Here is a 57,671-nt window from a genome sequence, read left to right as displayed (position 1 = left end):
TACCGAGCGGGATATGCTGCGTGAAAGTGAAGCAGCAAACTTGTTTACCTGGCTGCGTGATGAAGGTTATGAAGTGGCGATTGATGATTTTGGTACCGGCCATAGCGCGCTGATTTATCTTGAACGTTTCACGCTGGATTATTTAAAAATCGATCGTGGTTTTGTTAATGCGATCGGTACCGAAACCGTCACTTCGCCGGTGTTGGATGCCGTTTTAACCCTGGCAAAACGGCTTAACATGGTAACGGTGGCCGAAGGAGTCGAAACGCCCGAACAGGCGCGCTGGCTGCGTGAACATGGTGTGCACTACCTTCAGGGGTATTACTTCAGTCGCCCCATGACCCTGGAACAGTTTGTTGCCTGGAAACCAGCCCCCTTCTCTTCGCAGCTTTAATACCTTTATTATTTCACAACGGACCTGCCCTCCCTTATTATTCAATAAGAAGACGATGTCGCGCCCGGCGCGCAGCTGGTAAAGGAACTCACCCATGACGTTTATGCGCGTTGTTATTTCATTTTTAATGCTCGTCAGTCTGGCCTGTCAGGCGCAATCAATTAAAGAAAGTGGTTCCTTTGCGGTGATTGGCGAACCCAAATACGCCGTTAATTTTACCCATTTCGATTATGTGAATCCTGCCGCACCCAAGGGCGGCCATGTCACCCTCTCCAGCATCGGCACCTTTGATAACTTCAACCGCTTTGCCCTGCGAGGTAACGCTGCCGTCCGTACGGAATCATTGTACGACACGCTTTATACGACCTCGGACGATGAGCCCGGCAGCTATTATCCCCTCATCGCTGAAATGGCGCGGTATGCCGACGATTACTCATGGGTGGAGGTGACACTTAATCCAAAAGCCACCTTCCACGACGGCTCACCGATTCGTGCCAGCGATTACGCCTTCACCTTCCATAAGTTTATGACTGAGGGGGTACCGCAATTTCGCTTGATTTACAAAGGCACAACGGTAAAAGCCATCGCCCCTTTAACCGTGCGTATCGCGTTGGCCGAACCGGGTAAAGAGAACATGTTAAGTCTGCTCTCGTTGCCGGTGATGCCTGAGAAATTCTGGAAAGACCATAAGCTCAGCGATCCGCTCGCTAAGCCGCCATTGGGCAGCGGCCCCTATCGCATCAGCGCCTGGCGCATGGGGCAATATGTCACCTATTCGCGGGTAAAAGATTACTGGGGCGCAGCGCTGCCGGTAAACCGTGGACGCTGGAATTTCGATAGTATTCGTTACGACTATTACCTTGACGATAACGTCGCCTTTGAAGCTTTTAAAGCCGGTGCGTTTGATATGCGCGCCGAAGGCAGCGCCAAGAACTGGGCTACCCGTTATATCGGCAATAACTTTGCCAGCGGCTACATCGTCAAAGATGAGCAAAAAAATACCTCCGCGCAGGACACGCGCTGGCTGGCATTTAATATCCAACGCCCCATGTTCAGCGACAGGCGTGTGCGGGAAGCCGTGTCTCTGGCCTTTGATTTCGAATGGATGAATAAGGCGCTGTTTTATAACGCCTATAGCCGTACCACCAGCTATTTTCAGAATACGGAATATGCCGCCCGCAGCTATCCCGATGCCGCCGAGCTTACGCTGCTCGCCCCTATGAAGGCCGACATCCCTCCTGAAGTCTTCACCTCCGTTTATACCCCTCCCGTGTCGAAAGGGGATGGCTATGACCGCGAGAATCTGCTGAAGGCCAGCGACTTACTCACTGAGGCGGGTTGGGTGATGAAGGGCAAAAAACGCGTTAACGCGCAAACCGGCAAGCCTTTTGTTTTCGAAATGCTGCTGCCTTCAGGCGGTAATAATCAGTGGGTGCTGCCGTTCCAGCATAATCTGGCTCGCCTCGGCATCACGATGGAAATTCGCCAGGTGGATAACTCACAGATTACCAACCGCCTGCGCACCCGCGACTATGACATGATGCCGCGCGTCTGGCGGGCAATGCCATGGCCGAGCTCCGATCTGCAAATTTCGTGGAGCTCGCAGTACATCGACTCTACCTACAACTCACCCGGCGTAAAAAACCCGGTTATCGACAAGCTGATAGCACAAATCATCCAGGCGCAGGGCAACAAAGACCAACTGTTGCCGCTGGGACGCGCGCTGGATCGGGTGCTGACCTGGAACTATTACATGCTGCCGATGTGGTTTATGTCCGCTGACCAGATTGCCTATTGGGATAAATTTTCAATGCCGGGCACACGTCCTGTCTATTCACTCGGGTTTGATAACTGGTGGTATGACGTAAACAAAGCGGCAAAACTGCCCGCCGCCAGACGTTAAGGAGAAGGAATGGGCGCCTATCTGATTCGACGCTTATTACTGATAATCCCCACTTTATGGGCGATTATCACCATTAACTTTTTTATTGTGCAAATTGCCCCCGGCGGTCCGGTTGATCAAGCCATCGCCGCTATTGAATTTGGCAACCAGGCCGGATTACCTGGCGCGACCCTTGAAGGTACCAGCGCCACCCATGCGCGCACGGGTGTCGGCAGCGCGGTGAGTAATGACAGCCACTACCGGGGCGGGCGCGGTCTGGATCCCGAAGTCATTGCAGAAATCACCCAACGCTACGGCTTTGATAAACCTCTTCACGAACGCTACTTTAAGATGCTGTGGGATTATGTCCGCTTTGATTTTGGCGACAGTCTGTTCCGCAGCGCGTCGGTGTTGCAGTTAATCAAAGAAAGCATGCCGGTTTCGATTACCCTGGGATTGTGGGGCACGCTGATTATCTATCTGGTCTCCATCCCCCTCGGTATCCGCAAAGCCGTTTATAACGGCAGTCGGTTTGATATCTGGAGCAGCGCCTTCATTATTATCGGCTATGCTATCCCGGCCTTCCTGTTTGCCATCCTGCTGATCGTTTTCTTTGCCGGTGGCAGCTATTACGACCTCTTCCCACTGCGGGGGCTGGTCTCAGCCAACTTCGATACCCTGCCCTGGTATGGCAAAATCACCGACTACTTGTGGCATATCACCCTGCCCGTGCTGGCGACGGTGATTGGCGGTTTTGCGGCCCTGACTATGTTGACCAAAAACTCGTTTATGGATGAAATCCGCAAGCAGTACGTGGTCACCGCCCGGGCAAAAGGCGTGAGCGAAGGCCAGATCATGCGCAAGCATGTGTTCCGCAATGCCATGCTGCTCGTGATCGCCGGTTTTCCTGCCACCTTCATCAGCATGTTCTTTACCGGTTCGCTGCTGATTGAAGTGATTTTCTCTCTCAATGGCCTCGGGCTGCTGGGCTATGAAGCTACCGTCTCAAGGGATTACCCGGTGATGTTTGGCACGCTCTATATTTTCACCCTGATTGGCCTGCTGCTGAATATTCTCAGTGATATCAGCTATACGCTGGTCGATCCGCGCATCGATTTCGAGGGCCGCTGATGTTTCAACTAAGCTACGTCAATCAGACCCGCTGGGCGCGCTTTCGTCACAATCGCCGTGGCTATTGGTCGCTGTGGATTTTTATGCTGCTGTTCGTGCTTAGCCTGTTTGCTGAGCTTATTGCCAACGACAAACCCTTGCTGGTGCGCTATCAGGGTGACTGGTATCTCCCGGTAATTGCGGACTACAGTGAAAGCGAGTTTGGCGGCCCTTTCGCTACGCCTGCGGATTATCAGGATCCCTGGTTACAGCAGCAGATTAACCAGCATGGCTGGATGATCCAGGCACCAATTCGCTTTGGTGCGCGCAGCATTAATTACGCTACCACCCAGCCCTTCCCTTCTCCCCCGTCGGCGCAAAACTGGCTTGGCACTGATGCCAACGGCGGTGATGTGCTGGCGCGTATTCTCTATGGCACACGCATCTCGCTGCTGTTTGGGTTGATGCTCACCGTTTGCTCCTGCGTTATTGGCGTGCTGGCCGGGGCGATTCAGGGCTATTACGGCGGTAAAATTGACCTCTGGGGCCAACGTTTTATCGAGGTATGGTCCGGGATGCCGACGCTCTTCCTGATCATCCTGCTTTCAAGCGTGGTGCAGCCAGGATTCTGGTGGCTGCTGGCGATTACCGTGCTGTTTGGCTGGATGAGTCTGGTGGGTGTGGTACGCGCCGAATTTCTGCGCACGCGTAACTTTGATTACATCCGCGCGGCGCAGGCGCTGGGGGTCAACGACCGCAGCATCATGCTGCGCCATATGCTGCCTAACGCGATGGTCGCCACCCTGACCTTCCTGCCGTTTATTCTGTGTAGCTCTATTTCAACGCTGACGTCGCTCGATTTCCTCGGTTTTGGCCTGCCGCTGGGTTCACCTTCCCTTGGCGAACTGCTGTTGCAGGGGAAAAATAATCTCCAGGCCCCGTGGCTGGGCATTGCGGCATTTCTGTCGGTGGCAGTGCTGCTGTCGTTGCTGATTTTTATTGGTGAAGCCGTGCGCGACGCCTTTGATCCCAATAAGGCGGTTTGAGATGACAACTCCTCTGTTACGCATTGATTCGCTCTCCATCGCGTTCCGCCAACAAGAGAGCTTACGCAACGTCGTAAGCGACCTCTCCCTTAAGGTCGAGGCCGGTGAAACCCTGGCGCTGGTAGGCGAATCCGGGTCGGGCAAAAGCGTGAGCGCACTGTCGATTCTGCGGCTTCTGCCCTCGCCGCCGGTGGTTTACCCGCAGGGCGACATTTTCTTTCGTGGCGAAAGTCTGCTCCATGCCAGCGAGAAGACATTGCGCCAGGTGCGCGGCAACAAGATTGCGATGATTTTTCAGGAACCGATGGTCTCACTGAACCCGCTGCACAGCGTGGAGAAACAGCTTTACGAAGTGCTCTCCCTGCACCGGGGAATGCGGCGGGAAGCCGCGCGCGCAGAGATCCTTACCTGTCTGGACCGGGTCGGTATTCGCAACGCACGCCAGCGACTCGGCGACTTCCCGCATCAGCTTTCCGGCGGTGAACGTCAGCGCGTGATGATCGCCATGGCCCTGCTGACAAAGCCCGAATTGCTGATTGCCGATGAGCCCACGACAGCGCTGGACGTCACCGTACAGGCGCAGATCCTTGCCCTGCTGCACGAACTACGCCAGGAACTCAATATGGGCTTGCTGTTCATTACCCATAACCTCGGCATCGTCAGAAAACTGGCAGATAACGTTGCGGTGATGCAAAACGGCAAGTGCGTCGAACAGAATCGCACTGATGCCCTTTTTACAGCGCCTGCCCACCCCTATACGCAGCGGCTGATTAATAGCGAACCGGCGGGGGACCCTGTTCCCCTGACGCCGGGCGCTGCCCCTCTGCTCCAGGTAGAAAATCTGGCTGTCCGCTTCCCCATCCGCAAAGGGATTTTAAAGCGTGTTGTCGGTCATAATGAGGTGGTCAAAGCGGTGAGTTTTGCTCTGCGTCCCGGTGAAACACTGGGGCTGGTGGGTGAGTCCGGGTCAGGAAAAAGCACCACCGGGCTGGCACTGCTGCGGTTGATCGCATCTCAGGGGAAAATTCATTTCGACGGGCAGCCTATAGACCGGTGGAATCGCAAGCAGATGCTGCCCGTCCGCCACCGGATTCAGGTGGTGTTTCAGGACCCTAACTCATCGCTAAACCCCCGTCTGAACGTGCAGCAGATCATTGAAGAAGGTCTTCTGGTGCATCAGCCTGAGCTTACGTCAGCCGCACGGGAACAAGAGGTGATCCGGGTGATGGAAGAAGTGGGTCTGGATCCTGAAACACGTCGCCGTTTTCCCGGTGAGTTTTCCGGCGGCCAACGCCAGCGCATTGCGATTGCCCGTGCGCTGATTTTAAAACCTGCGCTCATCATTCTCGATGAGCCGACCTCATCACTCGATCGCACCGTGCAGGCGCAAATTCTGACCCTGCTGAAGGACCTTCAGCAAACGCACCGGCTGGCCTATATCTTCATCAGTCATGACTTGCAGGTCGTGCGGGCGCTATGCCACCAGGTGATTGTGTTAAGACAAGGGGAAGTCGTCGAGCAGGGAGAGTGTCAGCAGGTGTTTAATCACCCACAGCAGGCCTACACGCGCCAGCTGTTGGCACTACGCTGACGCTCAGAAAGGGTTCTGGCCCGTGAAGGGTTCAGCGATGGCCACGCCGAAATTTTTCAGACGGCAGGTGGCCGCCAGCTCATCCTGACAGTTGACGAACAGGCAGGGCTCGCCTTCGCACTCAACGACGGAGCAGTCCACTTCGATATCACTTAACGCCTGGCTAAGTTTATGCATAACCGGCCAGGCTTTATCACCGTCCGGACTCAACAACTTCAGTGCCACAAGGCTGTCTTGCGCATCGTCATGATTTTGCGGAATCGGTTCAACTTTGGCACCTGCAAAACCGTCCAGCCAGCGATAGCTCTGGGGGAGACGGTGGATGATGGAGAGCTGTAATGTATTCACTTTCATTCCCCGGAAGTAAAGTTTACTTCACAAATATTTTACAATCAGATTAACACATTATTGACAAATCGTCTTGTCACTCACATTGAAAAGGTGAAAAGCGTTATGCCATGCGGGTTAGCGGTTCATTTATCAGGGTTTTATGGATGAACCCAAGCCTCTTTTTCGGCTATATGTACCCGTTTATGAGATCTAACTCAACCTTTTTCACTACAATGATGTGACTTTTTACATTATTTGATTTTACATAAAAGAAACAAACATGTCTGAAGGTATGTCTGTCCTGATTGATGTGTATCAAAAAAGGGAGCATTTTTGCTCCCTAAAGTTGATAACTGTGGTGAAAAATCAGACCGTTTTTTTACCGCGGCTGGCGTAGAGGTAAAAGAGGATAGAACTGGTTGCGCAGAACATCATCGACCAGATCATGGGCCAGGCGGAGTTAAAGGTCGACAGCGACAGCAGCGCCCCGACTATCGCGCCAATGCCAAAGCGGAACGTGCCTGCCAGCGAAGATGCCGTCCCGGCCATATGCGGAAACTCATCGAGAATGACCGCCATGGCGTTGGAGGAAACCAGCGAAACGCAGCCAATAAAGGCAGCCACCCCGACCACCAGCGACCAGAAACCGGCACCCAGTAACGCCGTCACCACCATCCAGAGCGCCATCGTAAACTGGATCCACAACCCACCACGGAACATTTTCAGCGCGCCCACGCGACGGACGAAGCGTCCATTGATGATGGTCATCAGGAACAGAAACACAATGTTTAACGCAAAGTAATAGCCAAAATCCTGAGGTGAAACATGGTTCACTTCAATGTAGACAAACGGCCCGGCACTGAGAAATGAGAACATCCCGGCGAAGCTGAAACCACTTGCCAGCATGTAGCTGAGCACGCGTTTATGGCGAAACAGTGAGGCAAAGTTACCCACCGTGGTGCGCAGATGGAAAGGTTGACGGCGCTCAGGCGGCAGGGTTTCACGAATGAAAAAGGCAATCATGGCCGAGGCCAACAGCGCAGCAATCGCCAGTATCCAGAAAATAGCGTGCCAGCTAAACCAAATCATCACCGCCCCGCCCACCATCGGCGCCAGCAAGGGCGCAATGGTGGTCACCAGCATGACGAAGGACATCATGCGGGAAAACTCTTCTCGCGGGTAGAGATCACGCATCAGCGCATTAATCACCACGCTTGCCGCAGCGGCCGAAAGGCCATGGAAAAAGCGTAGAGTAATGAGCTGATCGATGGTTTGCGCCAGCGCGCAGGCTACGGCCGCGGCGGCAAAAATCAATGTGCCGCCAAGAATGACCGGCTTACGGCCAATGCTGTCCGCCATCGGCCCATAAATCAGTTGTCCTAACGCAAAGCCCAGAATATAGGTACTCAGGGTCATTTGCGCACTGCCAGCAGGTACGCCGAACTGCCCGGCAATCACCGGCAGTGCTGGCAGATACATATCAATCGATAACGGCATCAGCATGGCCAACAGGCCAAGGATAAAAACAATACTCAGTGATGAGTGTGGCCTGTTGGTCACGACAAACTCCCGTTTCAGTGCGCCGGTAACCCAACGCTGGCAATCTCTTCTTCCGTCAGTGGGCGGTACTCTCCCTCCGCCATATCGTCATCCAGAGCGATGGCGCCAATGCGCTCACGATGTAGCCCCACCACGTGGTTGCCCACCGCCGCAAACATGCGTTTTACCTGATGGTAACGACCTTCGCTGATGGTCAGCCGCACCTGAGTCGGGGTAATGACCTCCATTTGCGCAGGGCGAGTCAGCTCTTTTTCATTATGTAGTTGTACGCCTTTGGCAAACTGCGCGGCGGTGTCGTCCGAGACCGGCGACTCCAGCTCAACCAGATAGGTCTTTTCACAATGATGGCGCGGAGAGGTGATACGGTGCGACCACTGCCCGTCGTCGGTCATCAGTACCAGACCGGTGGTGTCGATATCCAGACGCCCTGCGGCGTGCAATTTGTGCGCAACGGGCTCATCGAGAAAGTAGAGCACGGTTGGATGATCGGGATCGTCGGTTGAGCAAACATAGCCCTGCGGTTTATTCAGCATGAAATAGCGAGGGCCGGTCTGCTGCGCCAGCGCATTGCCTTCATACTCTACCTCGTGTTCCGGGAGCAGTTTGAACGCAGCATCTCTTACAATTTCGCCGTCTACGGTAATGTGGCTGGCGCGGATTTGACGCCCGGCAATAGCACGGCTTACGCCGAGTTGCTGAGCGATAAACTTATCAAGTCGCATGAAGTTGTTTTGCCTGTATGGTGCTGGAAGCAGGACTTTCGTCCTTAAGAAGACTCAGGTGATTTACGCCTGTCAGTATAGCGGTCATTCTACACCGCTCAAGGGAAAGATTCGTGGCATACTTGTGACATGATGTTGTCACGCCATGAAGAACATGACTTTTACTTTACGTCCCTATCAACGCGAAGCCGTAGACGCCACCCTCGCCCACTTCCGTCACCACGATGAACCGGCAGTGATTGTCCTGCCTACCGGTGCGGGCAAAAGCCTGGTGATTGCCGAGCTGGCAAGAGTCGCGCGCGGGCGTGTGCTGGTGCTCGCGCACGTCAAAGAGCTGGTCGCGCAAAACCACGCGAAATATCTCGCCCTCGGTCTGGAGGCGGATATTTACGCCGCCGGCCTGAAGAGTAAACAGAGTGAAGGGAAAGTGGTGTTCGGCAGCGTGCAGTCGGTCGCCCGTAATCTCGAACATTTCCAGGGGGAGTTTTCCCTGCTGATTGTTGATGAGTGCCACCGCATCAGCGACGATGACGAAAGCCAGTATCAACAAATATTGCAGCACCTGCGTAAAGTGAATCCCCGCGTCCGGCTGCTTGGCCTGACCGCGACGCCTTTTCGCCTGGGTAAAGGATGGATTTATCGCTTTCATTATCACGGCATGGTGCGAGGCGATGAAAAGGCGCTGTTCCGCGACTGCATCTATGAACTGCCGCTACGCTACATGATTAAACATGGCTACCTGACGCCGCCGGAGCGGCTGGATATGCCCGTGGTGCAGTACGATTTCAGCCGCCTGCAGGCGCAGAGCAACGGATTATTCAGCGAGGCTGACCTTAATCGCGAACTGAAAAAACAGCAGCGCGTCACCCCGCACATCATCAGCCAGATAGTGGAATTTGCACAGTCTCGCAAAGGGGTGATGATTTTTGCCTCAACCGTTGAACACGCCCGCGAAATCACCGGGCTGTTACCTGCCGATGAGGCTGCGCTTATCACCGGCGAAACGCCTGGCCCGCAGCGTGACGCGCTGATCGACGCCTTTAAAGCCCAACAGTTTCGCTTTCTGGTCAACGTTTCGGTACTGACCACCGGGTTCGATGCCCCGCATGTCGACCTGATTGCCATTTTGCGTCCGACCGAGTCGGTCAGCTTGTATCAGCAAATCGTCGGTCGCGGCCTGCGTCTGGCGCCGGGAAAAACAGACTGTCTGATTCTGGATTATGCCGGAAATCCGCACGATCTTTACGCACCTGAAGTCGGCTCGCCAAAAGGCATAAGTGATAACGTGCCGGTGCAGGTCTTTTGCCCTGCCTGCGGCTTTGCCAATACCTTCTGGGGTAAACTCACCAGCGACGGCAAGCTGATAGAGCACTTTGGCCGCCGCTGTCAGGGATGGTTTGAAGATGACGAAGGCCTTCGCGAGCAGTGTGATTACCGCTTTCGCTTTAAAAACTGTCCGCAGTGTAATGCAGAAAACGATATTGCCGCCCGCCGTTGTCGCACCTGCGACGCCATTCTGGTCGATCCCGATGACATGCTGAAAGCCGCGCTGAAACTCAAAGATGCGCTGGTGCTGCGCTGTAGCGGAATGGATTTACAGCAGGGGGCGGATGACAAAGGCGAATGGCTGAAAATCACCTATTACGATGAGGACGGGGCCGATGTCAGCGAACGTTACCGTCTGCAAACGCCCACGCAGCGCACCGCTTTCGAACAACTTTTTATGCGCCCCCACGCCCGCACGCCCGGTGTCCCGCTACGCTGGATAACGCCCGCCGATATCATTGCCCAACAGGTACTGCTCCGGCACCCCGATTTTGTGGTCGCACGTAAAAAAGGCCAGTACTGGCAGGTGCGCGAAAAAGTGTTCGATTATGAGGGGCGCTTTCGCCGCGCCAACGAGTTACGCGGTTAACTTACGCCCGTGTGACTTGTCACAGAGGGGGGATGCGGGTATAATCCGCCCGCTTTTGCATCCGCAGAGCAGATAATCTGCCTGTTGCTGGGTCGCCTGCAGCAGGAACTATAGAAGAGAGTTTTCAATGTTTACTATTAACGCAGAAGTACGTAAAGAGCAGGGTAAGGGTGCGAGCCGCCGCCTGCGCGCAGCGAACAAATTCCCGGCTATCGTTTACGGTGGTGAAGAAGCGCCGTTCGCTGTTGAACTGGATCACGACAAAGTATGGAACCAGCAGACTAAAGAAGGTTTCTACACTGAAGTTCTGACCCTGGCCGTTGACGGCAAAGAAGTAAAAGTGAAAGTTCAGGCTGTTCAGCGTCACCCGTTCAAGCCAAAACTGACTCACATCGACTTCGTTCGCGCTTAATCGCCGACATCGTCGAAAAAAAACCCCGCAGTGCGGGGTTTTTTTATGGGCAAATTACTTACCGCTCGTCCTGCGCTGCAGCTGATCGCGAAGGTTTGGCGGCGTGCCTTTAATGGTCAGGGTATCCGTTGCCGGGTCCCAGAAAATACGTTCGCCCAGCAGCATCGCATCGAAGTTAATGGTCAGGCCGCCGCCGCTGCCGGCATATTTGGTTAACTGGCGCAGGGTGCTACGATCCGCCGGGAAACTCTCCTCCAGCTCGTAACCTTTCTCTGCGGTAAAGTCCTGGAAGCTGACTTCACTCACCCCCGCCAACTCTTTTGACAGGGATTCCAGTTCAATCTCTTCGCCCGCCTGCAACTGCTCATTGCAATAGGTGTAGACCTGCTTACGCACTTCCTGGCGTTCAGACTTATCAAGCTGAGCTTCAGCGGTAAAATCGTCCACGGCCTGCAGCAAGCCACGGTTCTGCGCTTTGGCGTTCAGCCCTTCGGTGGCCCCTAAGAAGTCCATGAAGAAATCAGCCACTTTGCGCCCTACCCGCCCTTTCAGGAAGGTCAGGTAACGGGTCGATTCCGGGTTGGTTTCCCACTCCGTTAAATCAATGCGCGCCACGATATCCGCGTGATTAATATCCAGATAGTGCGTCGCGCTGATATCCAGCTGTTCGTTGACGCGCATGCTGCTGAGGTTGTTCAGCACCGATACCAGCAGATACTCCACCGCCAGGTAGCGATAGTGGCAAAACAGCACGATCCCGCCGTCAGCAAACGGATATTTTGCCAGTTCATCACGTAAACGCCCGGTCGCCGCGCGGCTGAAGGCCAGAAAATCGTCTTCACCCTGGCGCTGCTGTCGAAGAGATTGCGCCAATTCGCTCTCTTCATTAAACATGCCATAGGCTTTATTTTTTGCGCTGTAAACCCGATGTAACTCGGCGACCATCTCCTCTACGGGGGCCGTCGGTTCCAGCAAAGAATCCCGCAGCACCAGCTCAAGATTCTGCTCGTCGCGCTTGATAAGCTGATGCAGGGCAATCTGGTTGATGTCCAGACTCATGATAAACTCTCCTTTATGACCGGGCGGTATTCAACCATCACCCAGGCGACTGTGCAACAGCTGATAAAAAAGCAGAAAAAAAGCTCTTGCTACGGTAATATGTTGGACTTTATGAATAAACAGATTTCGATTTATGCCACAAATTTCCCGTTATAGTGATGAACACGTAGAACAACTGCTGAGTGAGTTGGCCAACGTGCTGGAACAACACAAGACGCCAACCGACCTTTCCCTGATGGTACTGGGAAACATGGTGACGAACTTGATTAACACCAGCGTCGCGCCAGCCCAACGCCAGGCTATCGCAAAGTCCTTTGCTCAGGCTCTGCAATCGTCCGTTAACGACGATAAAGCGCACTAAGGTAAACAGCGACATTTATGGTGACACATCGTCAGCCCTACCGTGAAAAAGTCTCCCAGATGGTTAGCTGGGGGCACTGGTTCGCCCTGTTCAATATTTTGTTGTCCATGGTGCTTGGTAGCCGCTATCTGTTTGTCGCCGACTGGCCGACAACTCTCGCCGGACGCGTTTACTCGTACCTGAGCGTTGTCGGGCATTTCAGCTTTTTGGTGTTTGCCACCTACTTGCTGATTTTGTTCCCCCTCACCTTTGTTGTGATTTCCCAGCGTCTGATGCGTGCCCTGTCTGCCATTCTGGCAACCATCGGCATGACGCTTTTACTCATAGACAGTGAAGTCTTTACCCGCTTCCACCTTCATCTCAATCCGATTGTCTGGGAACTGGTGATTAACCCAGACCAGAATGAAATGGCGCGAGACTGGCAACTGATGTTTATCAGCGTGCCGGTTATTCTGCTCATCGAGATGTTGTTTGCCACATGGAGCTGGCAAAAGCTGCGCAGTCTCACCCGCCGTCGCCACTATGCGAAACCGGTGGCCAGCTTCTTCTTTGTGGCGTTTGTCGCCACGCACGTGATGTACATCTGGGCAGACGCCAATTTTTATCGCCCTATCACCATGCAACGTGCCAACCTGCCGCTCTCGTATCCGATGACGGCACGACGTTTTCTTGAGAAACATGGGCTGCTGGATGCGCAGGATTATCAGCGTCGCCTTGTCGAGCAAGGCAACCCGGAGGCCGTTTCAGTCCAGTATCCTTTAAGCGATTTGCGCTATGTGGATATGGGGCCAGGCCAAAACGTTCTGTTGATAACCGTCGATGGTCTCAACTACTCGCGCTATGAAAAACAGATGCCGCAATTAGCCGCTTTCGCAGGGCAGAACGTCAACTTTACGCAGCATATGAGTTCCGGGAATACCGCCGATAACGGCTTCTTTGGTCTGTTCTATGGGATCTCCCCAAGCTATATGGATGGGGTACTCTCAGCCCGGATACCGGCTGCACTGATTACTGCGCTTAACCAGCAAGGCTATCAGCTTGGCTTGTTCTCGTCAGACGGCTTTAGCAGTGCGCTATATCGGCAGGCACTGCTGTCCGATTTCTCTCTGCAGTCCCCGAAAGCCCAGACCGATGCCCAGACGACCGATCAGTGGATAGACTGGCTGGGTCGCTATGCGCAGGATGAAACACGGTGGTTCTCCTGGGTTGCGCTGAACGGTACCGGCTCGCAGGATACGAATCAGCAGAATTTTGCCCGTCGCTACAGCCGCGCGGTGAGCGATGTTGATGCCCAGATTGGTCGCCTGCTCACGACGTTACGCGAATCTGGAAAACTGGATAACACGGTGGTCATCATTACCGCCGGGCATGGTATGCCTGCGGAAAAAGCGAAAAACGATTTTGCCTGGTCCCGTGAAAATCTGCAGGTGCCGTTAGTGATTCACTGGCCGGGTACGCCTGCCCAACGCATCACTAAGCTGACCGATCATAAAGATATCATGACCACGCTGATGCAGCGTCTGCTGCATGTGAGCACGCCAGCCAACGAATATTCGCAGGGGCAGGATCTGTTCAATGCCACGCGTCGGCACAACTGGGTGACGGCGGCCAGCAGCAGTGCCCTGGCCATCACCACGCCGCAGATGACGCTGTTGCTCAACCAGAACGGCAATTACCGTACCTGGAATGTGCAGGGTGAGAAGATTGAAGATCAGAAACCGCAGCTGAGTTTGCTGTTGCAGGTTCTGACCGATGAAAAACGATTTATCGCTAACTGATTGATTAATTATGAATCAGTCAGTCATCTGTGACTTGCAATCAGCGGTGAAAAGGGTAGTATTACCGCCACAGATCGGCACGTAGCGCAGCCTGGTAGCGCACCGTCATGGGGTGTCGGGGGTCGGAGGTTCAAATCCTCTCGTGCCGACCAAAAATCCCTGAAAAAACCAACCTTCGCGGTTGGTTTTTTTATGTCTGCAATTTGCCTGTCTGCCTCTTACCCTCACCCCTTCTCATGATGTTTTCACTAATGTGTGCCAGGCGGCATTCTTTGACAGATAAAATGACCTAAGCTCGTTGGCAATTGGGAGTGGTTCAGCAGACAACCGTTACAGGCGGGGGATTCGATGAAAAATGTCATCATAAGCATGATTGCCAAAATTTCTAAAATGGATGCTGAAGCAAAACAGCTGACGGCACGGGTTGAAGCACAGTCGTTGTTGCTCAGTGCACTGATGCTGACCATCGGGAAAAACGGCGGCGTTCACGAAATTATCGAAAACGTAAAAAAAGCCATTAACACGGCCATTGATACCGCTGACAGCCCGCTAAAATCCGATGCAGAAATGCTGCTTACTGAATTCACTGAACTGCTCTCCGTCACACAATTACTCGACGATGCTGAGACAAAAATCGATTATCAATCCCTGAATGCGTTGCTATCCAACAACGATGGAGATTCCCCTGCTTAAGCCAGGGGACGCAGAGGCGTCTGGCTTCCCGTTAAAACAAAAAACCTGCCGAAGCAGGTTTTAATAGTTACAGCGCGATATCAGACACCGGCTCGTTATCCGCGGGGAGCGGATGCAACGGTTTACGCACCGGCGGTGTCGCATCGGCGATCAGGGATTCGTCGCACTTCAGCCCTAACACACGACTGGTATACTGCGACTCTTCGTTCGCCGCGTCAGTATTGCCATCCAGCTGCACGCCGAGGAAAGGAATGATCCTTTTGAGCGTAGCCTGCCACTCGGGCGAAGCCACCTTTTCCGGGAACACTTTTTCCATCAGCTCCAGCATGATCGGTGCCGCGGTGGAAGCACCCGGCGACGCACCCAACAGAGCGGCGATGGTGCCCTCTTTGTCGCTCACCACCTCAGTACCGAGACGCAGCACACCACGCTGTTTCCCGTTACGTTTGATTATCTGCACACGCTGCCCGGCCTGCCATAAACGCCAGTCTTCCTTCTTAGCAAGCGGATAGTATTCACAGAGCGCATCAAAACGATCGTCATCATTCTGCAGAACCTGACCGACCAGATATTTCACCAGACCGAAGTTGGAGAGCCCGACATTCACCATCGGCAGGAAGTTAGCGCTATTGGTTGAACCCAGTAAATCCCACAACGAGCCATTTTTCAAAAAGCGCGTCGAGAACGTAGCAAAGGGCCCGAACAGCACCACACGCTTGCCGTCGATAATACGCGTATCGATATGTGGCACGGACATCGGGGGAGCACCCACGGAGGCCTGACCATAGACTTTCGCCAGATGGTGATTAACCACATCCGGGTTTTCCGAGACCAGGAACTGACCGCCGACCGGGAAGCCTGCGTAATCCGCCGCTTCAGGAATTCCTGACTCCTGCAGCAGTTTAAGCGCCGCGCCGCCAGCACCGATGAAGATAAACTTCGTCCTCACGACCTGCTCTTCGCCGCGGGTTTTATTGGCGATAGTCACATTCCAGGTGTTGTCGGCATTGCGTTTGATACCACGTACTTCACTGCCCAGTTTTAAAGAGAAGTTCTCTTTTTTCTGCAGAGAGGTGATCAGCTGGCGAGTGATCTCACCAAAATTGACGTCGGTACCGATTTCGGTGCGTGTGGCCGCCACCTTCTGCTGCGGATCGCGTCCGTCCATCACCAGCGGTGCCCACTGCCGGATTTGGTCGTGGTTCTCGGAATAGCGCATCCCGCGGAATAATGAACTCTGCTGCAACGCCTTATAACGTGCGCGCAGGAAGTTTACGTTTTCATCGCCCCATACCAGACTCATGTGCGGCACGGTATTGATGAATGAGCGTGGCTCGCTCAGCACACCGGTTTCTACCTGATGCGCCCAGAACTGACGAGAGATGCGGAACGCTTCGTTAATCTCAATCGCCTTTTTGATACTGATGGAACCATCCTGGTTTTGCGGGGTGTAGTTCAGTTCCATTAACGCAGCGTGCCCCGTACCGGCATTGTTCCAGCCGTTAGAGCTTTCTTCCGCCAGGGCATCCAGCCGCTCGACCATGGTGATTGTCCAGTTGGGCTCCAGTTCCTGGAGGTAGGTCCCCAACGTGGCACTCATGATCCCACCACCGATTAAAAGCACATCTGTTTCCTGCTCTTTCGACGCGTTAGCTTTTGCCGCCGCTGAGACAGCATTAAGCCCGACAGCCATCGAAAACAGCTTGGCAGTCATTCTTTTCATAATGTTAATGCCTTACTTTTAGTGCTGCTTTATTAGCATTTATCGCGGGTAAACTTGTAGCGGATCTAACCTAGCACTTAAAACGGCGTTTTTAAATAATGTTTAAAGATTAAATAGTCATTATATAAATGTTACTAATAAGTTGCTTTTTAGCATTAAAAATAACCATTTTTGCTGGTGTTATGAATGGATTATCAGTACTATTTTGCCCCTCACTAAAACCGAAGCTTCTATATTTTTTGGTTATGCTTTCGGCTCATTTCCTGTCTAAGAAGTTATGTCAGATAAAATTAACGGTTCCTCTCATCGTGTGAGCGAGGTGATACGTTCGCCGCAGCTGTTAACGCGCGAAACGCTGGCGGGCGTCATCACCGCGCTGGCATTAATCCCTGAAGTCATTTCATTCTCGGTGATTGCCGGGGTCGATCCCACGGTCAGCCTGTTGGCATCCGTTGTCCTGTGTATGAGTATGTCTTTACTCGGTGGTCGTCCGGCGATGGTTACTGCCGCCGCCGGTTCTGTTGCGCTGGTTATCGGACCTATGGTTCACCAACATGGCGTGGCCTATATTCTGCCTGCGGTCGTGCTGGCGGGCGTTATCCAGATTATTTTCGGTCTGACCCGGATGGCGCGGCTGATGCGCTTTATCCCGCAGTCGGTGATGACCGGGTTTGTGAATGCGCTGGGGATTCTAATTTTCTTCGCCCAGGTGCCGCACTTCTGGAGTCGCGAACCGCTGATCCTGGGCCTCTTTGTTCTGACGTTACTGATTGTGCTCTGGTGGCCGCGCTGGGTGAAAAGCATTCCCGCCCCCCTGGTGGCGATTGTGGTGCTGACCATGTTTACCGTGTTCAGTGGGCAAATTCTGCCAACCGTGGGGGATGAAGGTCCGATGCAGGGAGGGCTGCCGGGCTTCACCCAGTGGCGGGTACCTTTTAACGCGGAGACGCTGGCGATAATCTGGCCCTGTGCGCTGAGTATCGCGTTTGTCGGTTTGCTTGAATCCCTGCTAACCGCTCGCCTGGTGGACGATATGACTCACACCCCCTCGAATAAAAGCCGCGAAAGTACCGGGCTCGGCATTGCCAACATTCTGGCGGGTTTTTATGGCGGGATCGCCGGTTGTGCGATGATCGGTCAGACCATCGTCAATGTGGAGATGGGGAAAGGCCGTAGCCGCGTGTCAACTCTCGTTGCAGGCCTGGTACTGCTGTTGCTGGTGACCGCTTTAAGCAACGTGATGGCAAAGATCCCGATGGTGGTGCTGGCCGGAATCATGGCCATTGTTGCGGTGAAGACCTTTAGCTGGCACAGCATCCAGCCCGGCACGCTGAAAGAGGCACCGATAGCGGAGACGCTGGTGATGCTCGTCACCGTGGCGGCCACCATCAGCACCAGCAACCTGGCGATCGGCGTGGTTGCTGGTCTGGTGGCCATGGTCATCCTGCCTGCGCGCCTGCATAAAAAGCGTGGCGTTACAGCAGAAAAATCGTCGCCAGCCCAAGAAAAATAAAGAAGCCTCCGGTGTCGGTGATAGCGGTAATCAGTACGCTTGAACCGACCGCCGGATCGCGCCCCAGTCGCACCATGGCCATCGGGATTAACACGCCCATTAGCGCCGCCACCAGCAAATTGAGTACCATTGCCAGGGTCATGACCCCGCCCAATGCCATGTCGTCGTAAAGCAGCCAGGTCACACCGCCCATAATACCGCCCCAGACGAGGCCATTGATCAGCGCCACGCCGGCTTCGCGCAGGATTAAAAAGCGGAAGTTACCCGGCTGGATGGTCTGTAATGCCAGCGCCCGGACGATCATAGTGATGGTCTGGTTACCGGTGTTGCCGCCAATACCGGCCACAATGGGCATCAGCGAAGCCAGCGCAACCAGTTGCGAAATGGTGTGCTCGAAACCATCGATGACGCGTGAGGCAATAAAGGCCGTGCACAGGTTGATGGCCAGCCATGCCCAGCGATTTTTTACCGCGCGGGTTACCGGAGCAAAAACATCCTCTTCACTGCTCAGACCGCCCATGCGGCGCAGATCGTTATCGGTTTCTTCATACACCACGTCAACGATTTCATCGATGGTCAGCCGACCGAGTAACTTCCCGTCCGGCTCGACCACTGCCGCACTGAGTAAGTTGTCGCGTTCAAAGGTGCGGGCCGCATCCTCTGCGTCTTCATGGGGAGAAAACACGACCGGCTCCGCGTTCATCACGTCCTCAACGCGCTTGTCGCCGCCGTTCTGCAGAATCGTTTGCAAGCTTAACTCGCCGACCAGGATCTCGTCGCGCCCGGTCACAAACAGTTTATCGGTGTTCTCTGGCATCTTGCCACGCAGGCGCAAATAGCGCTGGACCGTTTTGAGGGTCACGTCCGGGCGGACGGTAACCACTTCAAACTCCATTATCGCCCCGACGCAATTCTCCTGGTAGCGCATGACCTGATAAACACGGGCGCGCTCTGCGGCGGGTAAGGTGGCGAGCAAACGCCCCGTCAGATTACGTGGCAAATGCTGTACCAGCCAAATCTGTTCATCAATGTCGAGGGTTTCAAGCGCATTCAGCAGCGCTTTGTCGCTCATCTCCTCAACCAGGTCTTCCCAGACGCTGACGGACGCTTCAAGCAGAATTTTGCCGCGTTTCTCATCTTCGACGATACGCCACAGGGCATGACGTTCTTCGACCGGTAACCCTTCCAGCGTATCGGCTAAATCGGGCGGCGGAAGGTGTGAGACCAGCGCCCGCACTTCACTGAGATCGCTGGTGAGCGCATCGGTATCAACCTGTTCCGCCAGGGTCAGTTCGCCAAGCAGCGACGCGGTGAGCGCTTTATGGGTAGTGAGCAGCCAGATCAGGCGCGCACGCTCCTGGTCGCGTAAGCGGGTGCTCTTTTTGGTGATAACAGACATGGTTTCTTCCCTGCAAAGTAATCCGGCAGGTTTAAGCATAGCGGCAGGCCGTGTAAATAAAACTAAACGGGAGGCACGAGTGGGGAAAAAACAGTCAGCGCCCTCCCCTGAGGAGAGCGCTAAGGTTCAGGCCGTACGGGCGACGGCATCGCGGGACGCCAGGGCGCGTTCTTCGCCAGTCAACTCGCTGAGCTGGCCGTTGCGCATCTCCAGCAGGCGATCGGCATGGATAAAGTAGTGGTCATCATGGCTGATAGCAAAAATGGTTTTCCCCATTTCCTGCATCAGCGGCAGCAAGACCTGATAGAACTCGCGGCGGAAATGCGGATCCTGGTCAGCGGCCCACTCATCGAGCAGTAAAATATCGCGCTCTTCCGCCAGTGCCAGCAGCAACGCCACGCGCTTCTTCTGTCCTTTAGAGAGTTTGAGATCGAGGATTTTGCCCTCTTTCAGCTCCAGTTTGTGCGACATCTTCAGCTGTTGCAGCCATTTTTCCACCAGCTGAGGATTGGCCTGTTGGCCTTCTGGCCCCAGCAGTTGATCAAACAGCCAGACGTCGGTAAACACCGCCGAGAAGAGCTTGCGGTAATCCTCTGGTTTTTCCTCGGCTACGGGTTTGCCATCCAGCAGAATTTCACCCGATGCCGGTTGATATAAGCCGGTCAATAGCATGGCGAGCGTAGATTTACCACTGCCGTTGCCGCCTATCAGAAAGACCTGTTCACCCCGTTTCAGGGTCAGATTGATTGGCCCCACCGAGAAGGTGTTGTCCTGGTAGGTAAAGGTTACATCGCGCAGTTCCAGCGTTTCCCAGTTTGGGTACGCTTGTGGGCGCGGGAATTCGGCTTTATAGGGTGCCAGTGAGAACTGCTTGAGTTTGTTAAACGCCACCTGAGCACTTAACAGGGTCGGCAGTGCGCCAACGGCGGAGAGCAGCGGCGTGCGCAGGAACAGGAGCGTCAACGAGTAAGTCGCCGCGACGTTGGTGTCCGCCCAGCCCAGACTGTTTGCCATCCAGAACACCAGGCCAATCGCACCCAGCATCATGATATTCGACCAGTTCACGGCGCTGAGGTGGAAGGTATCGGCACGAATAATATGATGGCGGTATTCGCGCGCGTCCGGCAGATACAGGTTGTTGAAGATGTGCTCGGCACGTTCACGATTGAGGGTCAGCTCTTTGCGCCCTTCCAGCACGGTCTGAAAATCGTTGTAGAGCTTATCTTCGGTCTCACGCAGCGTGGCAATGTGTTTGTAGACGCGGGATACCAGCACGAATCCGCCCCAGATGGTCACCGCCATCCACAGCGCAGTAATCACCAGCATTTTGCCAGACAGCCACGCCAGGTAAGCTGATGAACCTATCGTCAGGATAATGCCCTGCACCAGTTCCGGCAGACGCACAAACGCGATGGTAATATTACGCACATCGCTGGTCAGCCCGGCAAGCAACGTGGCGCTGCCCAGTTTTTCGATGCGCTCAATGGGGGTATCGAGGATGCGCTTGATAAACTCACCGCGCATACGGTAAACAAAGTGATGACCCAGGGCCGTTAAGGCCAACTGCGATCCCAGCGTCACGGCCATCAACAGTAGCAACAGGCCGAGAAACTCTGGCAGCACGGCAAGCGAGATATCGACCGTTTCGATTAAACGCAGATTGATAAAGGCAATAAGCCCGATGCCAAGCGCAGCGCTTATCAGCGTTAACGCGAGAACGGCAATAAACGGCCAGCGATACTGACGCCAGACCAGCAGGAGAAGTTCCATAGCAACAACCTGTCAACATAAACAGCCCGCAGTTTAAACGGCTCGCTGTTTACATCAAGAATAATTCTTATTTTTATTCAATCTTTCTGGCCTGCCGAAAAGTGAGGTTAAAACGGTATTCTCCGGTCGCCGGATGGTCGCCTGCCTTAAGAGGCGCGATGCCGTGATAGAACAGCCGGGACGCCCCGCCCCACACCACCACATCCCCGTGTTCAAGCATCAGGCGCTGTAACGGAGAGCTACGTTTTAGCCCGCCAAACTGAAAAATGGCCGGTAAACCTAAGGAGACAGAGACAATCGGCGCGCGCAAATCCGGTTCGTCTTTGTCCTGATGGAGCGACAGCTTTGCACCGGGCGCATAGCGGTTGATGAGACAGGCATCCGGTTTGAAATCCGCATAATCCGCCGCCACGGCGGCAGCATGGCAAAGCGCGGTAAAGGCATCCGGCATCGCCGGCCACGGATTGCCCGTTTGCGGGTCGATTCCTGAATAGAGATAGCCCCGGGCATCGGTTGTCCACCCCACCTGACCGCAGTTCGTCATGGCGACAGACATGGTGTAGCCTCCCGGCGTGACCATATGGCGTAACGGGGATTGCGCAACCACCTGTGCAATGCCGCTTAGCAGCGCGTCGGCGTTTTTCAGGGCAAAGCGGCGAAGGATCACCGCCCCGGGGGCCAGTGGCTCCTGCCAGGGATCTTCATCGGCAAACAAATCCAGCATTATGTCTCCTTCTCCTCTGTTTCTTGTTGCAACAAGCGGGCCTTACGGGTTGCCCCCCAACGATAACCAGAGAGTCCACCATCGGCCCGGACGACCCGGTGGCAGGGCACCACTATCGCCAGCGTATTTGCCGCACAGGCACGGGCAACTGCACGGATGGCCTTCGGTTTACCGATATTTTTTGCCAGCGTCTGATAGCTGACTCTCTCGCCGGGGGCGAGCGCCCGCAGCGCCTGCCAGACCTGAAGCTGAAAGGCGGTGCCACGCAGGTCCAGCGCCAGGGTAAAAGGAGAATGGGGGTCATCCAGACGCTGTACCACCTCTGCAACATGCGCGGCAAAACGCTGGCTTCCCGGTTCACGTTGCGCATGGGGGAAAATCTGCTGCAACTCGCTGAGCAGATCCGCCTCGTTATCGGCAAGCAAAATGGCGCAAATGCCCCGTTCGCTCTCCGCTACCAGACAGTGTCCCAGCGCGCAGCGGCTAACAGCGTAGTGCACAGCGGTGTTATTACCGCCCCGCCGATACTGGCTGGCCGTCATACCGAGTGCGGCATCGGCCTGACTGTAGTAGCTGCTGTTATCCGGGAATCCCGCCGCCAGAACGGCCTCAGTAATGGTATGGCTCTGCGCTAAGGTACTTTGCAGGCGTCTGGCGCGCCAGGCTTGCTGCCAGTGTTTGGGGGTCATCCCGGTTACGCGCTTGAAAAGGCGATGGAAGTGCCAGGGGCTCATCGCCACGGCGTTTGACAGCACCTCAAGGGTAACGGGCGCGTCCTGCTCCAGCAGGCGACAAGCCATTTCCACTTTCGCCTGACGCTGAAGAAGAGGATCGATTTTATCAGGCTGGCACCGTTTGCAGGGGCGAAACCCGGCGCCGAGTGCGGCGGGCGCATCAGGATAGAATGTGACATTCTCCCGCAGCGCCCGGCGTGAGCGACAGGATGGGCGACAGAAAATGCCGGTCGTGCGTACCGCAAACACAAACCGGCCATCGTACTGGCTGTCACGCGTGCAGACCGCCTGCCAACGCTGGTCATCGGTGAGTAAGGTATCAGACAATAATGCGGCTGTTTTCATTTCAGGCTCCTCGTTCAAGTCTAGCGCTACTGTGCCCGTTCACCTGGACGAAAAAACCCGTAATCTTGCTGTCTAATTTTTCTCGCTCACCAGAAAGGCGGAAAACTGCGGCGACATCCACGTCGTAAAATGGTCGCCTTCACGGCTGATCATATAGACCGCGAGCCCTTCACGCTGCACCACGGCCTGGGCTTTTTCTTTACCGAGCACCATCAGCCCGGTATCCCAGGCATCAGCTTCCAGCGCCGTCGGCGCGATAACGGTTACCGAGACCAGCTTGTGCTCAATGGGCCTGCCCGTCTGCGGGTCGATAACGTGAGAGATGCGTTTGCCATCAAGCTCGTAATAGTTTCGATAGCTGCCCGAGGTGCTGATGCCATGACCGTTGATGTCAACCACCGCCTGCACCGCGTTTTCCCGGTCTGTCGGTTTTTGAATGGCTACGCGCCAGGGAGTGCCCTGCGTATTCATTCCGCGGCTTACCAGCGCACCGCCCACCGAGACCAGATAACGGGAAATCCCCTCACGCTCCATTAAGCGTGCAAGATGATCGGCGGCATAGCCCTCCCCGACCGTTGAGAGATCGACAAACAGATCCGGCAGATCCTTTTGCAGATACTGCTGCTGAGTCTGGTTGATGACCTTGAGATGCTGTAAACCGGTGCGCGATTTTGCTGCTTCGATTTGCGCCTGGGTGGGCGTTTTCACCGGCTGTTTATCGGGACCGAAGCCCCATAAATTAACCAAGGGTCCCACGGTCACGTCCATGGCGCCATTGGTCTTTGCCCCGACGCGCAGCGACATCGTGACGATATCCGCCATCGCTTCGCTGACCGGCCAGGGATTAAGCGTGGTGGCATGGTTAAACTGCATCAGGGCAGAATCCTGTTTCCAGGTCGACAGCTCGCGATCGTCGCCGTCCAGCATTGCCTGAATTTTCCCGTTCAGCACTTTCGCCTGTGCAGGGGGGGTGGCAGGGATGCTGACCCGCCAGAAGGTTCCCATAGTTTTACCTTCCAGCACCGTTTTCTGTTCCACTTTGGATGGGGTGTCATCACACCCGGCCAGGCTTAACAGCCCCAACAGGATGCCCGCCCGCCATAACGTTCTCGCCATATTCTCTCTCCCTGATTGATGGGCGCAAGCGTACACCAAAATGTGCCGCGTGTGAGTGATGCTCAGCCATAAAAAAAGGGAGCCCAAAGGCTCCCCTTGATACGGTCGGTCAGGCTTAGAACTGATAAACCAGGCCCAGGCCAACCACGTCGTCGGTGTTGGTGCCGGTACGACGCGTGAAGGAGTTGTCATCCAGCAGGTTGATTTTGTAATCAACGTAGGTAGACATGTTTTTGTTGAAGTAGTAAGTCGCGCCGACATCAACATATTTCAGCAGGTCCTGGTCGCCGTAGTTACGGGTACCGTTGGTCACGTCTTTACCTTTTGACTGCAGGTAAGCGATGGACGGACGCAGACCAAAGTCGAACTGATACTGAGCAACCACTTCGAAGTTCTGTGCTTTATTAGCAAAGCCGTAGTCGGTGCTACCGTTCTGAGAGTCACCGAAACGGGTTGCATTATAGGTCTGAGAGTACTGCGCTGCCAGATAGAGGTTATTCGCATCATATTTCAGGCCGCCGGTGTAAACGTCTGCACGATCGCCGTCGCCGTATACGCCAGCCGCGTTCTGGTCAGCGGTACGTTTGGAAGAGGACATTGCAGCACCTGCGCTGAAGCCTTCACCCAGATCGTAGGTCAGGGACATGCCGTAACCGTCGCCATTCTGTTTCAGCGTGCTGCGACCCGTATCGTTTTCGCCGCTGGTGCTGCCGTTTTTACCCTGGTATTGCAGAGCAAAGTTCAGGCCGTCAACCAGACCGAAGAAGTCAGTGTTGCGGTAAGTCGCCACGCCATTTGCGCGAGACTGCATGAAGTTATCAGCGCCATAGGTGTCGCCACCGAATTCTGGCAGTACGTCAGTCCATGAGGTCACATCATAGATAACGCCGTAGTTACGACCGTAGTCGAAAGAACCGGCATCAGCGACACGGATACCTGCGAATGCCAGACGAGTCCAGGCCTGATCGCTTGAACCTTCGGTGTCGTTAGCCTGAACGTTGTATTCCCACTGACCGTAGCCAGTGACCTGGTCATTAACCTGGGTTTCACCTTTGAAGCCGAAACGCACGTAAGTCTGATCGCCGTCAGAACCTGCGTCATCAGAGAAATAGTGCAGACCATCTACTTTGCCGTACAAATCTAATTTATTGCCGTTCTTGTTATAAATTTCTGCGGCATTCGCGGTACCTGCTACCAGCAGCGCTGGTACCAGAAGGGACAGTACTTTAACTTTCATGTTATTAACCCTCTGTTATATGCATTATTATCGCCACTGCTTTCCCATCAATTCCTCTGATCGGTCGGCTAATTCATTCTCCTTAAAAATACAGAATAATCCAATAAGAATATGATACGAAAACTTTGAATGTGTTTCATATTTAATAGAGGTGTTTCATTTTGTAAAAACGAGGGAACTTTTTTTGGCACGAATAGCTAAAAAATATAGCACCATTAATCAAAATATTATAAATATTTCCTATAAATCAATTACATAAATGATACATCAACTTTTAGCACTGAATGCAAAACCTGAACTTAAAATCGGCACTAATATAATACCCGCTATCATCATTAACTTTATTTATTACCGTCATTCAATTCTGAATGTCTGTTTACCCCTATTACGACCGAATGCCTGGCATTCGGTTTTTTTTTACCATTTTTTACACAACCCCTTATTCATCCCCAAAATCAACAATTTGTAATGACTATTAATTAATCAATTATTGTGCCAGAATCACTCAGCGAAAGTGTGTATTTAATAATGTCTTGTTAATTAGTGCGATTTACTTCAGCGAAACGGGAAATATCGGCGGCTTTTCGCACATATTGCTCATTTTTTATCGTTCCGCTTTAAAAACAGACTTTTCTTTTCTCTGGCAGGCACTTGCCTCAAAGAGGGTCTGGAAATTCAGTCAGTACCGGATATACTGCCTGCTGTACACTGCTCTGCAACATAACATCTACAAGACTGCCACCACTGCTGGCAGGCGCTTATGGCATGGCAGCAATAATGTCTCAGCGCAGGCGTTGAGTTTCTTCTGCAGTGTTGTCATTACGGGTTTATACACACGAATGAGTCGATCGGACACCATGATCCCTGGCAAGTTTTCCCTGATACCGGGCAATATCACCCGTTTCTTTCTTTTATTGATCGTCGTTCTGTTGGTGACGATGGGTGTAATGGTTCAAAGCGCGGTCAACGCCTGGCTTAAAGACAAGAGCTATCAGGTCGTCGACATTACGCACGCCATGCACAAGCGTATTGATACCTGGCGTTATGCGACCTGGCAAATTTACGACAATATCGCCGCTGCCTCGTCGTCCAGCGCCAGCGAGGGCCTGCAGGAAACACGGCTCAAACAAGATGTCTACTATCTCGAAAAACCGCGCCGCAAAACCGAAGCATTGATCTTCGGCTCCCACGACAGCTCCACGCTGGAGATGACTCAGCGGATTTCATCCTATCTGGATACCCTCTGGGGGGCGGAAACCATTCCGTGGTCGATGTATTATCTTAACGGCCAGGATAACAGCATGATTCTGGTCTCCACGCTGCCGTTGAAAGATCTCTCATCCGGATTTAAAGAGTCTGCCATCGGTGGCATCGTCGATTCGCGCCGTGCCGAGATGCTGCAGCAGGCCAATGCGCTGGATGAACGAGAGAGCTTCTCCACCTTGCGCAACCTTGCCTGGCAAAATGGTCATTACTTTACGCTGCGCACCACCTTCAACCAGCCAGGCCACCTGGCAACCGTAGTGGCCTTCGATCTGCCGATCAATGACCTTATCCCACCGGGCATGGCACTGGACAGTTTCCGTCTGGAAAACGACCCGACGCAAACCAATCTGCGCACCACTGATAAAGAAGGTGCCGACAGCGTTACCATTAACTTCAACAGTTCTAAGATTGAGATAGCCTCGTCGCTGAACACCACTGGATTGCGTCTGGTGTGGCAGGTTCCCTTTGGTACGCTGTTACTTGATACGTTGCAAAACATTCTGCTGCCGCTGATGCTGAATATAGGTCTGCTGGCACTGGCGCTCTTTGGCTTTACCACGTTCCGCCATCAGCCGGGCCGCAGTAGTGACAGTCTCGCGCCTGCCAGCAACAGTAATGAAGTACGGATGATGCGGGCGTTCAATGAAGAGATTGTCTCTCTGCTGCCAATGGGACTGTTGGTGCACGATCAGGAAGCAAACCGTACGGTATTGAGCAATAAAATTGCCGACCATTTACTGCCGCACCTTAATCTGCAAAACATCACCTCCATGGCGGACCAGCATCAGGGCGTGATCCAGGCCACCATTAACAACGAGCTTTATGAGATCCGCCAGTTCCGTAGCCAGGTGGCCTCACGCACGCAAATTTTCATCATTCGCGATCAGGACAGGGAAGTTCTGGTGAACAAGAAGCTGAAACAGGCCCAGCGCTTGTATGAAAAAAATCAGCAGGGTCGTGCCGCTTTCATGCAAAACATTGGTGATGCCCTTAAGCAGCCGGTGAATGCGCTGGTCAGAGAAGCTGTCGCCATTGGCGATAAAGAGGCCAACCAGTTAGCCAACCATGCAGAAGCGATTGCCCGCCTGGTCGATGATATTCAACTGGCTAATATGCTGGAAAACGACAGCTGGAAAGGGCAAGCCACGCAATTCTCCATTCAGGACCTGATTGATGAAGTGGTCCCTCAGGTGCTGCCGGTGATTAAGCGCAAGGGGCTTCAGTTGCTTATCAATAACGCGCTGCCAGCGAATGAAGTCCGCCATGGCGATCGTGACGCCCTGTTGAAGATCCTGATGCTATTGATCCACTACGCGGTAACCACCACGCAAATTGGAAAAATTACCCTCGAAGTCAGCCGGGACGAATCCGCCGACGATCGTCTGACTTTCCGGATTCTGGATACGGGCAACGGTGTGACCAACAGTGAAGTGGATAATCTGCATTTTCCGTTCCTCAATCCTACCCAGGACGATCAGTACGGCAAAGCTAACGCCCTCACCTTCTGGCTCTGCGATCAGCTGGCAAGAAGATTGGGTGGCCATTTAAATATCAAAGCGCGGGAAGAGCTTGGGACGCGTTATTCTCTGCATGTGAAGATGGCGGCCCGCTCGCAGCAGGTGGAAGAGGAAGAAGAGAAATTGCTGGATGATGTGGTCGCGATGATAGACATCACCTCCAGCGAAATTCGCAATATTGTGGTTCGACAGCTCGAAAACTGGGGGGCGACCTGTATCTCCCCGGATGAACGACAATTAAGTCAAGAGTTTGACCTGTTTTTAACAGATAATCCGTCTAATCTTACATCCTCGGGCTTGCTTTTAAGCGATGATGAAGCGGGTCTGCGAAAAATTGGCCCGGGCCAATTGCGCGTCAACTTTAATATGAGCAATGCAATGCAGGAAGCCGTGTTGCAACTCATTGAAGAACAACTGGCACAGGAAGAGGTACTGGAGTCACCGTTGGGGGGCGATGAAAACGCTGAACTCCACGCCAGCGGCTATTATGCGCTGTTTGTTGACACAGTACCGGATGATGTTAAGAGGTTGTATACTGAATCGGCGATTAGCGATTTCGCTGCGCTGGCGCAGACAGCGCACCGCCTAAAAGGGGTGTTTGCCATGCTTAATTTGGTTCCTGGTAAGCAGTTGTGCGAAACGCTGGAGCATTTAATTCGTGAGAAGGATGCTCCAGGCATAGAAAATTACATCAGCGACATTGACGCTTACGTCAAGAGCTTGCTGTAGCAAGGTAGCCTAAATACATGAACAATATGAACGTAATTATTGCCGATGACCATCCGATTGTACTGTTCGGTATTCGTAAATCGCTCGAACAAATCGAATGGGTTAATGTCGTTGGCGAATTTGAAGACTCCACAGCACTCATCAATAATCTGCCAAAACTGGATGCCCACGTTTTAATCTCAGATCTGTCCATGCCGGGCGACAAATACGGTGATGGCATTACGCTGATTAAATACATCAAGCGCCACTTCCCTAACCTGTCGATCATTGTTCTGACAATGAACAACAACCCGGCGATCCTGAGCGCGGTGTTGGATCTGGATATCGAAGGCATTGTCCTGAAACAAGGGGCGCCGACCGATCTGCCTAAAGCGCTGGCTGCGCTGCAGAAAGGCAAAAAATTCACCCCGGAAAGCGTGTCCCGCCTGCTGGAAAAAATCAGCGCCGGTGGCTATGGTGACAAGCGTTTGTCGCCTAAAGAGAGCGAAGTGCTGCGTCTGTTCGCTGAAGGTTTCCTGGTGACCGAAATTGCCAAGAAATTGAACCGCAGTATTAAGACCATCAGTAGCCAGAAGAAATCGGCAATGATGAAACTGGGTGTTGAAAACGACATCGCCCTGTTGAACTATCTCTCTTCCGTCACCCTGACGCAGACTGAGAAAGAGTAATCTCTGACAACCCCGGCTCCCGCCGGGGTTTGTTTTTAACGCCGTCCTTTTCTGACCTGCGCACTGTATTCAGCAAGCGTCACTTTCAGCACATCCAGCGTCACCGGTTTCGACAGACAGCTGTCCATGCCCGACTCCAGGCAGCGTTGCTTCTCTTCTGCCAGCGCATTTGCCGTAACCCCAATGACCGGCAGCGTCAACCCCATTTCACGAATGCGCTGCGTCAGACGGTACCCATCCATATTCGGCATATTGACATCGCTCAGGACGATATCAATCTTGTTCTTGCTCATGACATTCAGGGCATCAACCCCGTCCGCTGCGGTTTTACAGTAATAACCGAGCGATCCCAACTGATCGGCGAGCAGGCGACGGTTGATGGGATGATCGTCAACGACCAGTATCATCAGATCCTCGTTCTGCGCTTCAACGCTTCCCGGCGAGGCCAGCGTATTGCCGGCGTCCTGCACATCGGCTTCGATACGATAAATATGCCCCAGTAGCGCAATCACATCATGAGGCGACGCGACGCTCATCACCCATTCACCAGCCGCACGCTCAACCGGAACACCAATATGGCGGCGACAGAACTGCAGCGCCGCGCGGCCGCTCCACGCTGCCGGCAGGTCATCATCGGTAATGAAGGTATCCTGCGCATCCAGCTCGCGCCCGTCCCAGGGTTTGGCCAGAATGCCATTGTGCGCAAGCAAGGTCTGGAGATAGCTGGAGAGGAAGGCATTTCGCACCGACAGCCAGCAACAGGTGTTCGTCAAGCCGTCCACGTCCAGCGGCAAGGGGGCCACGGCGTTATACAGTGGAATGCGGATAGTGAACTGGCTTCCCATACCCGGTTCCGTATCGACGGAAATATCACCATCCATCATGCTGATGAGTTTTTCACATATCGCCAGCCCCAGCCCGGTGCCCTGGAAGTTACGCTGTACGCCGGTTCCCACCTGGAAGAAGGGATCAAACAGACGGACCACCTCTTTCCCGGGAATCCCCACTCCGGTGTCGCGTACCCGAATGCTGAGGTAATGATCATCGCTGCGTACATGTAAAATAATGCAGCCAATGTCGGTGAATTTAATCGCGTTGCTGAGCAGGTTAGAGATGACCTGTTGCAAACGCATCGGGTCGCCGTTGAGCGTTTCGGGAACATCCGGCTCAATAAAACAGTAGAGACCCAACTGCTTACGCACCACCAGTGGCGCATAGTTTGCCGTGATATGGTTCATCACCTCTCGCGGTGAGAACTCACGCGGCTCGATTTTGAGCTGCTCGGATTCGATCTTCGAGAAATCGAGAATATCGCTGATGATTTTTAGCAGCAGGCTGGACGAGTTATTCATCGCCGTCACCAACCGGTCGACCCCTTGCGGTAAGGTCTTGGTCTGTAACAGATCGAGGTTACCTATGATGCCATACAACGGGGTACGCAGCTCGTGGCTGACGGTCGCGAGGAACATTGATTTTGACTGGCTCGCCTGTTCCGCTGCCTGCGCCATCTCCTGCAAGGACTCTTCCATTTTGACGCGCGCAGACACATCCACCAGCACGCAGATCGCCACGTTCTCATTGCGGTAACGCGAGTGGACAAAGCTTATCTGCAAATTGGTGTTGTTGCTGGTCAGCACATCGACAAAGTTGACCTGTTGACCACAGATAATCTGCGTTAGCCGCTGCCGGTCTTCATGCGTCAGCATGTTGAGGTAGTTATGCGCCAACTCATTACTCAGGATATTGGTCCCGTCCTGAGTGCGTAAAATACAGATCCCCACCGGCGCTGAAGCGACGATTTTACGGTTGAACTGTTCGTGCTCCTCCAGCCGCTGGGCGTCCGTTTCGGCGGGAATAAAGATACGCCGTTCGTACATTCGAGCGAGGGTAAAGAGGGCAATCCCCACCAGAATATTCAGCAGCACCGCATTCAGAATAAGCATCCGGATGCGCTCAAGGACCAGGTCGACCGGTACGGAGTAGACAATGCTCAGTGAAGACGGTGGCAGGGTCTTCTTCAGCACCAGATCGTGGAAGCCGGAGGTGTAGCCAAACCAGGTGCGCGTTTGCATCCAGCGCGGGTCTATCTCAAGACGGTTTTCCGGCCCGGCCAGCGAGATAAGAGGATGACCGTTTTCATCGAGTATCGTCACCCCCATCGGCAGACTACCCGGCGTAAAGAAATTTTCCACCCGGATGGACTGTTCGGTTCCCAGCAGCGCCTGCAGGCGATTTCCCAGGTAAACCGGCGTCAGTGCATAGAAATATCCGACCCCAGGCCTCGCGCCCTGGCTCATCCAGTAGAGGTTATTACCTCGCTCTTCCTGGGGAGCGTTGCGGTATTTCATGATCCGCTCATGCAGGTTTTTCAGGGTGTTATCCCGCTCAACCGGCACGTCGCGCAGGCCAAAATCCGCCACGCAGAGATTTTCATTGCCGATCAGGAAGACGCGGTTGAGATCGTAAGCCGCGGAAAAATTGTCACGCCAGTAACGCATAAACCAGGCCAGTGACTCCAGTGAACCACGCCAGGCTGTGCCCATCCGCGAACAGTCAGAATCGGGAAACAAGGGCTGAAATTCTGGCACGTCATTTCTGGCGTTCAGTCCACGCGTGGCAAGGATACCGTTTTCCGCCGTCAGCCGATTTTCCGCAATATACTTCAGCTCTTTCATCACGTCTGAGGTGCGCTGAATATACCGCTGGGCCTGATCGGCACTGATATTAATTTCCTGACGAATTTCCGCCTCTTTGTCACGCAAAGCCGTAACGATGTAGAACACCGAAAACAGGGCAATCAATAACCAGAGTACCAGCGCCAGCGCGCGAAAAAGGTAACGGGAGACCTTGAGGGTACTGCGAAAAGAGACGAGGTATTTCAACCTGGGGAAGCTCCGCCTGGGGGGATAAATAAATTGAGGTTAAATTAGCGTTAAATCGCCAGTGCCGCAATGGAAAGAGAAAGGGCCGGAGAACCGGCCCTGATAAGTCAGATTATTCGTCGGCGTCGGCATCGTCGGCTTCGTCTGCCGCACTATCGTCAACTTCCGGGGCGATATCTTCATCCCCTTCCGCGACGCTGCCATCAATGGAATCGAGTTCTTCGTCATCCACTGGCTCAGCAACACGCTGCAGGCCCACCACGTTTTCATCTTCCGCAGTACGGATCAGAATCACGCCCTGCGTGTTACGCCCAACCACGCTGATTTCCGACACACGTGTACGCACCAGCGTACCCGCATCGGTGATCATCATGATTTGGTCGGTGTCAGTTACCTGCACCGCGCCCACCACGGAACCGTTACGCTCGGTGACCTTGATAGAGATAACACCCTGAGTACCACGGGATTTAGTCGGGTATTCACCCTCGGCAGTACGTTTACCGTAACCGTTTTGCGTCACGGTCAGGATCGCACCTTCGCCACGAGGAATAATCAGAGAAACGACCTTATCCTCACCCGCCAGTTTGATACCACGCACACCTGTTGCCGTACGACCCATTGCACGCACCGCGTCCTCTTTGAAGCGCACCACTTTACCGGCGGCAGAGAACAGCATGGCTTCGTCCTGACCCGAGGTCAGATCGACGCCAATCAGTTCATCACCTTCATTCAGGTTAACAGCGATGATACCGGCAGAGCGCGGACGACTGAACTCGGTCAGCGCCGTTTTCTTCACGGTACCGCTGGCGGTTGCCATAAACACGCTCACGCCTGCTTCATACTCGCGCACTGGCAGAATGGCGGTAATACGCTCATTGGCTTCCAGCGGCAGCAGGTTAACAATCGGACGACCACGCGCGCCACGGCTGGCTTCCGGCAACTGATAGACCTTCATCCAGTACAGGCGACCACGGCTTGAGAAGCACAGGATGGTGTCATGGGTGTTAGCCACCAGCAGACGATCAATAAAGTCTTCTTCTTTAATACGTGCCGCAGATTTGCCTTTACCGCCACGACGCTGGGCTTCGTAGTCGGTCAACGGCTGATACTTCACGTACCCCTGGTGAGAGAGGGTCACAACAACGTCTTCCTGGTTGATCAGGTCTTCGATGTTGATGTCAGCGCTGTTCGCAGTGATTTCCGTGCGGCGCTCGTCGCCAAACTGATCGCGGACCAGCTCCAGCTCCTCACGAATGACTTCCATCAGACGATCAGCGCTGCCGAGGATATGCAACAGTTCAGCGATCTGCTCCAGCAGCTCTTTGTATTCGTCGAGCAGTTTTTCATGCTCAAGGCCGGTCAGTTTCTGCAAGCGCAAATCCAGGATCGCCTGGGCCTGCTGCTCGGTCAGGTAGTACTGACCGTCGCGTACGCCAAATTCTGGCTCCAGCCACTCCGGACGCGCCGCATCGTCGCCTGCACGTTCCAGCATGGCTGACACATTACCCAGATCCCATGCACGCGCTACCAGGCCTGCTTTCGCTTCAGCCGGGGTCGGCGCGCGGCGGATCAGTTCAATGATCGGATCAATGTTTGCCAGGGCTACGGCCAGGGCTTCAAGGATGTGTGCACGGTCACGCGCTTTGCGCAGTTCGAAAATGGTACGGCGGGTCACCACTTCACGGCGGTGGCGCACAAAGGCAGAAAGAATATCTTTCAGGTTCATGATTTTCGGCTGACCATGGTGCAATGCCACCATGTTAATACCGAAAGAAACCTGCAGTTGCGTCTGCGAATAGAGGTTGTTCAGAACCACTTCACCGACCGCATCACGTTTGATTTCAATGACCACGCGCATACCGTCTTTATCAGACTCGTCACGCAGTGCACTAATACCTTCAACGCGTTTGTCTTTCACCAGCTCGGCAATTTTCTCAATCAGGCGCGCTTTGTTCACCTGATACGGGAGTTCATGCACAATGATGGTTTCGCGGCCGGTTTTCGCGTCCGCTTCAACTTCTGCGCGCGCACGAATGTAAATCTTGCCACGACCGGTGCGGTAGGCTTCTTCAATGCCGCGACGACCATTAATGATCGCCGCCGTCGGGAAGTCCGGCCCCGGGATGTGTTCCATCAGCCCTTCAACGCTGATGTTTTCATCGTCAATGTAGGCCAGGCAACCGTTGATCACTTCCGTCAGGTTATGCGGAGGAATATTAGTTGCCATACCTACGGCAATACCTGACGAGCCGTTCACCAGCAGGTTTGGTACCTTGGTCGGCATAACATCAGGGATTTTTTCCGTGCCATCGTAGTTATCAACGAAGTCGACGGTCTCTTTTTCCAGATCGGCCATCAGCTCGTGCGCGATTTTCGACATACGGATTTCCGTATAACGCATCGCTGCGGCGGAGTCGCCGTCTACCGAGCCAAAGTTACCCTGACCATCAACCAGCATGTAACGTAATGAGAATGGCTGCGCCATACGGACGATGGTGTCATAAACGGCGGTATCACCATGAGGGTGGTATTTACCGATGACGTCACCCACGACACGGGCAGATTTTTTGTAGGCTTTGTTCCAGTCATTGCCCAATACGTTCATGGCGTAAAGTACGCGACGGTGAACCGGTTTTAAGCCATCGCGGACGTCTGGTAACGCACGGCCAACAATGACCGACATCGCATAATCCAGATAGGAGCTTTTAAGCTCTTCCTCGATGTTAACCGGTGTAATTTCTCTCGCAAGGTCGCTCATCTAACCGCTATCCCTCTACTGTATCCCGGATTCAAAGGTCGCAAATTATAACACAACCGTAATGAATCAGGTAAATGGAAAGACCCCGCACAACGCTTTATTCACGCCTGCGGACTGTTATACTCATTCGTCTTGAATAAAAAGGAGTCATTGCGCCCATGAATGCCGAAAAAACATCGGTTGCTCAAAACGTTGACCACGCCGAAATTGCCAAGTTTGAAGCCGTGGCATCACGTTGGTGGGATCTGGAAGGTGAATTTAAGCCCCTGCATCGCATAAACCCGCTGCGCCTTGGCTATATCGCCGAGCGTGCCGGCGGCTTATTCGGTAAAACCGTATTAGATGTGGGCTGCGGCGGCGGGATTCTGGCAGAAAGCATGGCCCGCGAAGGCGCAACCGTCACCGGTCTCGATATGGGCTTTGAGCCTTTACAGGTGGCTCGTTTACACGCGCTTGAGTCCGGCATTGCTGTCGATTATGTCCAGGAAACGGTCGAAGACCATGCGGCACAAAATCCGCAACGTTACGATGTGGTCACCTGTATGGAGATGCTGGAGCATGTCCCCGACCCACAGTCGGTGGTACGTGCCTGCGCGAAGCTGGTCAAACCCGGCGGCCACGTTTTCTTCTCCACCATTAACCGTAACGGCAAAGCCTGGCTTATGGCCGTGGTTGGCGCAGAATATGTGCTGAAGATGGTGCCTAAGGGCACCCATGATGTGAAAAAGTTCATTAAGCCTGCTGAACTCTTAGGCTGGACCGCTGAGGCCACGTTGCAGGAACGCCATATGACGGGGCTGCATTACAACCCGCTGTTGAACAGTTTTAAACTGGCACCGGGTGTGGATGTTAATTATATGTTGCATACAACGGCAAAAAACGTCTGACGTTATTCATTATTCTTATAGAGATTGCGCGACCACGGTTGCGCAATCTCCCCTTCCCGATGAAGAAATCAGCGTTTGATCAAAATTTCATTTTTTTTTATCGAATATTGACATCCTCGCCAGGCCTTATGATACGAGGACTTAGGGTTTATTACCCTTCTGCAACCTGAATTTAACGTCAAAATCAACTCTTGTACTCAAAAGAATCCTTACTAGAATACTCACCATATAGCGTTTCTCTTATCTAAAACCCCCTATATATAGTATTTATCCACAGAGTTAGTCACAAGGCTGAACTGTGGATAAATGGGGGATATTTCTCTTCACGGACAGGTAAATTTCACATGAATCAGAGTCTACTGGTGACAAAGCGCGATGGCGCCACTGAACGCATCAATCTCGACAAAATTCATCGGGTGCTGGATTGGGCGGCAGAGGGACTGACCAACGTGTCTATCTCCCAGGTGGAATTGCGTTCCCACATCCAGTTTTACGACGGTATCAAGACCTCTGATATCCATGAGACCATTATTAAAGCCGCTGCGGACCTCATTTCTCGTGACGCGCCGGATTACCAGTATCTCGCCGCCCGTCTGGCCATTTTCCACCTGCGTAAAAAAGCGTACGGTCAGTTTGAACCGCCTGCGCTCTATGATCACGTCGTCAAAATGGTTGAGCTGGGCAAATACGACACGCATCTGCTGGAAGACTACACGGAAGAAGAGTTCAAGCAGATGGACGGGTTTATCGACCACTGGCGTGACATGAACTTCTCCTACGCGGCGGTCAAACAGCTCGAAGGTAAGTATCTGGTCCAGAACCGTGTGACCGGTGAAATCTATGAAAGCGCGCAGTTCCTGTACATGCTGGTCGCCGCCTGCTTGTTCTCCGGCTATCCGCGCGAGACCCGCCTGGACTACGTTAAGCGCTTTTACGATGCGGTCTCCCTGTTCAAAATCTCACTGCCGACGCCCATCATGTCCGGTGTGCGTACCCCGACCCGTCAGTTCAGCTCCTGCGTTCTGATCGAGTGCGGCGACAGCCTGGATTCGATTAACGCCACCTCCAGCGCCATTGTGAAATATGTCTCCCAGCGTGCAGGCATCGGCATCAACGCCGGTCGCATTCGCGCACTGGGCAGCCCGATCCGCGGCGGTGAAGCGTTCCATACCGGTTGTATTCCGTTCTACAAACACTTCCAGACCGCAGTGAAGTCCTGCTCGCAGGGCGGAGTACGCGGCGGTGCCGCCACCCTCTTCTACCCGATGTGGCATCTGGAAGTAGAAAGCCTGCTGGTACTGAAAAACAACCGTGGCGTTGAAGGCAACCGCGTTCGTCACATGGACTACGGCGTACAGATCAACAAACTGATGTACACCCGTCTGCTCAAAGGCGAAGAGATCACCCTGTTCAGCCCATCTGACGTACCGGGCCTGTACGATGCGTTCTTCGCCGATCAGGATGAATTCGAACGTCTGTACACCCAATATGAAAAAGACGACAGCATCCGTAAGCAGCGTGTTAAAGCTGTGGAACTGTTCTCTCTGATGATGCAAGAGCGTGCGTCTACCGGCCGCATCTACATTCAGAACGTCGACCATTGCAACACCCACAGCCCGTTCGATCCGGTGGTTGCGCCGGTGCGTCAGTCTAACCTGTGTCTGGAAATCGCTCTGCCGACCAAACCGCTGAACGACGTGAACGATGAAAACGGTGAAATCGCACTGTGCACCCTCTCAGCATTTAACCTGGGTGCCATTTCAAACCTCAATGAGCTGGAAGATCTGGCCGTGCTGGCGGTGCGTGCACTGGATGCCCTGTTGGATTATCAGGATTACCCGATCCTGGCTGCCAAACGCGGTGCAATGGGTCGTCGTACTCTGGGTATTGGTGTTATCAACTACGCCTACTGGCTGGCGAAGAACGGCAAGCGTTACTCCGATGGCAGCGCCAACAACCTGACTCACCAGACCTTTGAAGCCATTCAGTATTACCTGCTGAAAGCCTCTAACGAACTGGCGAAAGAGCAAGGTGCCTGCCCGTGGTTCAATGAAACCACTTACGCGAAAGGCATTCTGCCGATCGACACCTATAAGAAAGACCTGGATGCGATCACCAGCGAGCCGCTGCACTATGACTGGGAAGCACTGCGTGAATCCGTGAAAACGCACGGTCTGCGCAACTCAACCCTCTCTGCCCTGATGCCGTCCGAGACCTCTTCGCAGATCTCCAACGCCACCAACGGCATTGAGCCGCCGCGCGGTCATGTCAGCATCAAAGCGTCAAAAGACGGCATCCTGCGTCAGGTTGTGCCGGACTATGAGCTGCTGAAAAACAACTATGAGCTGCTGTGGGAAATGCCAAACAACGATGGCTACCTGCAACTGGTTGGCATCATGCAGAAATTTATCGATCAGTCGATCTCTGCCAACACCAACTACGATCCGACACGCTTCCCGTCCGGAAAAGTGCCGATGCAGCAGTTGCTTAAAGACTTGCTCACCGCCTACAAATTCGGCGTGAAAACTCTGTACTATCAGAACACCCGTGACGGTGCTGAAGATGCGCAGGACGATCTGGCTCCGTCGATTCAGGATGATGGCTGCGAAAGCGGCGCATGTAAGATTTGATGAACGATGCCGGGTGGCGCTACGCTTACCCGGCCAACGATTGCACGGCTTGTAGGCCGGATAAGGTGCTTGCACCGTCATCCGGCGCTCATCCCACAAAGGACTCACACCGAATGGCCTATACCACTTTTTCACAGACGAAAAATAACCAGCTGCTGGAACCGATGTTCTTCGGTCAGCCGGTGAACGTGGCGCGCTACGATCAGCAAAAATATGACATCTTCGAAAAGCTGATCGAAAAGCAACTCTCCTTTTTCTGGCGTCCGGAAGAAGTGGATGTTTCCCGCGACCGCATCGATTATCAGGCTCTGCCGGATCACGAAAAACATATTTTCATCAGTAACCTGAAATATCAGACGCTGCTGGACTCCATTCAGGGGCGTAGCCCGAACGTGGCGCTGCTGCCGCTGATCTCAATTCCTGAGCTGGAAACCTGGGTTGAAACCTGGGCGTTTTCCGAGACGATCCATTCCCGCTCTTATACGCACATCATCCGTAACATCGTTAACGATCCCTCTCTTGTGTTTGACGACATCGTCACCAACGAGCAGATTCAGAAACGTGCGGAAGGGATTGCTCACTACTATGACGCCCTGATCGAGATGACCAGCTACTGGCATCTGCTGGGTGAAGGCACCCACACCGTTAATGGCAAAACCGTCACCGTTAGCCTGCGAGCATTGAAAAAGCAGCTTTATCTGTGCCTGATGAGCGTCAACGCGCTGGAAGCGATCCGTTTTTACGTCAGCTTTGCCTGCTCCTTTGCCTTCGCCGAACGCGAACTGATGGAAGGCAATGCCAAAATCATCCGTTTGATTGCACGTGATGAAGCCCTGCATCTGACCGGCACGCAGCATATGCTCAATCTGCTGCGTTCTGGCGTCGATGACCCGGAGATGGCGGAAATTGCCGAAGAGTGCAAACAAGAGTGCTATGACCTGTTTGTGCTGGCAGCCGTTCAGGAGAAAGAGTGGGCTGAGTACCTGTTCCGCGACGGCTCCATGATCGGTCTGAATAAAGACATCCTGTGGCAGTATATTGAGTACATCACCAATATCCGCATGCAGGCAGTCGGCCTGGATCTGCCGTTCCAGACCCGCTCTAACCCGATTCCGTGGATCAACACCTGGCTGGTGTCTGACAACGTGCAGGTTGCCCCACAGGAAGTGGAAGTGAGCTCCTATCTGGTCGGTCAGATCGACTCTGAAGTCGACACTGACGACCTGAGCAACTTCCAGCTCTGATGACACGCGTAACCTTGCGTCTGACTGGCACGCAGTTGATGTGCCAGGAAGAGCACCCTTCTCTGCTGGTGGCACTCGAATCGCATCGGGTAACGGTGGAGTATCAATGTCGGGAAGGCTACTGTGGCTCCTGCCGCTGCCGACTGGTCTCAGGCCAGGTTGACTGGCTGACCGAGCCGCTGGCATTTATCCAGCCCGATGAGATTTTGCCCTGTTGTTGCAGGGCAAAAGGGGATATTGAGATTGAAATGTAAAAAGGGCCTTACGGCCCTTTTTTATTGCTTTACTGACGCTTCGCCGCGATCTCGGCATGATGTTTACGTTCGCCGATCATCACCACAATCAGCAGTAACACCGCCAGAATGCTGCCGCCGATCATCACCATAAAGCCGCCATCCCAGCCGAAGAAATCAACGGTATACCCGACAATCGCACTGGCGGCCACTGACCCGCCAAGGTACCCAAACAGACCGGTAAAGCCCGCAGCGGTGCCGGCGGCTTTTTTCGGTGCCAGTTCAAGGGCGTGCAGGCCAATCAACATTACCGGACCGTAAATCAGGAAGCCGATAACGATCATACAGGCCATATCGACGCCAGGATTACCAGCCGGATTAAGCCAGTAGACAATGGTGGCGATGGTCACCAGCGTCATAAAGAAGACCCCGGTTGCCCCACGGTTGCCACGGAAGACTTTGTCCGACATCCAGCCGCAGATTAAGGTCCCAGGGATCCCGGCATATTCATACAGGAAATAGGCCCATGAAGACTTATCCAGCGCGAAATGTTTCACCTCTTTCAGGTAGGTCGGTGACCAGTCCAGAATGCCGTAACGCAGTAAGTAAACGAACACGTTAGCGATAGCGATATACCACAGCAGACGGTTCGGGAAGACGTACTGCATGAAGATTTGCTTCGCCGTCAGCTCCTCTTCAGCCTTCTCGCTGTAATCATCCGGATAGTCGTTCTTATACTCTTCAATCGGCGGCAAGCCGCAGGATTGCGGCGTGTCGCGCATCATAGCGAAGGCAAAGAGCGCCACGATAATGGCGCCGAACGCTGGCATATAGAGCGCCGCCCGCCAGTCGTTAAACCAGGCCATGCCGAGCAGGAACAGCAGCGGTGGAATCCCGCCCCCCACGTTATGCGCGCAGTTCCAGACTGAGACGATGCCGCCACGCTCCTTCTGCGACCACCAGTGCACCATGGTGCGCCCGCATGGCGGCCACCCCATCCCCTGGAACCAGCCGCACAGGAACAGCAGGACGAACATCACTGCAATGCTGGAGGTCGCCCAGGGCACAAAGCCCATAAACAGCATGACTGCCGCAGCGAGGATCAAGCCGGCCGGGAGAAACACGCGCGGATTCGAACGATCCGACACCGAGCCCATGATGAATTTCGAAAATCCATAGGCAATAGAAATGCCGGACAGCGCAAAACCTAAATCGCCGCGCGAGAACCCCTGCTCCACCAGATAGGGCATCGCCAGGGCAAAGTTCTTGCGCACCAGATAGTAAGCGGCATAGCCGAAGAAAATGCCCAGAAAAATCTGCCAGCGCAGACGGCGGTAAAGGGGATCGACCTGGTCGGATGGAACGCGCGCCCGATGGGGTTCCGGTCTAAAAATACTCAGCATCTAAGCCTCCGTGGCGTATGTTTTTCATGATTTATGGCTGCTATGAGTGAAAACGAAACTACAGTGTGTTTCTCTGGCCGCAATATTAAGGAAAGTCTAATAAGAAAAAACCAACTGTCGCATTTTATGTTACAGAATTATGACAAAGCTCCAGTTTCACGCATCAAACACCCTTCCCGCTTTCGTTTTTTGTTCGAATATGCGCGATATCAAACAAACCACAGTGACAGTGTGGCTAAATAATAAAAATAATTTCGCTATGGAAGGACATGACGATGAGCAATGCGACTGACTTCGATGTCATCATTATTGGCGGGGGAGCAACCGGGGCAGGGATTGCGCGCGACTGCTCACTAAGGGGGCTGCGGGTTGCGCTGGTCGAACGGCATGATATCGCCACTGGCGCGACGGGCCGCAATCACGGGCTACTGCACAGTGGCGCACGCTACGCGGTGACCGATAATGAATCAGCGCGGGAATGCATCGCCGAAAACCAGATCCTCAAGCGTATCGCCCGTCACTGTATTGAGCCGACCGGCGGGCTGTTCATTACTCTGCCGGAGGACGATCTGGCCTGGCAGCAACACTTTATTGCTGCCTGCCAGAAAGCGGGCATCTCTGCGCAGGCGATGACACCTGAAGAAGCGCTACGCATTGAGCCAACCGTAAACCCGGCGCTCATCGGCGCGGTACGCGTTCCAGACGGCACCGTCGACCCCTTTCGCCTGACCGCCAGTAATATGCTTGATGCGCGCGAACACGGTGCAGTGATATTAACCGGGCATGCCGTATGTGGCCTGATTCGCCAGGGCGACCGGGTGAGCGGTGTGCAGTTGCTTCACCCCCAGTCGCGGGAAAAATATGCATTACATGCCCCCGTGGTGGTGAACGCCGCCGGCATTTGGGGGCAACATATCGCGGAATACGCCGATCTCCGCATTCGCATGTTCCCGGCGAAAGGCGCACTGCTCATTCTCGATCATCGTATCAATCAGCAGGTGATTAACCGCTGCCGTAAGCCTGCCGATGCCGACATCCTGGTGCCTGGCGACACCATTTCTCTGATTGGCACCACCTCTACCCACATTGATTACAACGACATTGATAACACGCGTGTCACCCCCGAGGAGGTCGAGATTCTCCTTCGTGAAGGGGAAAAACTGGCCCCGCGTATGGCGCAAACGCGCGTGCTGCGCGCCTATGCGGGTGTGCGTCCATTGGTCGCCAGTGACGATGATCCGACCGGGCGTAACGTCAGCCGCGGCATTGTCCTGCTCGACCATGCAGAACGAGACGGTATGGAGGGGTTCATTACCATCACCGGCGGCAAACTGATGACCTACCGCCTGATGGCAGAGTGGGCAACCGACGCAGTGTGTCGCAAGCTGAACCACAGCGCGTCCTGCACCACCGCCACTACGCCCCTGCCGGGCTCTCAGCAGCCGACGGAGCAGACGCTGCAAAAAATCATCTCCCTGCCCGTGCCGCTGCGCGGTTCGGCCGTTTATCGTCACGGGGATCGTACCCCGGACTGGCTGGGAAGCCATCGCCACAACCGCAGTCTGGTCTGCGAGTGTGAAGCGGTAACCGCTGGCGAGGTTCAGTATGCAGTGGAAAATCTCAACGTGAATTCGCTGCTGGATTTACGCCGGCGCACACGCGTGGGGATGGGGACCTGTCAGGGGGAATTATGCGCCTGCCGCGCGGCGGGGTTACTTGCCAGCCTGCGAGTGACCACCGAAGCCCAGTCCATCGATCAGCTTTCAGCCTTTCTCAATGAACGCTGGAAAGGGATAAAACCCGTCGCCTGGGGCGATGCGCTGCGCGAAAGCGAATTCACCCGCTGGGTCTACCAGGGGCTGTGCGGGCTGGAAAAGGAGTCTGAGCATGAACTTTGATACGGTCATTATTGGTGGCGGCCTGGCTGGATTACTCTGCGGTATTCGTTTACAGGAACAGGGTCAGCGCTGCGCGATTGTCAGCCGTGGGCAGAGCGCGCTCAGTTTTTCTTCCGGCTCACTCGACCTGCTCTCGCATCTGCCAAACGGCGAGCCAGTGAACAGTCTGGACACCGGCATTGCTGCGCTACAAGCGATGCAAAGCCCGCATCCGTATGCCCTGCTCGGCGTCGAACGCGTCCGTCACTACGCTCTGCTGGTACAGAACCTGCTGGCAGAGTGCGGCTTTGCCGCGCAAGGCCATGTGGACACACCGCATCAGCGCGTGACGCCGTTAGGCACTTTTCGTCAGGCGTGGCTTAGCCCAACCGAGGTTCCACATAAACCCGATGCCAGCAAAACGATTGGCATTGTGGGTATTAGCGGTTTTCTCGACTTCCAGCCAGCGCTGGCGGCGGCATCACTGAGAAAGCGTGGCGTGAATGTCAGTGCTGAAGAGATTGAGCTGCCCGTTCTCGACGCCTTGCGCGACAACCCGAGTGAATTCCGGGCGGTAAACATCGCCCGGGTGCTGGACAAACCGGAAAACTTTTCTGCACTCTATCGCGCACTTTTGCCATTAAGTCGCCGCTACGACATCCTTTATTTTCCTGCCTGTTTTGGTCTGGTAAACAGTGAAGTTTTTGCGCAACTCAATCAGCAACTCTCCTGCCCCCTTTTCCTCCTGCCGACGCTGCCCCCTTCGGTACCCGGCACGCGCATGCAGACCCTTTTGCAACAGCGCTTTGTACGTCTCGGTGGGACCTGGATGCCCGGAGACGAAGTCGTGAATGCCGATATTGCAGGGGGGCGAGTCACCCACGTCTGGACACGCAAGCACGAAGACATTCCGTTAACGCCGAAACATGTCGTGCTTGCCAGCGGCAGTTTCTTCAGCAATGGGCTGATAGCCGAACGCACCGGCGTACGCGAAGCCGTTTTTGGCCTTGATGTATTGCAGAGCGAAGGGCGCGAACACTGGTATCGGGACGATGTATTCGCTGCACAACCCTGGCAGCAATTTGGCGTGATAACCGATCGCCAGTTCCGTGCGCAACGTGGCGGCGTGCCTATCGAGAATCTCTATGTCATCGGTTCCGTTTTAGGGGGCTTTGATGCCGTGGCGCAAGGGTGCGGTGGCGGCGTATGCGCCACGACGGCGCTGTTTGCTGCCGATCGGATTGGCGCGTCAGGAGAGAGCAAATGATAACCACTCAATTTGAAAGCTGCATTAAATGTACCGCCTGTACCACGGTCTGCCCGGTCAGTGCTGTGAATCCGCATTATCCGGGCCCGAAACAGTCAGGGCCGGATGGTGAACGCCTGCGGCTCAAAGATCCGGCGTTGTTCGACGAAGCGTTAAAATATTGCACCAACTGCAAACGCTGCGAAACGGCCTGCCCATCCGGCGTTAAAATCGGTGATCTTATCCAGCGCGCCAGGGCACAGCATCCTCCCCAAAGCCGCTCGTTACGCAATGCCATTCTCAGCCATACCGATTTTATGGGCTCGATCTCAACGCCCTTTGCGCCATTGATTAATGCCGCAACCGGACTCAAGCCAGTGCGTCAGTTGCTGGACGCGGCGCTCAAAATTGACCATCGCCGCACGCTGCCGAAATATTCAAGCGGCACGTTCCGCCGTTGGTACCGTTCCGTCGCCGAGCAACAGAAAAACTTCACTCAGCAGGTGGCGTTTTTTCACGGTTGCTACGTGAATTACAACAATCCCCAACTGGGCAAAGACATGCTGAAGGTACTCAATGCCATGGGCATTGGTGTACAACTGCTGCACCAGGAAAAATGCTGCGGCGTGCCGCTCATCGCTAACGGCTATATCGAAAAAGCCAAAAAACAGGCCAACGTTAATTTACGGGCCATTGAGCAGAAGGTGAATGAAGATGGGTTGCAGGTCATTGCGACGTCAACAACCTGTACCTTTACGCTGCGCGATGAATATCCACACGTGCTGGATGTGGATAACCAGCACCTGCGCGCGCATATCGATCTGGCTACCCGCTGGGTGTGGCGAAAACTGGCGGAAGGGGCCGCGTTACCGTTACGCGAACTGCCGCTAAAAGTGGTCTATCACACCCCTTGTCATATGGAGAAAATGGGCTGGACGCATTACACCCTTGATCTGCTGCGACGCATCCCTGGGCTGGAATTGACGGTACTGGACTCGCGCTGCTGCGGTATTGCGGGCACCTATGGCTTTAAGAGTGAAAACTACCCCACCTCACAGGCTATTGGTGAGCCGTTGTTCCGACAGATAGAGGAGAGCGGTGCGGACCTGGTGATCAGTGACTGCGAAACCTGTAAATGGCAGATTGAGATGTCCACCAGCAAACGCTGCGAACACCCTTTCACCCTGCTGGCGCAGGCGCTGCGTTAGAAGGAAGAACCCTCCCGACCACGGGAGGGAATGCACTTATTCGACGGTTAACGACTCGACGACATTGATCCAGCCGTGATCGCTGGCAAGATCTCTACCGTTCAGCCAGCGGCGTAAAATATTTAACGCCATCATCGCACACACCTCCTGACGGACCGCCAGACTGTATCGGGTGGTGTTGAATTTTACCCGTAGCGCATGCGTGCCTTCCGGCGTCGCCAGCGCAAAGTTCAGGAACTCCTCTTCCAGCCCGGTGACGGTCAGAGCAAGCCCGGCCAGGTGGCGGTTTCGCAGACCTGCCGCCCAGCGCGCCGCCTGTAACAAAGCTTCGTCCTGCGACGGTAACACTTCGCTGACCAGCAATGGCGCCCCCGCACGGGACAGTTGCAGTGCCACCAGACCGCCCGTGAACTGCTCGCTCAGCGTCAGGCTGAGCTGGCGCTCGCGCAGCTTTTGCGCAAGCAAAGCAGGCAGGCCTACCGTGCCTTCAAAAATCAGGCTTTCACCCGCGACCCGCTGGACTTCCGGCCAGATAGCCTCCATTGCCTGTTTATGCTCTGCCGGACCGGTAAGCTTGAGCTCAATAATAGGCATCGATGAGCGATAGCCCATCACCACACCTTCCGGCAACGACAGATGCGCCAGATTTTGCGCCAGATCGCTTTCAGAACGACCAAACGTGGTCAGTCGCAGGCAAACCGGCGGTTCCGGGAGCGTGAACCGAGCGCGCAGGCGAGGCAGAATTTCTTTCTCCACCATCACTTTGAACTCTGAGGGCACACCTGGGGTAAAGAACATCAGGCAACGGTTTAGCTGCACGGCAAAGCCACAGGCGGTGCCGACCGGATTATCCACCAGCTCTGCACTCGCTGGAATTTCTGCCTGTTTGCGATTGCTCGGCACCATAACCCGTCCGCGCTCACTGAAAAAGTGCTCCATTTGTACCAGCCACTCTTCATGTAAAACCAGTTCTTCACCTTTGGCTTTAGCCGCAGCGAGCGCACTGAGGTCATCACTGGTTGGACCTAACCCACCGTTAACAATCAAAATATCAGCGTGTTCACTGCGTTCACGCAAAATGGCAATCAAATCATTCAGGTTGTCGCCAACGGTATTACGCCGCGTTAAGGGTAAACCCTGATTAAAGAAAAAGTCTGCCAGCCAGGCTGCGTTGGTATCGACAATCTGCCCATGCAGCACTTCATCACCGGTTGACAGCATCTCCACGTTTAACATTATTTTCTCCAGCAATAGAGGTCAAAACACTATAACGCATGAGAGGAAGAAAGGAGGTAAGAAACTGGCGCGACGGAGGCCGCGCCGGAGAGGATAATCAGAAGCTGGCGTTTACACCTACGTATGGGCCATCAGCAACGGTGTTATCACGTTTGCCGTCTTTGCCTGTCATATCCACATAGCGGTATCCAGCCTCGATACTCAGCGGGCGAATCAGGGTTAAACGTGCCCCGGCATTCGCTTCTTTATAATCTTCCACGCCGCTGGAAAGCGAATCCGGCGAATAGTAATACTCACCGAAGAGACGGAAGCTGTCGCTAACCTGCCAGGCCAGACCGCCGCCCACGGCTGCGGCATAACCTTCACTGCCGGCGTTAGGGTTAAGGTAGACACCTTTGCCCCCAACGGTTCCCATGAAGGGGCCCAGCGGGATGTTATAACCCAGCCCAACGCCTGCGATGTCTCCATCGTCATCGCTGTGCGCCCAGTTGCCGCTTAAGGCCAGGCCGCTGCTCTCGGTCCCCATGCCTACCCCCAGGTTCGTGTAGTGCTCGCCAACCTGGCCGCTCAGGCTAATAGCATTCGCACCGGCAGAGGCCAGCAGCAGGGCAGCAACGCCCATATAAGCAATTTTTTTCATTTAACGTTCCGCGCAAAAAGTATCAAGCAATCAAAGCCGCTGATTGTACGATCATTTTTTTTGCAAAGAGTGAACTAAAAATGATTTGTTACATCAATCGTCGCTTTTTATACCATTCACAGTATCAACTGCATCCTGAGCCTGATGATGGTATAACCAATACCCTTCTTTCAATAAGGACTATGCAATGAGACAAAGGACGATTGTGTGCCCACTGATTCAAAACCGGGGGGACTATCTGCTCTGTAAAATGGCCGATGACCGTGGGGTTTTTCCAGGGCAGTGGGCACTTTCGGGCGGTGGCGTTGAACCGGGAGAGCGCATAGAAGAGGCGCTGCGAAGAGAGATACGTGAAGAGTTAGGCGATAAGCTCATTCTTGAAACCATCACCCCCTGGACGTTTAGCGATGACCTACGCATAAAAACGTACGCTGATGGCAGTAAAGAGGAAATCTATATGATCTACCTGATTTTTGACTGCATCAGCGCTAACCGTGACGTCACTATTAATGAAGAGTTTCAGGACTGGGCGTGGGTGAATCCGGCCGATCTGGCTGACTATGATCTGAACGTCGCTACCCGACGGACGCTCACGCAAAAAGGCCTGCTCTGAGATGGAAAATCTGGCGCACTCAGTGCGAAATGTGCGCCAGTTCGGTTTCGCTTAGACCCGTTATTTGCAGCACCAACGCCTTTTCAATCCCACGACTTAACATCTGTCTGGCGATACGCAGCGCTTCTGCCTTTTGTCCTGCATCGTGGCCCTCTTTTCGTCCCTGACGAAACCCTTTTCGTCTTCCTCGTTCTTCGAGATGATCTGCAATGGTCATCAACGTCTCCTTATGTTGGGGGGAACGCAGAGCCAGCTGGCGTAGAAAAGCGACTGGCGTGGGCGTATTTCCGCTGCTGAGCAAATAGTGTATGGCCGACTCTAACTGATGCTCAGTAGTGTATCCCAGCAATAAAGTCGTGACCAGTTTGTCCAGCATTAGGGTCAGATCCCGCTGACGAATATGCTTTTGCAGCAGTTCCAGCAGGGCAATACGCTTGTGCTCCATAATGTGTTCATCGGGTATCACCGTGACATCCACCAGCGGAAATGCTGAGTGATAAAGCCGACCGGCAAGAGCAGGATCGTCAAACTCATCCAGCCAGCATAATGACCAGGGATAAGGACTCACATTGCCATGGTAAAAAAGAAGCGGTATGACCAACGGTAGCGATGTGTTGCCAGCATCAAGATGACGCTGCATCGCTGCCACGGAATAGCGTAATAAACGAAAAGCCATATGCTTATCCGGTGAGCTTTGATGTTCAATTAACGCGTAGATGTATCCAGGACGGTCACGCATGCGTACTGAATACAGGACATCCGAATAACAGGCGCGTAAGTGGTCATCAATAAAATTGCCAGATTCAAGCTTTAGCGTGTTGAGATCGCACAGTGCCCGCAGATGTCCAGGCAGGTGAATAGCCAAAAAATCCTGTGCAGTTTCTTTATGCGTGAGGAAACGTTTGAATAACGCATCATGCACTGACGTCCCTGTTCGGTGTTTCATCTTTGCCCCTGAAAATCCAAGAATGTCCAGGGAGACTACCACTCACATTATGCGCTGACAGAAAAGCGATGGAAGCATGGAAAGCGCTACGCAAAAAATCATTGTCCCATCTGGGTGGTGACCCAATCCTGCAACGCACGGCGAGAGATTTTAATGCCACCCTGAACCAGATTCTCCGGCAGGGATAACCACCTGACCGGCTGCTGAAAACGGGCCAGCTTTTGACGCGACCAGCATTCAAGCTCGGAGACATCCAGCAGCGGGTTGCCCTCCACAACCGCAACCGGCCGCTGACCAAATTCACGATCGTTTATTGGCGTAACGAAGACTTGCCGGACTTGTGGATGCCCGGCAATAACACGTTCGACTTCTTCAGGCTGAACGCCCTCTCCACCACTGAAAAAGAGATTATCCAGGCGACCGAGAATAGTCAGGCTACCGTTAACAAGCTCTCCTCTGTCACGGGTGGCGAACCAGCCGCTTTCGTTCAGAATGGGAAATAAAGCCCCCTCCCGCCAGTAACCTGAGGCCGCACTGGCCGCACGCAGCCAGACCTCACCGTTAACGATGCGCACTTCACGCCCTGGCAAAGCGCAACCCACATCAGACTCACCATCAGCTGCTTTCGCGCAGACGGTAGAGGCAAACTCCGTCAAGCCGTAGCCACACCAGGTCATGATCCCTCGCTCCCTGGCATGGTTTGTCAGGTCGACCGGGATCGCCGCACCGCCCAGCAGCACGGCCTTAAGGGCGATGGATTCACTGTCATTGAACAAGCGCCAGAGCTGCGTAGGTACCAGCGAAGCGTGCGTACAGCCCTGCAGCGCTGCGGCCAACGGCTTATCAGAGAGGGTCATTTTCGCGCCCGCCAGCAGCCAGCGCCAGAGTATTCCTTGCCCGGACACATGGTACAGGGGCAGCGAGAGTAACCAGTCATCCTCAGGCGAAAAAGGGATGAGCGCCAGTACACCTTCAGCACTTGCCAGATGAGCGCGACAGGTATGAACCGCGGCTTTGGGGAGTCCGCTCGAACCGGAGGTCAGCGTCATGGAGGCCAGGCGTTCCGGCTGCCAGCCCACGTCATATCCTCCCGCCGCATCGCGAAGTTCAAGCGCTTGCAGCCCGGCGTACTGTGCGTCATCGGCAAGATTTAGCGAGAACGTCAACGTCAGCGAAGGCAGCAGCGCTTCAAGCAATGAAGAAGGAAGTTGAGGATTAACCGGCAGCACGCGCACGCCACACTGCAGCAAGGCCAGCCAGGATAGCAACATATCAGGATGATTTTTGCCACGCAGCATCACTCCGTCGCCGGGAGCTATCCCCTGCCCGGCAAAGCCACTGGCCAGTGCATCAATGCGCGTGCACAAAGCGCGCCAGCTTAGCGTCTCGTCACCTAAACGCAGCGCGGGCCTGTCACCACAGATTGCACGCCAGTGTCGCCAGGGCCAGTCGCTGAAGCGGCTCATAATAAGGGCTCCAGCACGTCAACATCCTGGCAAGGCAGCAGGCAATTGGGCCAGCGGCGCAGCAGTTGTGTCTGCATCAGGTTCAGCGTATCGAGACCGGGTATGCTTTCCGGCGTCAGCCAGCCGGCAATACGCGCAAGCTGGGTCAGTCCCAGACTCGACTCAAGCGAAGAGCTGATCACCACCTCCAGGCCTAACGCTTTTGCTGTCGCAACCTGAGCCTGAACTTTCTCCAGGCTCCCGGTCAGGGTGGGCTTAACGATCACGGCCCGCACCCCCTCTTGCGCTTCAAAGACAAAGTCGGCGTCACGCAGGCTTTCATCCCAGGCGATGGCGATACCGGTGTTAAGAGCGAAGTCACGTGAATCGTCCCGCGTTTTGCAGGGTTCTTCCAGAAAAGCGATACGTTCGCGATACGCCGGGTTGACGTATTTGGCAAATTGCTGCGCTTTCAACGGTGTCCAGGCGCGATTGGCATCCAGACGCAGTCGCAGAGCAGGAAGGGCTTCCAGCAGCAGATTGACCACCATCCCGTCGCGAACGGCTTCGTACAAACCGACTTTAATTTTTGCCACTTTTTCGCCCGGCATCGCCGCCAGGGCAACAATGAGCTCATCCGGATCGCCGGTACAAAGCATCGCAGCGCGATAATTTGCCGCCTGCGGCAGAGTATGGTGCAGTTCCGCCAGCGCACAGCTGAGACCGAAATCGGCAGAGGGTATACCCGGTAATTGAGGATCGGCCCCGGCTCGCCAGGCTTTTGCCCAGGCAAGCGCCGCGACCGTTGCCTCTTCCAGCGATTCCTGACTAAAGCCCGGCAGGGGTGAAATCTCCCCCCAACCTTCTTGCCCAGCGTCCTGCAGATGCACAAATAGCCCGTCGCGGGTTTTCAGCCGCCGCTCACGCAGCACCACCCCCGCATCCATCGGTATCTGCCAGCGGTAAACCTGCACCCGTCGCATTACGGATTCCGTTTGAATTTGCTGAAGTCAGGTTGCCGTTTTTCGTTAAACGCGTTGCGGCCTTCCTGCCCTTCTTCGGTCATGTAGAACAGCATAGTGGCATTACCCGCCAGTTCCTGCAGGCCAGCCTGCCCATCGCAGTCCGCATTCAGTGCCGCTTTCAGGCAGCGCAGCGCCATCGGGCTGTTTTGCAGCATTTCACGACACCAGCGCACGGTTTCACGTTCCAGTTCAGCCACCGGTACCACGGTGTTGACCAGCCCCATATCCAGCGCCTCTTTGGCATTGTACTGGCGGCAGAGGAACCAGATTTCGCGGGCTTTTTTCTGGCCGACAATACGGGCCATATAAGACGCACCCCAGCCGCCGTCAAACGATCCGACTTTCGGGCCGGTCTGACCGAAGATGGCGTTCTCCGCGGCAATCGTCAGGTCACACATCATGTGCAGCACATGGCCGCCACCGATAGAGTAGCCAGCCACCGCGGCAATAACCGGTTTTGGGCAGGTGCGGATTTGACGCTGGAAGTCGAGCACGTTGAGATGGTGCACGCCGGAGTCGTCTTTGTATCCGCCGTAGTCACCACGCACCTTCTGGTCACCACCGGAACAGAAGGCTTTGTCACCCTCACCGGTCAGAATAATCACGCCGATATCATCGTCGTAACGCGCATCGGACAGCGCCTGAATCATCTCTTTAACGGTCAGCGGGCGAAACGCATTACGCACCTGGGGACGATTAATGGTGATTTTGGCAATGCCGTCCGCGGATTTGTGATAGCGAATATCACTAAACCCTTCAGAACAGTCCTGCCAGTCAATCGGTGCATAAAGCATTGTTTCATCAGGATAGATCATAATATGCCCTTTATATCAGACGCAGAATTTTTGTAAGGCACCGGGCAACGGCGTCGGGGTTTTCCCGGTGTGCGTTGTGCCCGGCGTAAGGGATGACATGACAGCGTGCGGCGACCTCGGCCGACAATGCACGAAACTTACCGTCAAATTCACCGCATAAATAATGAACAGGAAACGCGCAGTGACGCAGCGCCGCACGCAAATCGGGTTGCATGGCCAGCGAGGTGGCTTCCAGCATTGCGGCCAGCGCCTCGCCGTTGTTCCTGCTGCGTAGTGCAACCAGCGCTTCGCGCTGCGAAGGCAGGAGTGAGGCAAAAACGGGCTGTTGATACCAGTCAGTAAACACCTGACTTAGCGGTTCATGACGAAATCGTTCAGCCCAGCGTTGGTCTGACGTCAGGCGCAGAAGGCGCTCACCGTCATCACCGAGACCCGGATGCCCGCCTTCAACAATCAATCCGCCTATCCCTGGCGGCTGCTGACAAGCAAAATCCATTGCCACCCGTCCACCGAGTGAGTAGCCCACCAGCCAGTATCTATGTATGTTGTAACTATTTAGAGTGTTCAGCAGTAAGCTGCGCATTTCGGTAAACGAGGAGACAACCACATCGGCCGAACCACCATGTCCTGGTAAATCAACATACAGTGCCGGGCACGCCGTAACGTGCTCACCCACCGCCTGCCACTCCCGGGCATCGCCAGAGAAGCCGTGCAGGAAGACCCACCACGGCCCAGTGGCATCGGCATTTTTCACCTGCGCGTGCAGCATCAAAACTGGCTCACCTGCGCCAGCAAACTTTGTAAAGTTTGTGCGCCATCGGTATCGTCTACCACCAGCTCAATCAGCGTGGTACCGGGTCGCCCCCAGGCGTTGGCTAATGCGCTTTCCAGCGCCTGCCAGTCGGTCGGGCGGTGATATTTCAGCTCAAACATGGCCGCCGCGTGCTCAAAGTGCACATTCTGTGGCATCAGGTAGAACTGTTCACGCTCGCGTTGCGGCGTTGGCAGTAAGGAGAAAATTTGTCCGCCGTTGTTGTTAACCACGATCAGTACAAAGGGTGCGGACACCTGGCGCAATAAGGCCAGCGCGTTGAGATCGTAAAGGGCGGAGAGATCGCCCACTAAGGCCAGCGTGGGCCGTGCGCTTGCGCGTTGAACCCCTGCAGCCGTCGAGAGAAGACCGTCAATACCGCTGGCGCCACGATTACTATAAACGGGATAACCTGCCGGGATTTTCCCCAATGCATCTACCAGACGCACCACCAGACTGTTTCCCAGGAACAATTGCCCCTGCTCTGGCAAATAATTCGCCAGTCGGTGCGCCAGCTGCGCTTCACCAAAGTGTTCCCGGCGCTCTGCCACCGCATTCCAGGCCTGGGCCGACAGTTGCGGGAGTTCAACACACCAGGGCGCGCGCACTTCCGCAGGGTGCGCATCCAGCCAGTCAGCAACCGTTGCGGTCAGCCGACGACCACGGTGGTGCGCCGGATCGAGACGCCCCTGCATCGGGTCAACCAGCCAGTACTCTTCCGGTTCGCAGGTGGCCTGCCACTGTAAAAGGCGTTTGCCCGTCAGGCTCCCACCCAGTTGCACCACAATTTGCGCCTGCTGCAGTTCGCTCACTGCGCGCGCATTGCCCAACCATAAATCGGCGCATGGCAACGGTTGCCCGGTCTGTGACAGGACATCACCAATGAGTGGCCAGCCGAGCGTTTTAGCCCAGGCGGCAACCAGCTTGCCTTCGGCGGCACTCATGCGGCCTGCCACGACCACACCGCGCTTTTGCCGCCAGAAGAACCAGTCTCGCTGAGGGGCGCTGACGGTATGCAAATCTTCGCGTAGCCAGGGTTTATCGTCCTGCCACCAGCCGCCCGGTGCCTGCTGCCAGGCAAGGCCAGTTTCATCCATTTCACCGTACAGGGGCTCAGCAAAGGGACTGTTGATGTGTACCGCGCCGGTTTGTGCTGAGGCAACAAGGTTATCAATGGCCGAAATCAACCAGCGGGCAGGAATATCCTGCGAGGGTCGCGGCAATGCGAGAGATTGTGTGGGGTGGGTGGCAAAAATATCGGGCTGGCGAATCGCCTGATTCGCACCGCAATCAATCAGTTCCGGCGGCCTGTCTGCCGTGAGCAGAATGAGCCTTTCGCCGGTCAGGCTCGCTTCAATCACTGCCGGATACAGGTTTGCTACCGCCGTGCCGGACGTCACAATCACCGCAACGGGCGAACGACTCGCCTTTGCCAGACCGAGTGCCAGGTGCCCCAGACCGCGCTCATCAAAGTGCGTATGGTGAATAAACGCCGGGTTCTCTGCCGCTGCCAGGGTCAAAGGCGTGGAACGGGAGCCAGGGGCGATACAAACATGGCGTACGCCATGGCGTGTTAAGGCTTCGAGGATGACCGCGGCCCAGCGTCGGTTAAAAGCACTCACTGACATAAAATTGTCCGGTATCAATAATGCGGTTCAGTATAAAGAATCGAAAACAATAGATTTTTGATATGGGTCGGTTATACGTGCGACATGACGAATAAAGATCGCAATCCCGCCGCCTTATTTTCGATTTCCTGCCACTCCTGTGCCGGGTCGGAACCCGCAACGATCCCCGCCCCTGCATACAATCGAACATTATCGCCATCGATCTTTGCACAACGTAGTGCGACGCAAAATTCACTCTGCGGTAAAGACAGATAGCCTGCGGAACCGGCATACCATTCCCGTTCAAAGGGTTCGGCATCGTCGATGAATGCTCGGGCGGCAGCTCTCGGCAACCCGGCCACGGCGGCAGTAGGGTGTAATAATGACAGGCACTCAGCGTCATCTTCACCGGCCAGCTCAGTCCAGATACAGCGGCGCAGATGCTGAACTTTCCGTAGCCGGACGATTTGCGGCGGCAGCACCTCCAGCGAGGCGACCGCACCTTGTAAACGCTGGCAGATATCTTCCACGACCAGCATATTTTCCCGTTGGTTTTTATCGTCCGCCATGAGCCAGTCGCCGAGGGTCTGCGCCTCGCGATCGTCCTGATGACTGGTAACCGTTCCGGCCAGCGCTTCAGTGCGCAGAGCGGTGCCTCGTCGACGCCATAGACGCTCAGGCGTGGAGCCTAAAAATGCCTGCTGCGCCTCAAAGGCCATATAAAAATGGTAACAGTGATGATTTAGTCGACGGCTGGCCGCCATCAGCGAGGCAGCATTAACGGGTCGATAGAAACGGTGATCGGTCGTGCGGGCCAGCACCACTTTTTCCATTTCACCGCGTGCAATGGACTCCGTGGCCTCGATGACCAGTCGCTCCCACCCCGGCTTGTCGGGAGTATGGGTTTGCGCTAGCAGCGGTTGATGAACGCCAGGAAGAGGGACAGTGCTGACCAACGAGGCGAGGAAATCTTTGGCCTCTTGCAGGTCGTCGGAGGCGGAGCCTTTGTTTAACACGGTCAACCGCAGCGTCGCGTGCCCTCCCTCCCGTCGCCACTCCAGACGAGGCAAAAAGAGAAAACCCTGCTGCGGATTAAACGCATTGAGTCCCCAGACACGCAATGGGTGTTCGGGATGTTCACGAAGGAATTGCTGAGCAAGCGGGAGTGAAGCAAAACGTTGAACGGCGCCCAGTGCGGCAGCTTCCTCATCGCCACTGCGCTGTTGCCAGTAAAATTGCGGATAACTGGACTGGCTGGCCATCCAGGAGAGCGGATCGAAAGCATCATTCAGTGCGAAGGGAACATCAAAAATCTGTAAGCCTGGCGAGTGCGCAAGGTCGCCTGATAACGTGTCGAGCAAGTGTCCCAGCGCAGCAGAAATAGACAGCACGCAACCCCCTCCCTTAAAAACCACATAGTATACGGGGTGTACGCCTTAATGAGGAGTACCCCCGTAGAGGGAGGGGATTTTTTTGCTTAGCGGCGCAACAACAGACCTAACACCAGGCCGACAGAGGCGCCGACACCGATACCATGCCACGGATTTTCATGGACATAATCATCGGCACGGTAGACTGCTTTTTTAGCACGATAGTAGTAAGTATCTGACGCATTGCTGACGCGATTTTTTACATCATTCAGCGCCTGCTCAGCGCGGGCTTTCAGTTCAATATACTTCTGGTCCGCGGGATCGCCCGACGAGCGCAGGACTTCTTCCAGCGTTTCGCTCAGCAGGGCCAGGTCGTCATCGATACGTGAATCATAAAATTGATTAGACATCAGTTATCTCCATGTTGTGAACCTGTCCGCTAAACTATAGACAATCTTACGGGTTACGCCTGGCTTACCTCACGCGCCATCCCAACGTGTGGAATACCATCTTCATCGTAAACGTCAGTGACTGCCACAAACCCAAAACGGGCGTAAAAATGTTGCAAATGCGCCTGCGCGCCCAGATACAGCGCGTGTTGCGGCCAATATTGCTGGCAAGAGGCGACGGCGCGTTCCATCAGCTGATTGCCTAATTTTTCACCCCGCACGGCATGGCTGACAATCACCCGACCTATGACGACGGGCTGCAGATCGTCCTCACTTTTCAGAATCCTCGCATAAGCTACCAGCCGATCGTCCTGCCAGCCGAGCAGGTGGCGATTACTGCCAATGAGGTCATCGCCGTCAACGTCCAGATAGGCACAGACCTGCTCAACCACAAAGACTTCGCAGCGCAGTTTTAACAAAGCATAGAGCTCTGTCACGGTTAATTCAGAATGATGCAGGTCCTGCCAGCGAATCATGATGTGCTCCTTATTGTGTGTGACCTCGTTATACTAAAACATTCGCTTCGAACGCAAAGGACGTCATACCCTGTGGAACTGATTTTTTTAGGCACCTCTGCCGGTGTGCCCACGCGCAACCGTAACGTCACTGCACTATTGCTCAATTTGCAGCATCCGACTCAGGCCGGGCTGTGGTTGTTTGACTGTGGTGAGGGTACGCAACACCAGATGCTCAGAACGGCGTTTAACCCCGGCAAGCTGGATAAAATTTTTATCACCCATCTTCATGGCGAC

At 54.4% G+C, this 57,671-nt stretch carries 47 protein-coding genes and 1 tRNA gene (2 of these 48 cut by a window edge); 23 read left to right on the top strand and 25 right to left on the bottom strand.

Going from position 1 to position 57,671, the window contains the following annotated elements:
• From pdeN to yejF, 5 genes are all read left to right on the top strand, one after another.
• Nucleotides 1-394, top strand: the 3' end of a protein-coding gene (pdeN, locus tag ACUY4Q_RS07975) for a cyclic di-3',5'-guanosine monophosphate phosphodiesterase PdeN (RefSeq protein ID WP_458046510.1). It extends 1,163 nt beyond the left edge of the window; only the last 394 of its 1,557 coding nucleotides appear in the window; the start codon falls outside the window, past its left edge; it ends in the stop codon at nt 392-394.
• Between the two features lie 103 nt (nt 395-497).
• Nucleotides 498-2,297: an extracellular solute-binding protein gene (locus ACUY4Q_RS07970; RefSeq protein WP_458047286.1), complete on the top strand. Its 1,800-nt coding sequence runs from the start codon at nt 498-500 to the stop codon at nt 2,295-2,297.
• Between the two features lie 9 nt (nt 2,298-2,306).
• Entirely contained in the window at nt 2,307-3,407 is a 1,101-nt protein-coding gene (locus tag ACUY4Q_RS07965) for a microcin C ABC transporter permease YejB (protein WP_458046509.1), read from the top strand.
• Nucleotides 3,407-4,432, top strand: coding sequence for a microcin C ABC transporter permease (locus tag ACUY4Q_RS07960; RefSeq protein WP_458046508.1), 1,026 nt, complete (start codon nt 3,407-3,409; stop codon nt 4,430-4,432). Before ACUY4Q_RS07965 ends, ACUY4Q_RS07960 begins: the two co-directional genes overlap by 1 nt.
• A gap of 1 nt (nt 4,433) precedes the next feature.
• Nucleotides 4,434-6,023, top strand: a complete 1,590-nt coding sequence (yejF, locus tag ACUY4Q_RS07955; protein WP_458046507.1) for a microcin C ABC transporter ATP-binding protein YejF — start codon at nt 4,434-4,436, stop codon at nt 6,021-6,023.
• Nucleotides 6,024-6,026: 3 nt separating this feature from the next.
• Here the strand turns inward: yejF and ACUY4Q_RS07950 are convergent, their stop codons facing one another.
• The 3 genes from ACUY4Q_RS07950 to rsuA form a co-directional block, all read right to left on the bottom strand.
• Nucleotides 6,027-6,371, bottom strand: coding sequence for a YejG family protein (locus ACUY4Q_RS07950; protein WP_458046506.1), 345 nt, complete (start codon nt 6,369-6,371; stop codon nt 6,027-6,029).
• A 348-nt stretch (nt 6,372-6,719) separates the two neighbouring features.
• Nucleotides 6,720-7,913, bottom strand: coding sequence for a Bcr/CflA family multidrug efflux MFS transporter (locus tag ACUY4Q_RS07945; protein ID WP_458046505.1), 1,194 nt, complete (start codon nt 7,911-7,913; stop codon nt 6,720-6,722).
• 14 nt (nt 7,914-7,927) lie between these two features.
• Nucleotides 7,928-8,635, bottom strand: a complete 708-nt coding sequence (rsuA, locus tag ACUY4Q_RS07940) for a 16S rRNA pseudouridine(516) synthase RsuA (RefSeq protein WP_458046504.1) — start codon at nt 8,633-8,635, stop codon at nt 7,928-7,930.
• Between the two features lie 154 nt (nt 8,636-8,789).
• On the opposite strand from rsuA, the gene radD reads away from it, so the two are divergent.
• The gene (radD, locus tag ACUY4Q_RS07935; RefSeq protein WP_458046503.1) at nt 8,790-10,550 is read left to right on the top strand and encodes a DNA repair helicase RadD; all 1,761 of its coding nucleotides are present in this window, start codon (nt 8,790-8,792) and stop codon (nt 10,548-10,550) included.
• Between the two features lie 127 nt (nt 10,551-10,677).
• Nucleotides 10,678-10,962 carry a 50S ribosomal protein L25 gene (rplY, locus tag ACUY4Q_RS07930; RefSeq protein WP_458046502.1) on the top strand — a complete coding sequence of 95 codons (285 nt, stop codon included), beginning with the start codon at nt 10,678-10,680 and terminating at the stop codon, nt 10,960-10,962.
• Between the two features lie 54 nt (nt 10,963-11,016).
• On the opposite strand, the gene yejK is transcribed toward rplY, so the two are convergent.
• Nucleotides 11,017-12,021, bottom strand: coding sequence for a nucleoid-associated protein YejK (gene yejK / locus ACUY4Q_RS07925; RefSeq protein WP_458046501.1), 1,005 nt, complete (start codon nt 12,019-12,021; stop codon nt 11,017-11,019).
• A 133-nt stretch (nt 12,022-12,154) separates the two neighbouring features.
• Here yejK and ACUY4Q_RS07920 point away from each other — a divergent pair, with 133 nt between their 5' ends.
• From ACUY4Q_RS07920 to iraP, 4 genes are all read left to right on the top strand, one after another.
• On the top strand, nt 12,155-12,382 hold the full coding sequence (locus ACUY4Q_RS07920; RefSeq protein ID WP_458046500.1) for a YejL family protein: 228 nt from the start codon (nt 12,155-12,157) through the stop codon (nt 12,380-12,382).
• Nucleotides 12,383-12,399: 17 nt separating this feature from the next.
• Nucleotides 12,400-14,160, top strand: a complete 1,761-nt coding sequence (gene yejM / locus ACUY4Q_RS07915) for an LPS biosynthesis-modulating metalloenzyme YejM (RefSeq protein WP_458046499.1) — start codon at nt 12,400-12,402, stop codon at nt 14,158-14,160.
• A 75-nt stretch (nt 14,161-14,235) separates the two neighbouring features.
• Nucleotides 14,236-14,312, top strand: a tRNA-Pro gene (locus ACUY4Q_RS07910).
• 196 nt (nt 14,313-14,508) lie between these two features.
• Complete coding sequence (gene iraP / locus ACUY4Q_RS07905; protein WP_458046498.1) at nt 14,509-14,853, top strand: anti-adapter protein IraP; 345 nt, start codon at nt 14,509-14,511, stop codon at nt 14,851-14,853.
• 67 nt (nt 14,854-14,920) lie between these two features.
• On the opposite strand, the gene mqo is transcribed toward iraP, so the two are convergent.
• Nucleotides 14,921-16,576, bottom strand: a complete 1,656-nt coding sequence (gene mqo, locus ACUY4Q_RS07900) for a malate dehydrogenase (quinone) (RefSeq protein WP_458046497.1) — start codon at nt 16,574-16,576, stop codon at nt 14,921-14,923.
• Nucleotides 16,577-16,853: 277 nt separating this feature from the next.
• On the opposite strand from mqo, the gene ACUY4Q_RS07895 reads away from it, so the two are divergent.
• The gene (locus tag ACUY4Q_RS07895) at nt 16,854-18,089 is read left to right on the top strand and encodes a SulP family inorganic anion transporter (RefSeq protein WP_458046496.1); all 1,236 of its coding nucleotides are present in this window, start codon (nt 16,854-16,856) and stop codon (nt 18,087-18,089) included.
• On the opposite strand, the gene mgtE is transcribed toward ACUY4Q_RS07895, so the two are convergent.
• The 6 genes from mgtE to ACUY4Q_RS07865 form a co-directional block, all read right to left on the bottom strand.
• Nucleotides 18,052-19,488, bottom strand: a complete 1,437-nt coding sequence (gene mgtE / locus ACUY4Q_RS07890; RefSeq protein WP_458046495.1) for a magnesium transporter — start codon at nt 19,486-19,488, stop codon at nt 18,052-18,054. The genes ACUY4Q_RS07895 and mgtE overlap by 38 nt on opposite strands.
• A gap of 126 nt (nt 19,489-19,614) precedes the next feature.
• Entirely contained in the window at nt 19,615-21,258 is a 1,644-nt protein-coding gene (locus ACUY4Q_RS07885) for a multidrug ABC transporter permease/ATP-binding protein (RefSeq protein ID WP_458046494.1), read from the bottom strand.
• A gap of 73 nt (nt 21,259-21,331) precedes the next feature.
• Nucleotides 21,332-21,982: a DNA oxidative demethylase AlkB gene (gene alkB, locus ACUY4Q_RS07880; protein WP_458046493.1), complete on the bottom strand. Its 651-nt coding sequence runs from the start codon at nt 21,980-21,982 to the stop codon at nt 21,332-21,334.
• Nucleotides 21,982-23,061 (bottom strand): bifunctional DNA-binding transcriptional regulator/O6-methylguanine-DNA methyltransferase Ada, encoded by a 1,080-nt coding sequence (gene ada, locus ACUY4Q_RS07875; protein ID WP_458046492.1) that lies wholly within the window; start codon nt 23,059-23,061, stop codon nt 21,982-21,984. Before ada ends, alkB begins: the two co-directional genes overlap by 1 nt.
• A 72-nt stretch (nt 23,062-23,133) precedes the next feature.
• Entirely contained in the window at nt 23,134-24,177 is a 1,044-nt protein-coding gene (gene apbE, locus ACUY4Q_RS07870) for an FAD:protein FMN transferase ApbE (RefSeq protein ID WP_458046491.1), read from the bottom strand.
• A gap of 115 nt (nt 24,178-24,292) precedes the next feature.
• The gene (locus ACUY4Q_RS07865; protein WP_458046490.1) at nt 24,293-25,414 is read right to left on the bottom strand and encodes a porin OmpC; all 1,122 of its coding nucleotides are present in this window, start codon (nt 25,412-25,414) and stop codon (nt 24,293-24,295) included.
• A gap of 839 nt (nt 25,415-26,253) precedes the next feature.
• Between ACUY4Q_RS07865 and rcsD the strand changes: the two genes are divergently transcribed.
• Nucleotides 26,254-28,926 carry a phosphotransferase RcsD gene (gene rcsD, locus ACUY4Q_RS07860; RefSeq protein ID WP_458046489.1) on the top strand — a complete coding sequence of 891 codons (2,673 nt, stop codon included), beginning with the start codon at nt 26,254-26,256 and terminating at the stop codon, nt 28,924-28,926.
• A gap of 17 nt (nt 28,927-28,943) precedes the next feature.
• A complete protein-coding gene (gene rcsB / locus ACUY4Q_RS07855; RefSeq protein WP_437430751.1) occupies nt 28,944-29,594 on the top strand; it encodes a response regulator transcription factor RcsB in 651 nt (216 codons plus the stop codon).
• Nucleotides 29,595-29,629: 35 nt separating this feature from the next.
• Here the strand turns inward: rcsB and rcsC are convergent, their stop codons facing one another.
• Nucleotides 29,630-32,476, bottom strand: a complete 2,847-nt coding sequence (gene rcsC, locus ACUY4Q_RS07850; RefSeq protein ID WP_458046488.1) for a two-component system sensor histidine kinase RcsC — start codon at nt 32,474-32,476, stop codon at nt 29,630-29,632.
• Nucleotides 32,477-32,588: 112 nt separating this feature from the next.
• A complete protein-coding gene (gene gyrA, locus ACUY4Q_RS07845; RefSeq protein WP_458046487.1) occupies nt 32,589-35,234 on the bottom strand; it encodes a DNA topoisomerase (ATP-hydrolyzing) subunit A in 2,646 nt (881 codons plus the stop codon).
• Between the two features lie 158 nt (nt 35,235-35,392).
• On the opposite strand from gyrA, the gene ubiG reads away from it, so the two are divergent.
• From ubiG to yfaE, 4 genes are all read left to right on the top strand, one after another.
• Entirely contained in the window at nt 35,393-36,121 is a 729-nt protein-coding gene (gene ubiG, locus ACUY4Q_RS07840) for a bifunctional 2-polyprenyl-6-hydroxyphenol methylase/3-demethylubiquinol 3-O-methyltransferase UbiG (RefSeq protein ID WP_458046486.1), read from the top strand.
• A 344-nt stretch (nt 36,122-36,465) separates the two neighbouring features.
• Complete coding sequence (gene nrdA / locus ACUY4Q_RS07835) at nt 36,466-38,751, top strand: class 1a ribonucleoside-diphosphate reductase subunit alpha (protein ID WP_458046485.1); 2,286 nt, start codon at nt 36,466-36,468, stop codon at nt 38,749-38,751.
• Nucleotides 38,752-38,864: 113 nt separating this feature from the next.
• Nucleotides 38,865-39,995 (top strand): class Ia ribonucleoside-diphosphate reductase subunit beta, encoded by a 1,131-nt coding sequence (nrdB, locus tag ACUY4Q_RS07830; RefSeq protein WP_458046484.1) that lies wholly within the window; start codon nt 38,865-38,867, stop codon nt 39,993-39,995.
• On the top strand, nt 39,995-40,249 hold the full coding sequence (gene yfaE, locus ACUY4Q_RS07825; protein WP_458046483.1) for a class I ribonucleotide reductase maintenance protein YfaE: 255 nt from the start codon (nt 39,995-39,997) through the stop codon (nt 40,247-40,249). Before nrdB ends, yfaE begins: the two co-directional genes overlap by 1 nt.
• Before the next feature lie 29 nt (nt 40,250-40,278).
• Here the strand turns inward: yfaE and glpT are convergent, their stop codons facing one another.
• Entirely contained in the window at nt 40,279-41,631 is a 1,353-nt protein-coding gene (gene glpT / locus ACUY4Q_RS07820) for a glycerol-3-phosphate transporter (RefSeq protein WP_458046482.1), read from the bottom strand.
• Between the two features lie 275 nt (nt 41,632-41,906).
• Between glpT and glpA the strand changes: the two genes are divergently transcribed.
• The 3 genes from glpA to glpC are packed head-to-tail and all read left to right on the top strand — an operon-like array spanning nt 41,907 to nt 45,962.
• Nucleotides 41,907-43,529 carry an anaerobic glycerol-3-phosphate dehydrogenase subunit A gene (gene glpA, locus ACUY4Q_RS07815; protein WP_458046481.1) on the top strand — a complete coding sequence of 541 codons (1,623 nt, stop codon included), beginning with the start codon at nt 41,907-41,909 and terminating at the stop codon, nt 43,527-43,529.
• Nucleotides 43,519-44,775, top strand: coding sequence for a glycerol-3-phosphate dehydrogenase subunit GlpB (gene glpB / locus ACUY4Q_RS07810; protein ID WP_458046480.1), 1,257 nt, complete (start codon nt 43,519-43,521; stop codon nt 44,773-44,775). Before glpA ends, glpB begins: the two co-directional genes overlap by 11 nt.
• Nucleotides 44,772-45,962, top strand: a complete 1,191-nt coding sequence (gene glpC / locus ACUY4Q_RS07805) for an anaerobic glycerol-3-phosphate dehydrogenase subunit GlpC (protein WP_458046479.1) — start codon at nt 44,772-44,774, stop codon at nt 45,960-45,962. The genes glpB and glpC overlap by 4 nt, the downstream gene beginning before the upstream one ends.
• A gap of 36 nt (nt 45,963-45,998) precedes the next feature.
• Here the strand turns inward: glpC and ACUY4Q_RS07800 are convergent, their stop codons facing one another.
• Nucleotides 45,999-47,198, bottom strand: coding sequence for a nicotinamide mononucleotide deamidase-related protein YfaY (locus tag ACUY4Q_RS07800; protein ID WP_458046478.1), 1,200 nt, complete (start codon nt 47,196-47,198; stop codon nt 45,999-46,001).
• A 97-nt stretch (nt 47,199-47,295) separates the two neighbouring features.
• Nucleotides 47,296-47,838: a YfaZ family outer membrane protein gene (locus tag ACUY4Q_RS07795; protein ID WP_458046477.1), complete on the bottom strand. Its 543-nt coding sequence runs from the start codon at nt 47,836-47,838 to the stop codon at nt 47,296-47,298.
• A gap of 187 nt (nt 47,839-48,025) precedes the next feature.
• On the opposite strand from ACUY4Q_RS07795, the gene nudI reads away from it, so the two are divergent.
• A complete protein-coding gene (gene nudI / locus ACUY4Q_RS07790) occupies nt 48,026-48,451 on the top strand; it encodes a nucleoside triphosphatase NudI (RefSeq protein WP_458046476.1) in 426 nt (141 codons plus the stop codon).
• Nucleotides 48,452-48,470: 19 nt separating this feature from the next.
• Here nudI and ACUY4Q_RS07785 read toward each other — a convergent pair whose 3' ends face one another.
• The 9 genes from ACUY4Q_RS07785 to ACUY4Q_RS07745 form a co-directional block, all read right to left on the bottom strand.
• Nucleotides 48,471-49,397 (bottom strand): Rpn family recombination-promoting nuclease/putative transposase, encoded by a 927-nt coding sequence (locus ACUY4Q_RS07785; protein ID WP_458046475.1) that lies wholly within the window; start codon nt 49,395-49,397, stop codon nt 48,471-48,473.
• A gap of 98 nt (nt 49,398-49,495) precedes the next feature.
• Nucleotides 49,496-50,863, bottom strand: a complete 1,368-nt coding sequence (gene menE, locus ACUY4Q_RS07780) for an o-succinylbenzoate--CoA ligase (protein ID WP_458046474.1) — start codon at nt 50,861-50,863, stop codon at nt 49,496-49,498.
• On the bottom strand, nt 50,860-51,825 hold the full coding sequence (gene menC / locus ACUY4Q_RS07775) for an o-succinylbenzoate synthase (protein WP_458046473.1): 966 nt from the start codon (nt 51,823-51,825) through the stop codon (nt 50,860-50,862). The genes menE and menC overlap by 4 nt, the downstream gene beginning before the upstream one ends.
• Nucleotides 51,825-52,682, bottom strand: coding sequence for a 1,4-dihydroxy-2-naphthoyl-CoA synthase (gene menB, locus ACUY4Q_RS07770; protein WP_458046472.1), 858 nt, complete (start codon nt 52,680-52,682; stop codon nt 51,825-51,827). The genes menC and menB overlap by 1 nt, the downstream gene beginning before the upstream one ends.
• Before the next feature lie 10 nt (nt 52,683-52,692).
• Nucleotides 52,693-53,454 (bottom strand): 2-succinyl-6-hydroxy-2,4-cyclohexadiene-1-carboxylate synthase, encoded by a 762-nt coding sequence (menH, locus tag ACUY4Q_RS07765; protein ID WP_458046471.1) that lies wholly within the window; start codon nt 53,452-53,454, stop codon nt 52,693-52,695.
• Nucleotides 53,451-55,121, bottom strand: coding sequence for a 2-succinyl-5-enolpyruvyl-6-hydroxy-3-cyclohexene-1-carboxylic-acid synthase (menD, locus tag ACUY4Q_RS07760; protein ID WP_458046470.1), 1,671 nt, complete (start codon nt 55,119-55,121; stop codon nt 53,451-53,453). The genes menH and menD overlap by 4 nt, the downstream gene beginning before the upstream one ends.
• 71 nt (nt 55,122-55,192) lie before the next feature.
• Nucleotides 55,193-56,491 (bottom strand): isochorismate synthase MenF, encoded by a 1,299-nt coding sequence (gene menF, locus ACUY4Q_RS07755; protein ID WP_458046469.1) that lies wholly within the window; start codon nt 56,489-56,491, stop codon nt 55,193-55,195.
• 86 nt (nt 56,492-56,577) lie between these two features.
• Complete coding sequence (gene elaB / locus ACUY4Q_RS07750; RefSeq protein WP_458046468.1) at nt 56,578-56,880, bottom strand: stress response protein ElaB; 303 nt, start codon at nt 56,878-56,880, stop codon at nt 56,578-56,580.
• A gap of 53 nt (nt 56,881-56,933) precedes the next feature.
• The gene (locus ACUY4Q_RS07745) at nt 56,934-57,395 is read right to left on the bottom strand and encodes a GNAT family N-acetyltransferase (protein ID WP_458046467.1); all 462 of its coding nucleotides are present in this window, start codon (nt 57,393-57,395) and stop codon (nt 56,934-56,936) included.
• Between the two features lie 72 nt (nt 57,396-57,467).
• On the opposite strand from ACUY4Q_RS07745, the gene rbn reads away from it, so the two are divergent.
• Nucleotides 57,468-57,671 carry the 5' end (the start) of a ribonuclease BN gene (rbn, locus tag ACUY4Q_RS07740; RefSeq protein WP_458046466.1) on the top strand. 714 nt of this gene lie beyond the right edge of the window, so the window shows 204 of its 918 coding nt (coding positions 1-204); the start codon lies at nt 57,468-57,470; its stop codon lies beyond the right edge, outside the window.

The organism is Phytobacter cepae, from assembly GCF_054165735.1.
This window is presented reverse-complemented; position numbering and strand designations above follow the sequence as displayed.

Excerpts from the sequence above, each read along its gene's own strand:
- ACUY4Q_RS07970 (WP_458047286.1), top strand. The coding sequence starts at position 498 with ATGCGCGTTGTTATTTCATTTTTAATGCTCGTCAGTCTGGCCTGTCAG.
- ACUY4Q_RS07965 (WP_458046509.1), top strand. The coding sequence starts at position 2,307 with ATGGGCGCCTATCTGATTCGACGCTTATTACTGATAATCCCCACTTTA.
- ACUY4Q_RS07960 (WP_458046508.1), top strand. The coding sequence starts at position 3,407 with ATGTTTCAACTAAGCTACGTCAATCAGACCCGCTGGGCGCGCTTTCGT.
- yejF (WP_458046507.1), top strand. The coding sequence starts at position 4,434 with ATGACAACTCCTCTGTTACGCATTGATTCGCTCTCCATCGCGTTCCGC.
- rsuA (WP_458046504.1), bottom strand. The coding sequence starts at position 8,635 with ATGCGACTTGATAAGTTTATCGCTCAGCAACTCGGCGTAAGCCGTGCT.
- radD (WP_458046503.1), top strand. The coding sequence starts at position 8,790 with ATGACTTTTACTTTACGTCCCTATCAACGCGAAGCCGTAGACGCCACC.
- rplY (WP_458046502.1), top strand. The coding sequence starts at position 10,678 with ATGTTTACTATTAACGCAGAAGTACGTAAAGAGCAGGGTAAGGGTGCG.
- yejK (WP_458046501.1), bottom strand. The coding sequence starts at position 12,021 with ATGAGTCTGGACATCAACCAGATTGCCCTGCATCAGCTTATCAAGCGC.
- ACUY4Q_RS07920 (WP_458046500.1), top strand. The coding sequence starts at position 12,155 with ATGCCACAAATTTCCCGTTATAGTGATGAACACGTAGAACAACTGCTG.
- yejM (WP_458046499.1), top strand. The coding sequence starts at position 12,400 with ATGGTGACACATCGTCAGCCCTACCGTGAAAAAGTCTCCCAGATGGTT.
- iraP (WP_458046498.1), top strand. The coding sequence starts at position 14,509 with ATGAAAAATGTCATCATAAGCATGATTGCCAAAATTTCTAAAATGGAT.
- mqo (WP_458046497.1), bottom strand. The coding sequence starts at position 16,576 with ATGAAAAGAATGACTGCCAAGCTGTTTTCGATGGCTGTCGGGCTTAAT.
- ACUY4Q_RS07895 (WP_458046496.1), top strand. The coding sequence starts at position 16,854 with ATGTCAGATAAAATTAACGGTTCCTCTCATCGTGTGAGCGAGGTGATA.
- mgtE (WP_458046495.1), bottom strand. The coding sequence starts at position 19,488 with ATGTCTGTTATCACCAAAAAGAGCACCCGCTTACGCGACCAGGAGCGT.
- ACUY4Q_RS07885 (WP_458046494.1), bottom strand. The coding sequence starts at position 21,258 with ATGGAACTTCTCCTGCTGGTCTGGCGTCAGTATCGCTGGCCGTTTATT.
- alkB (WP_458046493.1), bottom strand. The coding sequence starts at position 21,982 with ATGCTGGATTTGTTTGCCGATGAAGATCCCTGGCAGGAGCCACTGGCC.
- ada (WP_458046492.1), bottom strand. The coding sequence starts at position 23,061 with ATGAAAACAGCCGCATTATTGTCTGATACCTTACTCACCGATGACCAG.
- apbE (WP_458046491.1), bottom strand. The coding sequence starts at position 24,177 with ATGGCGAGAACGTTATGGCGGGCGGGCATCCTGTTGGGGCTGTTAAGC.
- ACUY4Q_RS07865 (WP_458046490.1), bottom strand. The coding sequence starts at position 25,414 with ATGAAAGTTAAAGTACTGTCCCTTCTGGTACCAGCGCTGCTGGTAGCA.
- rcsD (WP_458046489.1), top strand. The coding sequence starts at position 26,254 with ATGAGTCGATCGGACACCATGATCCCTGGCAAGTTTTCCCTGATACCG.
- rcsB (WP_437430751.1), top strand. The coding sequence starts at position 28,944 with ATGAACAATATGAACGTAATTATTGCCGATGACCATCCGATTGTACTG.
- gyrA (WP_458046487.1), bottom strand. The coding sequence starts at position 35,234 with ATGAGCGACCTTGCGAGAGAAATTACACCGGTTAACATCGAGGAAGAG.
- ubiG (WP_458046486.1), top strand. The coding sequence starts at position 35,393 with ATGAATGCCGAAAAAACATCGGTTGCTCAAAACGTTGACCACGCCGAA.
- nrdA (WP_458046485.1), top strand. The coding sequence starts at position 36,466 with ATGAATCAGAGTCTACTGGTGACAAAGCGCGATGGCGCCACTGAACGC.
- nrdB (WP_458046484.1), top strand. The coding sequence starts at position 38,865 with ATGGCCTATACCACTTTTTCACAGACGAAAAATAACCAGCTGCTGGAA.
- yfaE (WP_458046483.1), top strand. The coding sequence starts at position 39,995 with ATGACACGCGTAACCTTGCGTCTGACTGGCACGCAGTTGATGTGCCAG.
- glpT (WP_458046482.1), bottom strand. The coding sequence starts at position 41,631 with ATGCTGAGTATTTTTAGACCGGAACCCCATCGGGCGCGCGTTCCATCC.
- glpA (WP_458046481.1), top strand. The coding sequence starts at position 41,907 with ATGAGCAATGCGACTGACTTCGATGTCATCATTATTGGCGGGGGAGCA.
- glpB (WP_458046480.1), top strand. The coding sequence starts at position 43,519 with ATGAACTTTGATACGGTCATTATTGGTGGCGGCCTGGCTGGATTACTC.
- glpC (WP_458046479.1), top strand. The coding sequence starts at position 44,772 with ATGATAACCACTCAATTTGAAAGCTGCATTAAATGTACCGCCTGTACC.
- ACUY4Q_RS07800 (WP_458046478.1), bottom strand. The coding sequence starts at position 47,198 with ATGTTAAACGTGGAGATGCTGTCAACCGGTGATGAAGTGCTGCATGGG.
- ACUY4Q_RS07795 (WP_458046477.1), bottom strand. The coding sequence starts at position 47,838 with ATGAAAAAAATTGCTTATATGGGCGTTGCTGCCCTGCTGCTGGCCTCT.
- nudI (WP_458046476.1), top strand. The coding sequence starts at position 48,026 with ATGAGACAAAGGACGATTGTGTGCCCACTGATTCAAAACCGGGGGGAC.
- ACUY4Q_RS07785 (WP_458046475.1), bottom strand. The coding sequence starts at position 49,397 with ATGAAACACCGAACAGGGACGTCAGTGCATGATGCGTTATTCAAACGT.
- menE (WP_458046474.1), bottom strand. The coding sequence starts at position 50,863 with ATGAGCCGCTTCAGCGACTGGCCCTGGCGACACTGGCGTGCAATCTGT.
- menC (WP_458046473.1), bottom strand. The coding sequence starts at position 51,825 with ATGCGACGGGTGCAGGTTTACCGCTGGCAGATACCGATGGATGCGGGG.
- menB (WP_458046472.1), bottom strand. The coding sequence starts at position 52,682 with ATGATCTATCCTGATGAAACAATGCTTTATGCACCGATTGACTGGCAG.
- menD (WP_458046470.1), bottom strand. The coding sequence starts at position 55,121 with ATGTCAGTGAGTGCTTTTAACCGACGCTGGGCCGCGGTCATCCTCGAA.
- elaB (WP_458046468.1), bottom strand. The coding sequence starts at position 56,880 with ATGTCTAATCAATTTTATGATTCACGTATCGATGACGACCTGGCCCTG.
- ACUY4Q_RS07745 (WP_458046467.1), bottom strand. The coding sequence starts at position 57,395 with ATGATTCGCTGGCAGGACCTGCATCATTCTGAATTAACCGTGACAGAG.